The organism is Halomonas smyrnensis AAD6 (assembly GCF_000265245.1).
GTDB classification, from domain to species: Bacteria; Pseudomonadota; Gammaproteobacteria; order Pseudomonadales; family Halomonadaceae; genus Halomonas; species Halomonas smyrnensis.
In genome coordinates, this window is sequence record NZ_AJKS02000003.1 from 112,192 (window position 1) to 167,804 (window position 55,613).

At 69.7% G+C, this 55,613-nt stretch carries 52 protein-coding genes (1 of these 52 running past the window's edge); 7 read left to right on the forward strand and 45 right to left on the reverse strand.

Features of this window, described 5'->3' with window-relative positions:
• Nucleotides 1-87: 87 nt before the first annotated feature.
• Complete coding sequence (locus UYS_RS0204660; RefSeq protein WP_016854340.1) at nucleotides 88-1,014, reverse strand: electron transfer flavoprotein subunit alpha/FixB family protein; 927 nt, start codon at nucleotides 1,012-1,014, stop codon at nucleotides 88-90.
• On the reverse strand, nucleotides 1,011-1,763 hold the full coding sequence (locus UYS_RS0204665; RefSeq protein ID WP_016854341.1) for an electron transfer flavoprotein subunit beta/FixA family protein: 753 nt from the start codon (nucleotides 1,761-1,763) through the stop codon (nucleotides 1,011-1,013). The genes UYS_RS0204660 and UYS_RS0204665 overlap by 4 nt, the downstream gene beginning before the upstream one ends.
• 354 nt (nucleotides 1,764-2,117) lie before the next feature.
• Between UYS_RS0204665 and UYS_RS0204670 the strand changes: the two genes are divergently transcribed.
• Nucleotides 2,118-3,794: an electron transfer flavoprotein-ubiquinone oxidoreductase gene (locus UYS_RS0204670; protein ID WP_016854342.1), complete on the forward strand. Its 1,677-nt coding sequence runs from the start codon at nucleotides 2,118-2,120 to the stop codon at nucleotides 3,792-3,794.
• 290 nt (nucleotides 3,795-4,084) lie between these two features.
• On the opposite strand, the gene UYS_RS0204675 is transcribed toward UYS_RS0204670, so the two are convergent.
• The 16 genes from UYS_RS0204675 to UYS_RS0204750 all read right to left on the reverse strand — a co-directional run bounded on the left by UYS_RS0204675 (nucleotide 4,085) and on the right by UYS_RS0204750 (nucleotide 17,862).
• Complete coding sequence (locus UYS_RS0204675; protein ID WP_016854343.1) at nucleotides 4,085-4,915, reverse strand: sulfurtransferase; 831 nt, start codon at nucleotides 4,913-4,915, stop codon at nucleotides 4,085-4,087.
• Nucleotides 4,912-7,113, reverse strand: coding sequence for an ATP-dependent helicase (locus UYS_RS0204680; protein ID WP_016854344.1), 2,202 nt, complete (start codon nucleotides 7,111-7,113; stop codon nucleotides 4,912-4,914). The genes UYS_RS0204675 and UYS_RS0204680 overlap by 4 nt, the downstream gene beginning before the upstream one ends.
• The gene (locus UYS_RS0204685) at nucleotides 7,110-7,649 is read right to left on the reverse strand and encodes a DUF1285 domain-containing protein (protein WP_016854345.1); all 540 of its coding nucleotides are present in this window, start codon (nucleotides 7,647-7,649) and stop codon (nucleotides 7,110-7,112) included. The genes UYS_RS0204680 and UYS_RS0204685 overlap by 4 nt, the downstream gene beginning before the upstream one ends.
• A 22-nt stretch (nucleotides 7,650-7,671) precedes the next feature.
• Nucleotides 7,672-8,502, reverse strand: a complete 831-nt coding sequence (locus tag UYS_RS0204690; RefSeq protein WP_016854346.1) for a TatD family hydrolase — start codon at nucleotides 8,500-8,502, stop codon at nucleotides 7,672-7,674.
• Between the two features lie 48 nt (nucleotides 8,503-8,550).
• Nucleotides 8,551-8,886 (reverse strand): PilZ domain-containing protein, encoded by a 336-nt coding sequence (locus tag UYS_RS0204695; protein WP_016854347.1) that lies wholly within the window; start codon nucleotides 8,884-8,886, stop codon nucleotides 8,551-8,553.
• 25 nt (nucleotides 8,887-8,911) lie between these two features.
• Nucleotides 8,912-9,901, reverse strand: coding sequence for a DNA polymerase III subunit delta' (locus UYS_RS0204700; RefSeq protein ID WP_016854348.1), 990 nt, complete (start codon nucleotides 9,899-9,901; stop codon nucleotides 8,912-8,914).
• Nucleotides 9,898-10,548, reverse strand: a complete 651-nt coding sequence (tmk, locus tag UYS_RS0204705) for a dTMP kinase (RefSeq protein ID WP_016854349.1) — start codon at nucleotides 10,546-10,548, stop codon at nucleotides 9,898-9,900. The genes UYS_RS0204700 and tmk overlap by 4 nt, the downstream gene beginning before the upstream one ends.
• 14 nt (nucleotides 10,549-10,562) lie before the next feature.
• Nucleotides 10,563-11,567 (reverse strand): endolytic transglycosylase MltG, encoded by a 1,005-nt coding sequence (gene mltG / locus UYS_RS0204710; protein WP_016854350.1) that lies wholly within the window; start codon nucleotides 11,565-11,567, stop codon nucleotides 10,563-10,565.
• Nucleotides 11,568-11,580: 13 nt separating this feature from the next.
• On the reverse strand, nucleotides 11,581-12,411 hold the full coding sequence (gene pabC, locus UYS_RS0204715; RefSeq protein ID WP_016854351.1) for an aminodeoxychorismate lyase: 831 nt from the start codon (nucleotides 12,409-12,411) through the stop codon (nucleotides 11,581-11,583).
• Between the two features lie 2 nt (nucleotides 12,412-12,413).
• The gene (fabF, locus tag UYS_RS0204720) at nucleotides 12,414-13,652 is read right to left on the reverse strand and encodes a beta-ketoacyl-ACP synthase II (RefSeq protein WP_026068348.1); all 1,239 of its coding nucleotides are present in this window, start codon (nucleotides 13,650-13,652) and stop codon (nucleotides 12,414-12,416) included.
• A 192-nt stretch (nucleotides 13,653-13,844) separates the two neighbouring features.
• Nucleotides 13,845-14,078, reverse strand: a complete 234-nt coding sequence (gene acpP, locus UYS_RS0204725) for an acyl carrier protein (protein ID WP_016854353.1) — start codon at nucleotides 14,076-14,078, stop codon at nucleotides 13,845-13,847.
• Nucleotides 14,079-14,203: 125 nt separating this feature from the next.
• Nucleotides 14,204-14,947, reverse strand: a complete 744-nt coding sequence (gene fabG / locus UYS_RS0204730) for a 3-oxoacyl-ACP reductase FabG (protein ID WP_016854354.1) — start codon at nucleotides 14,945-14,947, stop codon at nucleotides 14,204-14,206.
• 30 nt (nucleotides 14,948-14,977) lie between these two features.
• The gene (gene fabD, locus UYS_RS0204735) at nucleotides 14,978-15,949 is read right to left on the reverse strand and encodes an ACP S-malonyltransferase (protein ID WP_026068349.1); all 972 of its coding nucleotides are present in this window, start codon (nucleotides 15,947-15,949) and stop codon (nucleotides 14,978-14,980) included.
• A 5-nt stretch (nucleotides 15,950-15,954) separates the two neighbouring features.
• Nucleotides 15,955-17,079 (reverse strand): phosphate acyltransferase PlsX, encoded by a 1,125-nt coding sequence (gene plsX, locus UYS_RS0204740; RefSeq protein WP_016854356.1) that lies wholly within the window; start codon nucleotides 17,077-17,079, stop codon nucleotides 15,955-15,957.
• Nucleotides 17,080-17,124: 45 nt separating this feature from the next.
• Nucleotides 17,125-17,298: a 50S ribosomal protein L32 gene (gene rpmF / locus UYS_RS0204745; protein WP_016854357.1), complete on the reverse strand. Its 174-nt coding sequence runs from the start codon at nucleotides 17,296-17,298 to the stop codon at nucleotides 17,125-17,127.
• A gap of 33 nt (nucleotides 17,299-17,331) precedes the next feature.
• Entirely contained in the window at nucleotides 17,332-17,862 is a 531-nt protein-coding gene (locus UYS_RS0204750; RefSeq protein WP_026068350.1) for a YceD family protein, read from the reverse strand.
• 115 nt (nucleotides 17,863-17,977) lie between these two features.
• Here UYS_RS0204750 and UYS_RS0204755 point away from each other — a divergent pair, with 115 nt between their 5' ends.
• Nucleotides 17,978-18,565: a Maf family protein gene (locus UYS_RS0204755; protein WP_016854360.1), complete on the forward strand. Its 588-nt coding sequence runs from the start codon at nucleotides 17,978-17,980 to the stop codon at nucleotides 18,563-18,565.
• Between the two features lie 104 nt (nucleotides 18,566-18,669).
• On the opposite strand, the gene sppA is transcribed toward UYS_RS0204755, so the two are convergent.
• The 3 genes from sppA to UYS_RS0204770 are packed head-to-tail and all read right to left on the reverse strand — an operon-like array spanning nucleotide 18,670 to nucleotide 21,405.
• Nucleotides 18,670-19,758, reverse strand: a complete 1,089-nt coding sequence (sppA, locus tag UYS_RS0204760) for a signal peptide peptidase SppA (RefSeq protein WP_016854361.1) — start codon at nucleotides 19,756-19,758, stop codon at nucleotides 18,670-18,672.
• Between the two features lie 36 nt (nucleotides 19,759-19,794).
• A complete protein-coding gene (locus tag UYS_RS0204765; protein ID WP_016854362.1) occupies nucleotides 19,795-20,445 on the reverse strand; it encodes an HAD-IA family hydrolase in 651 nt (216 codons plus the stop codon).
• 12 nt (nucleotides 20,446-20,457) lie between these two features.
• Complete coding sequence (locus UYS_RS0204770; RefSeq protein WP_016854363.1) at nucleotides 20,458-21,405, reverse strand: RluA family pseudouridine synthase; 948 nt, start codon at nucleotides 21,403-21,405, stop codon at nucleotides 20,458-20,460.
• A gap of 564 nt (nucleotides 21,406-21,969) precedes the next feature.
• Here UYS_RS0204770 and rne point away from each other — a divergent pair.
• A complete protein-coding gene (rne, locus tag UYS_RS16925; protein ID WP_083868085.1) occupies nucleotides 21,970-25,344 on the forward strand; it encodes a ribonuclease E in 3,375 nt (1,124 codons plus the stop codon).
• A gap of 130 nt (nucleotides 25,345-25,474) precedes the next feature.
• Here the strand turns inward: rne and murB are convergent, their stop codons facing one another.
• Genes murB through UYS_RS0204820 form a run of 9 tightly spaced genes read right to left on the reverse strand, consistent with a single transcriptional unit; the run spans nucleotide 25,475 to nucleotide 34,214 of the window.
• On the reverse strand, nucleotides 25,475-26,491 hold the full coding sequence (gene murB / locus UYS_RS0204780; protein WP_016854364.1) for a UDP-N-acetylmuramate dehydrogenase: 1,017 nt from the start codon (nucleotides 26,489-26,491) through the stop codon (nucleotides 25,475-25,477).
• Nucleotides 26,488-26,964, reverse strand: a complete 477-nt coding sequence (locus UYS_RS0204785) for a low molecular weight protein-tyrosine-phosphatase (protein WP_016854365.1) — start codon at nucleotides 26,962-26,964, stop codon at nucleotides 26,488-26,490. The genes murB and UYS_RS0204785 overlap by 4 nt, the downstream gene beginning before the upstream one ends.
• The gene (gene kdsB, locus UYS_RS0204790) at nucleotides 26,961-27,752 is read right to left on the reverse strand and encodes a 3-deoxy-manno-octulosonate cytidylyltransferase (RefSeq protein WP_016854366.1); all 792 of its coding nucleotides are present in this window, start codon (nucleotides 27,750-27,752) and stop codon (nucleotides 26,961-26,963) included. The genes UYS_RS0204785 and kdsB overlap by 4 nt, the downstream gene beginning before the upstream one ends.
• A gap of 9 nt (nucleotides 27,753-27,761) precedes the next feature.
• The gene (locus UYS_RS0204795; protein WP_016854367.1) at nucleotides 27,762-27,965 is read right to left on the reverse strand and encodes a Trm112 family protein; all 204 of its coding nucleotides are present in this window, start codon (nucleotides 27,963-27,965) and stop codon (nucleotides 27,762-27,764) included.
• 56 nt (nucleotides 27,966-28,021) lie between these two features.
• Entirely contained in the window at nucleotides 28,022-29,020 is a 999-nt protein-coding gene (lpxK, locus tag UYS_RS0204800) for a tetraacyldisaccharide 4'-kinase (protein ID WP_016854368.1), read from the reverse strand.
• Complete coding sequence (gene msbA / locus UYS_RS0204805; RefSeq protein ID WP_016854369.1) at nucleotides 29,017-30,762, reverse strand: lipid A export permease/ATP-binding protein MsbA; 1,746 nt, start codon at nucleotides 30,760-30,762, stop codon at nucleotides 29,017-29,019. Before msbA ends, lpxK begins: the two co-directional genes overlap by 4 nt.
• Nucleotides 30,759-31,181 (reverse strand): ExbD/TolR family protein, encoded by a 423-nt coding sequence (locus UYS_RS0204810; RefSeq protein WP_016854370.1) that lies wholly within the window; start codon nucleotides 31,179-31,181, stop codon nucleotides 30,759-30,761. The genes msbA and UYS_RS0204810 overlap by 4 nt, the downstream gene beginning before the upstream one ends.
• Nucleotides 31,178-31,876, reverse strand: a complete 699-nt coding sequence (locus tag UYS_RS0204815) for a MotA/TolQ/ExbB proton channel family protein (RefSeq protein WP_016854371.1) — start codon at nucleotides 31,874-31,876, stop codon at nucleotides 31,178-31,180. The genes UYS_RS0204810 and UYS_RS0204815 overlap by 4 nt, the downstream gene beginning before the upstream one ends.
• A gap of 4 nt (nucleotides 31,877-31,880) precedes the next feature.
• On the reverse strand, nucleotides 31,881-34,214 hold the full coding sequence (locus tag UYS_RS0204820) for a DNA internalization-related competence protein ComEC/Rec2 (RefSeq protein WP_016854372.1): 2,334 nt from the start codon (nucleotides 34,212-34,214) through the stop codon (nucleotides 31,881-31,883).
• 129 nt (nucleotides 34,215-34,343) lie between these two features.
• Here UYS_RS0204820 and UYS_RS0204825 point away from each other — a divergent pair, with 129 nt between their 5' ends.
• Nucleotides 34,344-34,880 carry a DUF2062 domain-containing protein gene (locus UYS_RS0204825; RefSeq protein ID WP_016854373.1) on the forward strand — a complete coding sequence of 179 codons (537 nt, stop codon included), beginning with the start codon at nucleotides 34,344-34,346 and terminating at the stop codon, nucleotides 34,878-34,880.
• A gap of 29 nt (nucleotides 34,881-34,909) precedes the next feature.
• Here UYS_RS0204825 and UYS_RS0204830 read toward each other — a convergent pair whose 3' ends face one another.
• A complete protein-coding gene (locus UYS_RS0204830) occupies nucleotides 34,910-35,632 on the reverse strand; it encodes an ABC transporter ATP-binding protein (RefSeq protein ID WP_016854374.1) in 723 nt (240 codons plus the stop codon).
• Between the two features lie 7 nt (nucleotides 35,633-35,639).
• Nucleotides 35,640-36,881 carry a lipoprotein-releasing ABC transporter permease subunit gene (locus UYS_RS0204835; protein WP_016854375.1) on the reverse strand — a complete coding sequence of 414 codons (1,242 nt, stop codon included), beginning with the start codon at nucleotides 36,879-36,881 and terminating at the stop codon, nucleotides 35,640-35,642.
• Between the two features lie 233 nt (nucleotides 36,882-37,114).
• On the opposite strand from UYS_RS0204835, the gene UYS_RS0204840 reads away from it, so the two are divergent.
• Together UYS_RS0204840 and UYS_RS0204845 are read left to right on the forward strand one after the other, a co-directional pair.
• Nucleotides 37,115-38,179: an agmatine deiminase family protein gene (locus UYS_RS0204840; RefSeq protein WP_016854376.1), complete on the forward strand. Its 1,065-nt coding sequence runs from the start codon at nucleotides 37,115-37,117 to the stop codon at nucleotides 38,177-38,179.
• Entirely contained in the window at nucleotides 38,176-39,078 is a 903-nt protein-coding gene (locus tag UYS_RS0204845) for a carbon-nitrogen hydrolase (RefSeq protein WP_016854377.1), read from the forward strand. Before UYS_RS0204840 ends, UYS_RS0204845 begins: the two co-directional genes overlap by 4 nt.
• Before the next feature lie 99 nt (nucleotides 39,079-39,177).
• Here UYS_RS0204845 and UYS_RS0204850 read toward each other — a convergent pair whose 3' ends face one another.
• From UYS_RS0204850 to UYS_RS16930, 4 genes are all read right to left on the reverse strand, one after another.
• Nucleotides 39,178-40,125, reverse strand: coding sequence for a Nudix family hydrolase (locus UYS_RS0204850; protein ID WP_026068351.1), 948 nt, complete (start codon nucleotides 40,123-40,125; stop codon nucleotides 39,178-39,180).
• 94 nt (nucleotides 40,126-40,219) lie between these two features.
• Nucleotides 40,220-41,449 (reverse strand): bifunctional glutamate N-acetyltransferase/amino-acid acetyltransferase ArgJ, encoded by a 1,230-nt coding sequence (gene argJ, locus UYS_RS0204855; protein ID WP_016854379.1) that lies wholly within the window; start codon nucleotides 41,447-41,449, stop codon nucleotides 40,220-40,222.
• Nucleotides 41,450-41,515: 66 nt separating this feature from the next.
• A complete protein-coding gene (secA, locus tag UYS_RS0204860) occupies nucleotides 41,516-44,248 on the reverse strand; it encodes a preprotein translocase subunit SecA (protein WP_016854380.1) in 2,733 nt (910 codons plus the stop codon).
• Between the two features lie 56 nt (nucleotides 44,249-44,304).
• Nucleotides 44,305-44,694, reverse strand: a complete 390-nt coding sequence (locus tag UYS_RS16930) for a hypothetical protein (protein WP_040477961.1) — start codon at nucleotides 44,692-44,694, stop codon at nucleotides 44,305-44,307.
• A gap of 139 nt (nucleotides 44,695-44,833) precedes the next feature.
• On the opposite strand from UYS_RS16930, the gene UYS_RS0204870 reads away from it, so the two are divergent.
• Nucleotides 44,834-45,259: a DUF721 domain-containing protein gene (locus UYS_RS0204870; RefSeq protein WP_016854382.1), complete on the forward strand. Its 426-nt coding sequence runs from the start codon at nucleotides 44,834-44,836 to the stop codon at nucleotides 45,257-45,259.
• 82 nt (nucleotides 45,260-45,341) lie between these two features.
• On the opposite strand, the gene lpxC is transcribed toward UYS_RS0204870, so the two are convergent.
• The 9 genes from lpxC to murD all read right to left on the reverse strand — a co-directional run.
• Nucleotides 45,342-46,253 carry a UDP-3-O-acyl-N-acetylglucosamine deacetylase gene (lpxC, locus tag UYS_RS0204875; RefSeq protein WP_016854383.1) on the reverse strand — a complete coding sequence of 304 codons (912 nt, stop codon included), beginning with the start codon at nucleotides 46,251-46,253 and terminating at the stop codon, nucleotides 45,342-45,344.
• Nucleotides 46,254-46,363: 110 nt separating this feature from the next.
• Nucleotides 46,364-47,563 (reverse strand): cell division protein FtsZ, encoded by a 1,200-nt coding sequence (gene ftsZ, locus UYS_RS0204880; protein WP_016854384.1) that lies wholly within the window; start codon nucleotides 47,561-47,563, stop codon nucleotides 46,364-46,366.
• A 34-nt stretch (nucleotides 47,564-47,597) separates the two neighbouring features.
• Nucleotides 47,598-48,890 (reverse strand): cell division protein FtsA, encoded by a 1,293-nt coding sequence (gene ftsA / locus UYS_RS0204885; protein ID WP_026068353.1) that lies wholly within the window; start codon nucleotides 48,888-48,890, stop codon nucleotides 47,598-47,600.
• 200 nt (nucleotides 48,891-49,090) lie between these two features.
• Nucleotides 49,091-49,816, reverse strand: a complete 726-nt coding sequence (locus UYS_RS0204890) for a cell division protein FtsQ/DivIB (protein WP_016854386.1) — start codon at nucleotides 49,814-49,816, stop codon at nucleotides 49,091-49,093.
• 4 nt (nucleotides 49,817-49,820) lie between these two features.
• Nucleotides 49,821-50,747, reverse strand: coding sequence for a D-alanine--D-alanine ligase (locus UYS_RS0204895; RefSeq protein WP_016854387.1), 927 nt, complete (start codon nucleotides 50,745-50,747; stop codon nucleotides 49,821-49,823).
• The gene (gene murC, locus UYS_RS0204900) at nucleotides 50,744-52,156 is read right to left on the reverse strand and encodes a UDP-N-acetylmuramate--L-alanine ligase (protein ID WP_051008807.1); all 1,413 of its coding nucleotides are present in this window, start codon (nucleotides 52,154-52,156) and stop codon (nucleotides 50,744-50,746) included. Before murC ends, UYS_RS0204895 begins: the two co-directional genes overlap by 4 nt.
• A 61-nt stretch (nucleotides 52,157-52,217) precedes the next feature.
• Nucleotides 52,218-53,303, reverse strand: a complete 1,086-nt coding sequence (gene murG / locus UYS_RS0204905; RefSeq protein WP_016854389.1) for an undecaprenyldiphospho-muramoylpentapeptide beta-N-acetylglucosaminyltransferase — start codon at nucleotides 53,301-53,303, stop codon at nucleotides 52,218-52,220.
• Nucleotides 53,300-54,553 carry a putative lipid II flippase FtsW gene (gene ftsW, locus UYS_RS0204910; protein WP_016854390.1) on the reverse strand — a complete coding sequence of 418 codons (1,254 nt, stop codon included), beginning with the start codon at nucleotides 54,551-54,553 and terminating at the stop codon, nucleotides 53,300-53,302. Before ftsW ends, murG begins: the two co-directional genes overlap by 4 nt.
• Nucleotides 54,550-55,613: the 3' portion of a UDP-N-acetylmuramoyl-L-alanine--D-glutamate ligase gene (gene murD, locus UYS_RS0204915; protein ID WP_016854391.1), read on the reverse strand. It continues 343 nt past the right edge of the window; only the last 1,064 of its 1,407 coding nucleotides appear in the window; its start codon lies off the right edge, out of view — the gene reads right to left on this strand; its stop codon occupies nucleotides 54,550-54,552. Before murD ends, ftsW begins: the two co-directional genes overlap by 4 nt.

The following is a 55,613-nucleotide window of genomic DNA, read 5'->3' on the forward strand; positions in this document are numbered from 1 at the left end:
ACCAACGCAAACGGGCCGGCCTCTCCGTGGAGAGACCGGCCCGTTTTCTAGCCCGAAAGCCAGCGTGACCGCTGGCTCTCGAACGCCTTACAGCTTGCTTTCGAGCTCCGGCAGGACCTCGAACAGGTCACCGACCAGGCCGTAATCTGCGACCTGGAAGATCGGCGCCTCCTCATCCTTGTTGATGGCGACGATCACCTTGGCGTCCTTCATGCCCGCCAGGTGCTGGATGGCACCCGAAATACCCACGGCGATGTAGAGCTCCGGGGCGACGATCTTGCCGGTCTGACCAACCTGCATGTCGTTGGGCACGAAGCCGGCGTCGACCGCGGCGCGCGAGGCGCCGATGGCGGCACCCAGCTTGTCGGCGATGCCGTCGAGCAGTTTGAAGTTCTCGCCGCTGCCCATGCCGCGGCCGCCGGAGACGACCACCTTGGCGGCGCCCAGCTCGGGGCGATCGCTCTCGGCCAGCTGCTCACCGACGAAGCTGGACTGGGCGTTGTCGAACACGGTCTTCACCGCCTCGATAGCGGCACTGCCGCTCTCGCCCACCGCGTCGAAGGCAGTGGCGCGCACGGTGATGACCTTCAGGGCGTCGTCGCTCTGCACGGTGGCGATGGCATTGCCGGCATAGATCGGTCGCTTGAAGGTGTCGGCGCTCTCCACCGCGATGATCTCGGAGAGCTGGGCCACGTCCTTGAGCGCGGCAAGCCGCGGCAGCACGTTCTTGCCGGTGGTCGAGCCCACCGCCAGCACATGGCTGTAGTCGCCGGCGAGTTCGGCCAGCAGAGCGCCCATGGGCTCGGCGAGCTGGTGGGCGTAGACGGCGTGATCGGCGACGCGCACGCGGCTCACGCCGTCGAGCTTGGCGGCCGCCTCGGCGATGGCAGAGACGCCTTCGCCGGCCACCAGAACGTCGATGTCGCCACCGATCTCTTTCGCCGCGGCGACCACGTGAGCGGTAGCGCCGGCCAGGGCGCCATCATGGTGTTCGGCCAGGACGAGAATGCTCATGAGATCACCTTCGCTTCGTTCTTCAGCTTGTCCACGAGCTCATCCACGGAGCCCACCTTGATGCCGCCCTGGCGCTCGGCCGGCGGCTCGACCTTGACCAGCTTGACCTTCGAGGCCACCGCGACGCCCAGCTCCTCCGGGGTCGTGACCGAAAGCGGCTTCTTCTTGGCCTTCATGATGTCCGGCAGCTTGGCGTAGCGCGGCTCGTTGAGGCGCAGGTCGGTAGTGACGATGGCCGGCAGCGCCAGCGACACGGTCTGCAGGCCGCCATCGATCTCGCGGGTGACCTTCAGGGTCTCGCCTTCGACCGCGATCTCGGAGGCGAAGGTGCCCTGGGGACGACCGGTCAGTGCGGCGAGCATCTGCCCCACCTGGTTGTTGTCGCTGTCGATGGCCTGCTTGCCGAGGATGGTCAGCTGCGGCTGCTCCTCCTCGACGACCTTGGCCAGCAGCTTGGCCGCGGCCAGCGACTCGACGGGCGCCTCGGTCTGCACGTGCACGGCACGATCGGCGCCCAGCGCCAGCGCGGTGCGCAGCTGTTCCTGGGCGGCCTTCGGCCCCACGGTGACGGCGACCACTTCGGTGGCCACGCCGGCTTCCTTGAGCCGCACCGCCTCTTCCACGGCGATCTCGCAGAAGGGATTCATGGCCATCTTGACGTTGGTGAGGTCGACGTCGCTGTTGTCCGGCTTGACCCGGATCTTGACGTTGTAGTCGATGACGCGTTTGACCGCGACGAGTACCTTCATAATGTCCTCGCTGGGTTCTGTCTCGGAACCTGGGAAACGGAGCTCGGCGACTCGCTGACGTCACGCGACACCGACCCCATAGAACGGACCGATATGCTTTTATGCGTTTCAGACGAGCGTTTGATAGGCGCCTTGCCGAAAAACTCCCTAAATGTGCCACAGCCCGGACCACTCCAACAATCCCCGGCATGCCGGGAGTGGGGCTTTCCGGGGTTTGGCCATCGTAAGGGGAGACCAATCCCGCTATCATGCGACCCATGGGGCAACCCCGGAAGCAAACGACCGTTTTAACACCCTGACGATGCCGAGACCGCCTCGGCCAGGACGTCGTCGAGATGGGAGGAGAAGGATCCAATGACAGAACAGATCGAGCGCGACGCCATGGAGTTCGACGTGGTCATCGTCGGCGCCGGCCCCTCCGGCCTGGCCGCGGCCTGCCGCCTGATGCAGCAGGCCAACGAGGCCGAGCAGGAGCTGTCGGTGTGCCTGGTCGAGAAAGGGTCCGAGGTCGGCGCTCACATCCTCTCCGGCGCCGTCTTCGAACCCCGCGCCCTACAGGAACTGTTCCCAGACTGGCAGGAGCGCGGCGCGCCGCTGACCACGCCGGCGATTCGCGACGAGCTCTATCTGCTCAAGGACGCCGAGAAGGCCCAGAAGCTGCCCAATGCCCTGGTGCCGAAGACCATGCATAACACCGGTGGCGCCCAGACACGCTATGTGATCAGCGCCGGCAACCTGTGCCGCTGGCTGGCCGAACAGGCCGAGGAGCTCGGCGTCGAGGTGTTCCCGGGCTTCGCCGCCCAGGAGACCATCGTCGAGGACGGCGTGGTCAAGGGCATCCTGGTCGGCGACATGGGCGTGGGCGCCGACGGTCAGCCCAAGGACGGCCACATGCCGGGCATGGAGCTGCGCGCCAAGTACACCCTGTTCGCCGAGGGCGCCCGCGGCCACCTGGGCAAGGGGCTGATCGAGCGCTTCGAGCTCGATGCCGGTAAGGATCCGCAGCACTACGGCATCGGCCTCAAGGAGCTGTGGGACGTGCCCGCCGACAAGCACGAGCCGGGCCTGGTGCTGCACGGCTCCGGCTGGCCGCTGGACAAGTCGACCCACGGCGGCTGGTTCCTCTATCACGCCGAGAACCAGCAGGTGGTGGTCGGCCTGATCCTCGACCTGTCCTACCAGAACCCGTACCTGTCGCCCTTCGACGAGTTCCAGCGCATGAAGCACCACCCGGTGCTCAAGCAGTACCTGGAAGGCGGCTCGCGGGTGGCCTACGGCGCGCGGGCCATCGCCAAGGGCGGCCTCAACTGCCTGCCGAAGATGACCTTCCCCGGCGGGCTCTTGATCGGCTGCGACGCCGGCACCCTGAACTTCGCCAAGATCAAGGGGCTGCACACCGCCATGAAGTCCGGCATGGTCGCCGCCGAGAGCGTCTTCGAGGCGATCGCGGCCGGGGGAGAGAGCGACGAGGGCGGTGCCGATCTCACCGCCTTCGAGGCCAAGTGGCAGGCCAGCTGGGCGTACCGGGAGCTCGACGAGAGCCGCAGCTTCGGCCCGGCGATCCACAAGTACGGCACCGTGGGCGGCGGCGCCTACAACTTCCTCGACCAGCTCACCGGCGGCAAGTTGCCGACGGTCCACGACACCACGCCGGACCACGCGACGCTCAAGCCGGCGGCCGAGTGCGAGAAGATCGACTATCCCAAGCCCGACGGCGTGATCTCGTTCGACAAGGCCTCCTCGGTGTTCCTCTCGAACACCAACCACGAGGAAGATCAGCCCTGCCACCTGCGCCTCGAGGACCCGGAGCTGCCGATCCGCGACAACCTGCCGACCTACGCCGAGCCCGCGCAGCGCTACTGCCCGGCCGGGGTCTACGAGGTGGTCGAGGACGACGACGGCAAGCCCGCGTTCCAGATCAACTTCCAGAACTGCGTGCACTGCAAGACCTGCGACATCAAGGACCCGGCCCAGAACATCACCTGGGTCGCGCCGGAAGGCGGCGGCGGGCCGAACTACCCCAACATGTGAGGAAAACCCGGCTCAGACGGGGCCATGTCACCGGCAAGCAACGACTCGCTTGCACCAGGGCGAAACCCCGGCGCTCCGCGAGCCGGGTGACGCGCTCGGGGCGGAACAAGGTCCCTCTTGCCGCCCCTGAATCGACATCCCTGTCGATTCGCGCTACTCGGCGCGCTGCACGGCGGCGCCCTGGCGAAATCGCTCGCATTGCTTGTCGATGCCGCCTGACCGCTTAGCTAAAAACGCCCCGCAGGCACACAGCCTGCGGGGCGTTTTTTCGTGAGCCAGCGACACCGGACTCAGTCGCCGGTGGCGATGGGCCGGTCGGCGTCGGTGATCCAGTCGCTCCAGGAGCCGACATAGAGCCGCGGCAGCGGGCGGCCGGCGATGGCGTAGGCGAGGATGTCGTGGCAGGCGGTGACGCCGGAGCCGCAGTAGGCGATCACCGGGTCCGCGCCCGGCAGCTCGGCGTCGAGCGTCTCGGGCGACTTGAAGCGGCCGCTGGCGTCGAGGTTCTCGGCGCTCGGCCGCGAGCGTGCGCCGGGGATGTGCCCGGCCAGGGCATCGACGGACTCGGCCTCGCCGCGAAAGCGCTCGGCGGGGCGCGCATCGAGCTTCAGCGCGCGGCCGGAGAACACCTCGTCGGCCTGTACCATCACAGCGTCGCGATAGCCGGGCGCCCAGTCGCTCGGCGCGGGCGCCGGCTCGCGCCCCTGCGCCAGCTCGCCGCCGGCGGCCTGCCAGGCCCCGAGACCGCCGTTCAGCAGCCGAACGTCGGGATGTCCCGCCCAACAGGCGATCATCCACCAGGCCCGGGCCGCGGCCAGCTGGCCGCCCACGTCGTCGTAGACCACCACCGGCCGCTCGGGGGTGACGCCGAGGCGACGCAGCGTCGCCGTGAAGGCCTCGCGGCTCGGCAGCGGATGACGACCGCCCGCGCCGTTCTCGCCCGGCGAGGTGGCCAGGTCGCGATCCATGTCCAGATGCTGGCTGCCCGGCACATGGCCCTCGCCCCACAGCCGCTCGCCGGCCTCGGGGTCGCCGAGTCGCGCCCGGCAGTCCAGGACCAGCGGCGGCCTATCGCCCGCGAGCGCCTCGGCCAGCTCGCCGGCTTCGATCAACACCTTCATGCGCCCTCTCCTTCCAGCCATTCGATGGGGGCCCGCCGGGCGATCAGTCGCCTGCGGCCGGCCTGACGGAATCGCACCTCGATCACGGGATTTGCCGGGTCGCCTTCCACCACGCTGATCTCGCCCTCGCCGAAGACGGCATGGTTGAGGCGCTGGCCGACCCGGTAGTCTGCCGCTCCCTCGGCGACCTGCCCCGTCTGCGCCGCGGCGGCCTCGACGGGCAGCGGCCGGCCCAGGCGCTCGAGGTAGCGCTGCACCAGCGCCGGACGGGAGACCCGCAGCGGCACCGCCGGTTCACCGGCGTCCTCGCCAACGAGGCGCTCGGCCACCCGCTGGCCGTCCTGCCAGGCGGTCTCGCCGAGGAAGCGGCTGGGCCGGTGATCGCCGCCGTCGTGCAGCATCACCAGGCGCTCGCAGGCCCGGGTGATCGCCACGTAGAACAGCCGCCGCTCCTCCTCGAGGCGCGGCGGACTCAGCGGGTTGTCGCGGGTGTAGTGCGGGAAGTCTTCCTCGTTGACGCCGCCGAGCATCACCAGCGGCCACTCCAGCCCCTTGGCGCCGTGCACGGTGGTGATCAGCACGCCGTCGTCGCGGTTCTCCACCGGGCGGCGCAGCAGCTCGATGAAGGCCGAGAGATCGGAGGCCTCCTTCGCCTGCTCCACCAGCACGTCGAGCAGGCGCACGTCCTCCTCGCCCTTGTCGCGGCGCGCCGCGGCGCGCTTGAGCACCTTCTCGGCCTCGACCTCCTCGACCACGTGCTCGAGCAGCTTGGCCGGCGACCAGCCGCCGCGTTTCGGCAGCTCGCAGAGCAGCGCCCAGCGACGCTTGAGGGTCCGCCGCTGGTGCGGCTTGAGCGAGGCCAGCAGCGGGTCCTGGCGCTCCGGCCAGCGCTGGGTCTCGGCCAGCCGGGCGGCCAGCGCCGAGAGACGCTCGCGGGGCACGAAGGGCGTCGGCTGGGACAGCAGCAGCAGCAGATGGCCGGGGTCGCGCAATAGCTGACCGTCGAGCGCCAGCGCCAGGTAGCCGGCCAGCGCCTCGACCAGCGGCAGGCGGAACACGAAGCGGTCCTCCCGGGACAGCCGGAAGGGCACGCCCTCGCGCAGCAGCGCCAGCTGCAGCGGCACCGACAGCGCCCAGCTGCGCACCAGCAGGCAGGCCTCGTCGAGACGGCGGCCGTCGCGCTGCCAGCCGGCCAGCTCGTCGAGCAGCGCCTGGCTGCCCTGCCCCACCGCCAGCCGGGTGTCGGGATTGTCCGGCGCGGCCAGGCACAGCTGGTCCGGACGACGCCGATTGGCCTCGATGGCGTGATTGGCCGCCAGCGCCAGGGCGTGGCCGTGGCGGAAGGTGGTGGAGAGCGGGTAGTCCCGGGCCTCGCCGAAGATGGCGGTGAAGTCCTCGAGCATGGTGTCGGGGTGGGCACCGCGCCATTCGTAGATGCACTGGTTGGCATCGCCCACCGCCATCACCGCCGCCTCGCGCCCGGCCAGCACCGCCAGCAGGCGCTGCTGGGTGGGGTTGATGTCCTGGTACTCGTCGATGATCACCTGGTCGAGGAAGCCCTGGACCCGGGCGCGCAGCGCGGGATCCGCCTCCAGCGCGCGGACCGGCCGATACAGCAGGTCGGCGTAGGTCATCAGGCCCTGATCGGCGAGCAGGGTCTCGGCGTGTTCGAAGGCGGCGACGAAGTGCTCGGTGTCCTCGCCGAAGTCAAGGCGGGCGTAGAGTTCGGCGGGCTCGGCCATCTCGGCCTTCACCAGGCCGCTGAAGTGGGCCAGGGCCTCGAGCTTCTCGGCTTCCAGCGCGCGCTCGCCGGCCTCGGGGAAGGCCTCCAGCGCCTGCTGGGTGGCCTGGCGCAGCAGCCGCTCGAGCTGCCAGTCGGCGGTCAGCAGACGGCGATGCTCCAGCACGCCCCAGCGCGTCAGGCTCTGGGTCAGGCGATGACCCAGCGAGTGGAAGGTGCGCACGTCGGGCAGCGCCTGGCCGGCGGGCGCCGCCGCGGCCAGCCGGGCCTGGAAGTCCTCCCGCGCCGAGCGATTGAACATCAGCACCAGGATGCGTCCGGGCGCCATGCCGCGCTCGAGCAGGTGCAGGACCCGCGCCACCAGGGTGGTGGTCTTGCCCGCCCCGGCCACGGCGGCGACGCGGGCATGGCCCTCGGGATGGCCGACCACGGCGTGCTGTTCCGGCGTCAGCCTCATGATGCCTCGTCATCCCAGCGGCCCAGCGAATGCCAGGCGCCGCCGCTCTGAAGGCCCAGCTCGTCGCCGCGGCACTCGGCGGCCTCGGCGAGGCGATAGAAGACGTTGCGCCCGAGGCGCGCGGCCAGCCCGAAGCGTACCGGCACCTCCGGTACGGCCTCGCCGCGGGGCGTGTCGCTGACCGTCAGCCGGTGCGCCTCGTCGAGCCTCACGCGATCGCCGGCATTGGTGACGAGGCACCAGTCGCCGGCGGCATCGCGCTCGGCATCGACGACCAGCAGCGGGCGATCCTCGACGCGGATGCGCCATTTCTCGCCCGGCGCTACCAGGTAATACTCGCCGTCGTCCTCGCGGCGCAGCACGCTCGTCAGCAGCCGCACCAGCGCAGGACGCGCGATGGCGGCCCCCTCGTGGATCCAGCGGCCGTCGGCGGCGATGGTCAGGTCCATGTCGCCCCGGCAGTCGGGATGCCAGCGCTCCAGCGGCGGGATCTCGCCCTCGGGCGGAATGCCGGCCAGCCAGGTGTCCAGGTTCATGACGCCTCCTTTGCGCGCCGGATCAGACCACCAGGCCGGCGCTCGACAGCGCCTCGCGGACTTCCGCCGACGCCTCGGGCACGGCCGCCCTGAACAGCCGGTAGAAGTTAGCGGTGGTCTGCATGGCCACTTCCTCGACGCTGATGCCGCGCTCCTCGGCGATGCACTCGGCGACCTCGACCACCCAGGCCGGCTCGTTGGGCTTGCCGCGATGCGGCACTGGCGCCAGATAGGGGCTGTCGGTCTCGATCAGCAGGCGATCCAGCGGCACCTTGCGGGCCAGCTCGCGCACCGATTCTGCGTTGCGGAAGGTGACGATGCCCGACAGCGAGACCATGAAACCGTGGGCCACCGCCTCGCGGGCCATGTCCAGGTCCTCGGTGAAGCAGTGCAGCACGCCGCCGACCCGCGGATCGACGTGTTCGCGGATCAGCGCCAGGGTGTCCTCGCGCGCGGCGCGGGTGTGGATGATCACCGGCAGCTCGAGCTCGGTGGCGGCGATCAGGTGGCGGCGAAAGCGCTCGTGCTGCACCTCGCGGGAGACGCCATCGTAGTGATAGTCGAGGCCGGTCTCGCCGATCGCCACCGCCTCATGGCGCTCCGCGCATTCCTTGATGGCCTCGACGCTCGGTTCTTCCGGCACCTCATGCAGCGGATGCACGCCGGCGGAGATCACCACGTCGTCGTGCTCGCGGGCGATGGCGGCGATGCCCGGCACTTCCTCCAGGGTGACCGCGATGGCCAGGAACTGGCGCACGTCGCGGGCGCGGGCGGCGTCCAGGGCGGCGGCGACGTCGCCGTCGTGGGTGCGGGGATCGAGGCGATCGAGATGGCAGTGGGAATCGACAAACATCGGCAGGTTCACACGGAAAGTAGGATAAGTTCGGGAGCTCGACGCGGGTCAGAGCGTGTAGGTCGGCGCGTCCTTGTCCAGCTGGCCCGCCAGCAGGGTCTCGATATGGTCGCGCACGCCCTGGTCCTCGACGCCGAAGTGCACGCCGATGCCCGGCACGCGCCGCCCGGAAACGCCCTCGGGCGAGACCCACACCACGCGGCCGGTGACCGGCAGGCGTTCGCTCTCCTCGGGCAGGGTCAGCAGCACGAAGACCTCCTGGCCGAGTTCGTAGCGCTCGCGGGTCGGCACGAAGATGCCGCCGCGCTCCAGCGACGGCATGTAGGCCGAGAGCAGCGTGGGGATATCCCGGATCGTCAGGGAGAGGGCTTTCTGGGCGGACATCGGCGAGCCTCCTCGGGCAGTGTCTTCAGGAGCGCAACAGCGCGGACCAGCGCACCAGCCAGGCTTCCAGCACCAGCTGCGGGTTGGGATTGCCTCCCGCGCCGAGCAGGCGCCGCTGTTCGCGAGCATAGTCCAGCAGGCGGAACCAGTCGCGGACCCGGCCGTTCTTCACCGCCTGGCGATAGAGCGGCAGCAGGTCGGGGTTGCGCAGCGTCGCGCTCTCCCCGGACAGGCCCAGCCGGATCAGATCCTCGAGCCAGGCGATACCGTACCACAGGATGGCATCGAGGGACTGACGGTCCAGCCGCGCGGCCTCGGCCACCGGCTCGGCGCCGCGCACCAGGGCGTCGAAGGTCTCGTGGAGCTGCTGGCGCAGCGCCCGGGCGTCGGGCTCGGCGAGCTCCAGGGCCCGCAGCGGCAGTCCGCCGGCGGCCTGATACCAGAAGCGGGCATCCTCGCGGCCGCCGAGCCGCTCGGCCAGCCAGTCGAGGCACTCGGCCTCGTCCGGCGCCGTCAGGCTCCAGTGCTGGCAGCGCGAGCGGATGGTCGGCAGCAGGTGCGAGGGAATGTCCGAGAGCAGCAGGAACAGGGTCCGGCCGCCGGGCTCCTCCAGGCTCTTGAGCAGGGCGTTGGAGGCGGCCACGTTCATCGCCTCGGCCGGCGAGATGACGATCACCCGGTAGCCGCCCTGCTGGGCGGTCTGGGAGACGAAGCCGTTGATCTCGCGGATGGCGTCGATGCGGATCTGGCGCTTGCCCTCGTCCGGCGACACCCGCATCAGGTCCGGGTGATAGCCCGACGCCAGCATCTGGCAGGCGTGGCAGCGGCCGCAGGCGACCTCGCCCGGCGCCTGGCACAGGGTGCGGGCGATCAGCGCCTCGGCCAGCGACGGCTTGCCGACGCCGTGGGGGCCGGAGAACAGCAGCGCATGGGGCAGGCGGCCGGCCTCGGCCAGCGCGATCAGCTCCCGCCAGCGGGGCTCGAGCCAGGGCAGCGGCCGGACGGGCTCGCTCATGACGCCTCCAGATGCGCATCCAGCCGGCGACCGAGCTCGGCCTGCACGTCCGCGAGGGCGCGGTCGGCGTCGACCACGGCCATGCGCTCGGGCGCCGCGGCGGCGCGGGCCAGATAGGCCTGGCGCACGGCCTCGAAGAACTCGGCCCGCTCGCGCTCGAAGCGATCGCGCTGGCCACCGCTGCGCTCCAGGCGCCCCTCGAGCCGGCGCTGGGCCGCGGCCATCGGCATGTCGAGCAGCAGCGTCAGGTCCGGCTGCAGCCCCTGCTGGACGAAGGCTTCCAGCTCGGCGATGCGCTCGGCCGGAATGCCGCGCCCGCCGCCCTGATAGGCGAAGGTGGCGTCGGTGAAGCGGTCGCAGACCACCCAGGCGCCCCGCTCGAGGGCCGGCCGCACCACCCGTGCCAGATGCTGGGCGCGGGCGGCGAACACCAGCAGCAGCTCGGCATCATCGTCCAGCGGCTCGTCGGACGCGGGGTCGAGCAGCAGGCCGCGGATCGCCTCGGCGCGCGGCGTGCCGCCCGGCTCGCGGGTGCGCACCACCTCGAGGCCGCGGGCCTCCAGATGCTCGGCGACCCAGGCCAGGTTGGTGGACTTGCCCACCCCTTCGCCGCCTTCCAGGGTGATGAAGCGTCCTCGGCGTTGCATGGCCTCTCCGATGCTCAGCGGTTGCGAATGTAGCGATTGACGGCATTGTTGTGCTCGCGCAGCGAGCGCGAGAAGTGGTGGGTGCCGTCGCCCCGGGCCACGAAATAGAGCGCCTCGCCCTCGGCGGGCTGCACCGCCGCCTGCAGTGCCGCCCGTCCCGGCAGGGCAATGGGCGTCGGCGGCAGGCCGTCGATCACGTAGGTGTTGTAGGGCGTGGCCTCGCGCAGGTCGGCGCGGGTGATGTTGCCGTCATAGTCGTCGCCCATGCCGTAGATCACGGTGGGGTCGGTCTGCAGGCGCATGCCCCGCTCCAGCCGCCGCACGAAGACGCCGGCGATGCGGTCACGCTCCTCCGGCGCCCCGGTCTCGCGCTCCACCAACGAGGCCAGGATCAGCGCCTGATAGGGCGTATCGATGGGCAGGTCGTCGTCACGCGCCTCCCAGGCCTGGGCGAGCAGCTCGTCCATGCGCGCCATCGACTGGCGCAGGATCTCCAGATCGCTGATGCCCTTGCGGTAGCGATAGGTGTCGGGGAAGAAGCGACCCTCCGGCAGCTCGCCCTCGCGGCCGAGCTCGGCCATGATCTCGGCGTCGGACCACTCGGCGGTGCGATGCTCGAGTTTCGGCGCGGCGTTCAGCGCGGCGCGCATCTGGGCGAAGGTCCAGCCCTCGGGGACGGTCAGCGGATAGGTGACCACCTCGTGACGATCGAGCAGGCCGAGCAGCTCGCGACCGCTCATGTCGGGCGTCAGACGGTACTCGCCGGGGCGCAGGTCGGGCAGCGCCTCGGGGTCGAGACGGCTCAGCAGGCGATAGGCCCAGCCGTCGGCCAGGATGCCGCGCTCGTCGAGCTCACGGATCACGCGATGGAAACCGGCGCCGGCCGGCACCTCGTAGAGCGTCGGCGCCTCGAGGGCCAGCGGCGCCTCGAGCCGGCTCTGCCAGTAGCGATACCCCGCGCCCAGCACCAGGGCGGCCAGGATCAACAGCAGCGGCAGCAGCTTGGCCACTCGCCTCATGGGAAGTCCTCGTTCAGTCGTGGGGATAGCCGAGCCGCGCGTGGGCCTCGGCCCGCAGGGCGCGATGGCGATCGCCGATGTCCCAGCGCGCCAGGCGGCGGCCGTCGGCGTCATCGAGCCGGGTCACCGGCCACAGGCCCTGCACGGAGTTGGCCAGGCACACCGCCTCGGCCGTCGCCAGCGCCTCGGGCGAGGTGTCCGCCTCGCGGATCACGCCGCCGTCGAGCAGCGATGCCCGCAGGGTGCCGGCCACGCCGCAGCGATCGAGCCGGGGCGTGTACCAGTCGCCGTCCTGCCACCAGAAGAGGTTCATGCAGGTCGCCTCGACCAGTCGCCCCTCGGCATCGGCGAGCAGGCCCTCGGCGATCTCGGGATCGGACCATTCGGCCCGGGCCAGGACGTTTTCCAGCCGATTGAGATGCTTGAGGCCGGCCAGCGCCGGCTGGATGCCCAGCCGCAGCCGGCAGTGGCGAACCCGCACGCCGTCGCGCCAGCGGGCCTCGAGCGGCGCGAAGGGCACGGCCTGCCAGCGCAGCCGCGGCTCGGGCTCGGCGGGCGCGAGATAGCCGCGCCCGCCGGAGCCGCGGGTCAGCATCAGCTTGAGCACCGAGAGCCCCTCGCCGGCCCGGGCCGGCAAGGCGTCGAGCATGGCCCGGTCCGGCATCGGAATGCCGAGGGTCTCGGCACCGCGGGCCAGCCGGGCCAGGTGCTCGGCCCACAGCCGCGGCTCGCCGTCGCGCACCAGCACGGTCTCGAACAGGCCGTCGCCGTAGGCCAGGCCACGGTCGTCGAAGGGCACGCCCTCCCCCGGCGGCAGCCGGGCGACATCGACGCCGCCCGTCATGCTCACACCTTGGAAAACAGCAGCGTGCCGTTGGTGCCGCCGAAGCCGAAGGAGTTCGACAGGCTGACGTCGATCTTCATCTCCCGGGCGGTATGGGGCACGTAGTCCAGCTCGCAGCCTTCCTGGGGGTTGTCGAGGTTGATGGTGGGCGGCGCGACCTGATCGCGGATCGCCAGCACCGAGAACACCGCCTCGACGGCGCCGGCGGCGCCCAGCAGGTGGCCGATCATCGATTTGGTGGAGCTGACCGCCACGTCCTTCGAGGCCTCGCCCAGCACGCGCTCGACGGCGCGGCTCTCGGCCAGATCGCCGGCCGCGGTGGAGGTGCCGTGGGCGTTGATGTAGTCCACCTCGGCCGGATCGATCTTGGCGTCGCGGATGGCATTCGCCATCGACAGGGCCGCCCCGCTGCCGTCTTCCGGCGGCGCGGTCATGTGGTGGGCGTCGTCGCTCATGCCGAAGCCGGTCAGCTCGGCGTAGATGGTCGCGCCACGGGCCTTGGCGTGCTCGTACTCCTCGAGCACCATCACGCCGGCGCCGTCGGAGAGCACGAAGCCGTCGCGATCGCGATCCCAGGGGCGGCTGGCCGCGGCCGGATCGTCGTTGCGGGTCGACAGCGCGCGGGCGGCGGAGAAGCCACCCAGACCCAGCGGCGTGGTGGCCATCTCGGCGCCGCCACAGACCATGACATCGGCGTCGCCGTAGGCGATGGTGCGGGCGCTGTAGCCGATGTTGTGGGTGCCGGTGGTGCAGGCGGTGGTGATGGCGATGTTGGGACCGCGGAAGCCGTGCTGGATCGCCAGGTTGCCGGAGATCATGTTGATGATCGAGCCCGGCACGAAGAACGGCGAGATGCGGCGTGCGCCGCCCTTCTGCAGGGCATTGTGGTTATGCTCGATCATCGGCAGACCGCCGATGCCGGAACCGATCGCCACGCCGATGCGGTGGGCGTTTTCCTCGGTGCACTCGATGCCGGCGTCGCTGATCGCCTGTCCACCCGCGGCCACGCCGTACTGGATGAACAGATCCATCTTGCGGGCGTCCTTGGGGTTCAGGTAAGGGCTGATGTCGAAGTCCTTGACCGACCCGCCGAACCGCGTGTTGAAGCCGCTGGCATCGAAGTGCTCGATGGGGGCGATACCGCTCTTCCCGGCCAGGATGTTGCCCCAGCTCTCGTCCACGGTATTGCCGACTGGCGTGACCAGGCCTAGCCCCGTCACCACAACCCTTCTACGAGCCATCCGCTCTCCTCCAGATCCAGATAGTGTCACGGCCCCGCGGGACCGTCTTGGCGCGCATTATACCCGAGTCCGCGGCCGCTGTGGTCGCGCGCCCCCCAGATAGCACGAGAGCCGTCCTGCATGGCAGGACGGCTCTCTCACCAGGGCGCGTGGCCCCAGGCACACCTCAGCAAGCGGTGTCCGACAACACCCTTACTGGTGGGCGTTGACGTAGTCGACGGCTTCCTGAACGGTGGTGATCTTCTCGGCTTCCTCGTCGGGAATCTCGGTGTCGAATTCCTCTTCAAGCGCCATCACCAGCTCGACGGTATCCAGGGAATCCGCGCCGAGGTCCTCGGTGAAAGAAGAAGAGTTCTGGATGTCCTCTTCCTTGACGTTCAGGCGCTCGGCCACAACCTTCTTCACGCGCTCTTCGATGGTGCTCATTATGAAGTACTCCAGTCGTTCACGTTAAGCGACTGCTAACCAGCCGTTTCAGATCCGCAAGCCAATAAGCTGCGGGGTAGTTTATAGACCGCTCAAGGACAACGCAACCGCCGCATGACGCGGCTTCAGCGCATGTTCATGCCGCCGTTGACGTGCAGCGTCTCGCCGGTGATGTAGCCGGCCGGCTCGCTGGTCAGGAAGCCCACCGCCGCGGCAATTTCCTCGGGTTGACCGAGGCGCGTCAGGGGGATCTGGCCGAGCAGCGCATCCTTCTGCGCCTCGGGCAGGGCCTCGGTCATGTCGGTGGCGATGAAACCCGGCGCCACGGCATTGACGGTGATGGCGCGGGAAGCCACCTCACGAGCCAGCGCCCGGGTGAAGCCTTCCATGCCGGCCTTCGCCGCAGCGTAGTTGGTCTGGCCGAGGTTGCCCATGGTGGCGACCACCGAGCTGACCGAAACGATGCGACCGAAGCGCGCCTTGGTCATGCCGCGCAGGCAGGCCTTGCTGACGCGATACACGGACTTGAGGTTGGCGTCGATCACCGCATCCCACTCATCTTCCTTCATGCGCATGAGCAGGTTGTCGCGGGTGATGCCGGCGTTGTTGACCAGGATGGTCGGCGCCCCGAACTCTTCATTGATGGCCCGAACCAGGCCGTCGACGCTGGCCTGATCGGTGACGTCGAGGCGGCGCCCGGCGCCCTCGATGCCATGGGCCTTGAGGTCGGCGTCGATGCGCTCGGCACCGGCATCGCTGGTGGCGGTACCGATCACGATGCGGCCCTGACGACCGAGCTCGTGGGCGATGGCGCGGCCGATGCCGCGGCTGGCCCCGGTGATCAGGGCGACTCTAGACTCGCTTGACATGGTCTCTTCCGTTCTCGTCCAGGAGAGGGGTCAGCCGTTGGCCGACGTTGACTGATCCGCCGCTTCGCGGGCCAGTTCGAGGGCCGCCGAGAGGCTGTCGGGATCGTTGACCGCCAGCCCGCGGCTGCCCCGGGCGATTCGCTTGTTCAGACCGGTGAGCACCTTGCCCGGCCCGCATTCGATGAACACTTCGGCACCACGGCCCACCATGTTCTCGACGCAGGAGGTCCAGCGCACCGGCTGGTAGAGCTGCTCGATCAGGCGCGTGCGCAGGGTATCGACGTCGGCGTGGGCCTGGGCATCGACGTTCTGCACCACGGTGTAGCGCGGTACGCGCAGCGTGATGTCATCCATCGCCGCGGCCAGGCGCTCGGCGGCCGGACGCATCAGATCACAGTGCGAGGGCACCGACACCGGCAGCGGCATCGCACGCTTGGCACCGGCCTCCTGACAGGCCGCGATGGCGCGCTCGACGGCGCCCTTGGCACCGGCGATGACCACTTGCCCGGGGGCATTGTAGTTCACCGCGGAGACCACTTCGCCTTCGGCGGCCCGCTCACAGGCCTGCTCGACGGCGGCATCGTCCAGGCCGAGGATCGCGGCCATGGCGCCCTGCCCCATGGGCACGGCGTCCTGCATGGCCTCGCCGCGCAGCTTGACCAGTCGCACGCCATCGGCGAACGACAGCGCACCGGCGCACACCATGGCGCTGTACTCGCCCAGGCTGTGGCCGGCCATGGCGCCCGGGCGCGGCCCTTCGAGCTCCTGCCAGACGCGCCAGATGGCGACGCTGGCGGTCAGCAGCGCCGGCTGCGTGCAGGCGGTGGCGTTGAGCGACTCGGCGGGCCCTTCCTGGACCACCTGCCAGAGATCATAGCCCAGCGCATCGGCGGCTTCCTCGAAGGTCGTGCGCACCACGCTGTAACGCTCCGCCAGCTCGCGCAGCATGCCGATCTGCTGGGAGCCCTGCCCGGGAAAGATGAGGGCAAGGGGTTGTGTCATGTCGATCACCTTTGCACTTGTTGACGGTTCCCGGCTCCACCACTGTCCGTGGCGGCGGAGCCGGAAGTCCTGGATCCGCTGTCGGCTCGGTCACCGGAAGTGGCCGAATCGACGACAGACCGTCGAAGACGAAGCTCGTCGGCCAGCCGCTCGGGCAGGCCATGCTGTACTTCCTGCGCCGCACGAGCCACGGCGTAGTGGAAACCGGCGGCGTCGGCGCCGCCATGACTCTTGATGACGATGCCGTTCAGCCCCAGCAGGCTGGCGCCATTGTAGCGTACCGGATCCAGCTCACGGCGCAGGCGCGCCAGCGCGGGACGCGCCAGCGCGCCCACCAGGCGACTGGTCCAGTGCGCCTCGAAGGTCGCCTGGACCCGACGCACCAGCATCTTCGCCAGCCCTTCGCTGGCCTTGAGCACGGCATTGCCGACGAAGCCGTCGCACACGACCACGTCGGCCTCGCCGGCGAAGATGCCGTCGCCCTCGACGAAGCCCACGTAGTCGAGGTCGTCGCGCTCGCGCAGCAGCTCATCGGCCCGCTGCACGCTCGCCGTGCCCTTGGTGCCCTCGACGCCGACGTTGAGCAGCGCCACCCGCGGACGCGCAAGACCGTCCACGTGGCGCGCCATGACGTCTCCCATCAGCGCAAAGTCGAGCAGCCGCTCGGCCTCGACATCGACGTTGGCGCCGAGGTCGAGCAGATAGCAGCGCCCCTCGCGGTCGACGGGAATCGCCGTGCTGATCGCCGGTCGTGCCACGCCGGCAACGGTACCGAGCGCGCGCCGCGACAGCGCCATCAGCGCGCCGGTATTGCCGGCGCTGACACCGGCCTGCACCTCGCCGCGGGCTAGACAGGCCAGCATGGCCGCCATGCTGGAGTCCCGGCCCCGGCGCAGCGCCTCGGCCGGGCGCTGATCCTGACGAATCTCGCCGGGCGCATTCTCGATGCTCAGATGCGACGACGCCGCGGCGAGAGGCCGCGGCAGCCGGGAGAGCTCTTCTTCCAGCCGGGCGGCAGGGCCGAACAGCCGGATATCGAGCTCGGGATCGGCCATGACGGCGCTGGCGGCGCCTGCCACGGTAGCGCGGGGACCGAGATCCCCGCCCATGGCATCGACGGCAATCCGCATGTCAGCGGGCGTCAGGCGTCATGGCGATCGGTAGGACGCGTCGCTTCAGGCGTCGACGACCTTGCGACCCTTGTAGAAGCCGTCCGGAGAGACGTGGTGACGCAGGTGCGTGGTACCGGTCTCCTTGTCCTGGGACAGCGCCTTGTTGTCAGCCAGGGCGTCGTGGCTGCGACGCATGCCGCGCTTGGAACGGGTCTTGCGGTTCTGTTGAACTGCCATGAGATATCACTCCAGAGTGAATCGATGAGGTAATCAGGTTTTGCCTTTGAGCTGCTTGAGCACCTCAAAGGGATTCTCCGCGGGCGAGTCCGAGACGGACTCGGCGCTCTCCCCACTGCTCAGCTGGTCGCGCGAGACCGCACAGTCGGCCTCGTCGTGGTAAACCACCTGGGGCAGACTGAGGATCAGCTCGTCCTCGATCATCGCCAGCAGGTTCAGCTGTTCGTCTTCCACCAGCACCGGTTCATGGGTGCTCGGCAGAGAGGCCGCCAGGGCGTCGCTGGAGACCATTCCCAGCAGGAACTCGCTCTCGACCGGCTGCGGCATGGGCGAGAGGCAGCGCCGACACAGCAGCTGCAGCTCGGCCGTCAGACGACCGCGGATTTCTCGACGCCCCTGGGCGTCGATGGCGAAGTCCAGCCATACCTCGGCATCACCGTTTTGCACACCGGCTTCATCGGCGAGACGGGGCATATCGCCCAGCGCCACCAGGCCTTCGAGATGTTCGGCATGCGCGGCGAGCTTGTAAGGCTCGACCCTGCCAGGGAGTCTTGAGGTCAACATAGGCGCGCAATGATAGGCACTCCCCTCCCCCCTGTCAAAGCCCGCACGCTTCGGGGTTACAATGCCCACCCGTTGCGGCAGAGACCGCCCCACCGTGTCACACGAGGAGCCCACCATGCCACGTCTGGTACTCGCCTCGAGCTCGCGCTTTCGCCGCCAGCTGCTCGACCGACTGGAACTTCCCTACGCCTGGGAAAGCCCGGACATCGACGAGACGCCCCGCCCCGGCGAAACGCCCCGCGCGCTGGTGCATCGCCTGTCGCTGGCCAAGGCCGAGCGGCTGGCCGACGACTGGCCCGATCATCTGATCATCGGCTCCGATCAGGTCGCGGTCTTCGAAGGCGAGGCACTGGGCAAGCCCGCCGACGAGGCCGCCGCGCGCGCCCAGCTAGCCCGCTTCTCGGGCCATCGGGTGAGCTTCCTGACCGGACTGGCGCTGATCGATACCCGCCATGCCAGCCACCGGGTCTGCCACGAACGCTACGACGTGGTGTTCCGCCAGCTCGGCGACAGCGAGATCGCCCACTATGTCGAGCGAGAGCGCCCGCTGGACAGCGCCGGCAGCTTCCGCATGGAAGGTCTCGGCATCACCCTGTTCGAGCGCCTCGAGGGAGACGACCCCAACGCCCTGATCGGACTGCCGCTGATTCGCCTCTGCCAGCTGCTGCGCGAGGCGGGCATGGACCCGCTGGGCAGTGGCTAGGCGCACCTCAACGCCAACCGCCCCGGGCCGAGGCCACGGGGCGGCTGATGACGGCGATGCGCCAAGGCAGACGCGCTACCGGAGCGCGAGCCCGAACACGGGACTTAGGGCGCGAGCTGATAGCGCAGCGGCGAAGCCGCCTGCGGCACGCCCACCCACTCGGCGGCAACCCGGCCGAAGCGCCGCGCCAGACGCTCGAACGGATCCAGCTGCGGCGTGTAGTCCTGGGTACGCGGCGTCTCCAGCCGCTGCCGCGCCAGGGTATCGAGGCTGCCCAGCTCATCCACGAGCCCCAGTTCGAGCGCCTGCTCGCCGGTCCAGATCAGACCGCTGAACAGCCGCTCATCATCGGCCAGCCGATCACCGCGCCCGGCCTTCACGTCATCGATGAACTGGCGATGGGTGGTGGCCAGCACCTGCTGCCAGAAGTCGCGCTGCTGCGGGGAGATGTCCGAGAACGGATCGAGGAAGGCCTTGTTCTCGCCGGCGGTGAACACCCGACGCTCGACGCCGAGGCGCTCGATCGCCTCCTCGAAGCCGAAACCGGCATTGATCACTCCGATCGACCCCACCAGGCTGGCCGGCGCGGCGACGATCTCGTCGGCCGCCGAGGCAATATAGTAGGCGCCGCTGGCGCCGATATCCTCGACCACGGCGATGATCGGCTTGTCGCCCTGCTCGCGCAGGCGCATCAGCTCGTCATAGATGCGCTGCGACTGCACCGGACTGCCGCCGGGGCTGTCGATGTGAAGCACCACCGCCTCGGCATCCGGCGCCTTCCAGGCCCGCTGCACGCCCTCGATGACACGCTCGGCGCTGGCCCGGGAATCGCCGTCGATCACGCCCTCCACCTCGACGATCCCCAGGTGCGGCCCGGCCGGATCGGTCGCCCCCGGCACCACGAAGAGCCCATAGAGGGTGGTGCTCAGCGAGGCCAGGATCAGGAAGGCGAACAGGAAGCGGAAGAACAGCTTCCAGCGCCGCGAGCGACGCTGCTCGGCCAGCACGCCGTCGATCCAGCGATCGAGCATGTCCTGCTGGGCGAGGCGCTGACGCTCGCGCAGCGTCTCGGCATCGTCATCCCTCTCCTGCGGCGCCGGCCCCACGCCCTCGCGGCGCCGGCGGGCCTCCCGGGCCTGGTCGGCGCTGAGTTCGGGACCCCGGGTCCAGTCGTCGCGTCGATCGTCGTCCATAACGTCGCCTCCTTGTCGTTCGAGGAAAATCCGTGATCAGGCGTGCAGCCAGTCGACCAGCTCGGGAAAGCCGTGGGCGGTGAAGGCCGGGCGGCTCAACGCCAGGCGCTCCGGCGCGTGAACGCCGTAGGTCACGGCGACGCGATCCATGCCCAGCGCCCGCGCCATCTCCAGATCATACTCGGTGTCGCCGATCATCACCGCCTCCTCGACCGGCACGCCGAGCTCGTCGAGCAGCTCCTCGAGCATCCGCGGGTGCGGCTTGGAGAGCGTCTCGTCGGCGGTGCGACTGGCATGGAACCAGTGGCCGCAGTCGCTCTCGCGGAAGATGCGATCGAGCCCGCGGCGACTCTTGCCGGTGGCTACCGCCAGACGACTGGTGTCGTCGGCGCGCAGCCGCGACAGACCCTCGGCCACCCCGGGATAGAAGGGCATCGGCGTCACGTCGCCTTCCACGAAATGGTAGGCATAGCGCTGACGCAGGGCCTCGGCCTGATCGGGGCCGATGCCCGGGCACAGCCTGGCGATGGCCTCGGGCAGCCCCAGGCCGATGATGTCGCGAACCGCCTCCTCGGACAGCTCGCCCCAGCCGACGTCGCGCGAGGCCGCCTGCATGCAGGCAACGATGCGCTCGAGCGAATCCATCAGGGTGCCGTCCCAGTCGAAGATCATCAGTCGGTAACGCATGTGGACTCCGGATCAGCGGGCGTTGCGGGCGCTTTCCAGCACGCCGTCGAGGGTCTCGCCGAGCGGCGCGCGGATCTTCACCGGCTTGCCGCTGGTCGGCTCGGGAAAGGTCAGGGATGCCGCATGCAGGAACAGCCGCGACAGCCCCAGCTGGGCGGCGATGCGCCCGCCCTCGCGGGTGCCGTACTTGTCGTCGCCGAGCAGCGGATGGCCGGCATGGGCGGCGTGCACGCGAATCTGGTGGGTGCGACCGGTGATCGGCTCGGCCTCGACCAGGGTGGCCCGGGCGAAGGCCTCGCGCACGGCGAAGCGGGTGCGCGCCGCCTTGCCGCCGCTGTCGACCCGCACCCGCCGCTCGCCGTTGCCGGCGTCGAAGCGATCCAGGCGGGCGCTGACGAAATCGCGCCGCGCCGGCCAGCGACCGGCCACCAGGGCCAGATACTGCTTGCTCATCTCGTGGCGCTTGAGCGACTCGTTGAGGGCGAGCAGCGCCGGGCGCGACTTGGCCAGCAGCAGGCAGCCGGAGGTATCGCGATCGAGCCGATGCACCAGCTCGAGGAAATCCAGGTCCTCGCGCACCTGACGCAGCGCCTCGATCAGGCCGATCTTGACGCCGCTGCCGCCGTGCACGGGCAACCCGGAGGGCTTGTTGAGCACCATCCAGTCGCGCCCCTCCAGCAGCACGCTGCCGGCCAGCAGATTGCGCAGGTTGTCGCTGACCTCGCGCACCGCCTCGCGCGGCGCGAGCTTGAGCGGCGGGATGCGGACCACGTCGCCCAGGGCCAGGCGGGTATCGGCCTTGACGCGTTTCTTGTTCACCCGCACCTCGCCCTTGCGCACGATGCGGTAGATGAGCGCCCGGGGCGCGCCCTTGATGCGTGTAATCAGGAAATTGTCGACCCGCTGACCCACCTGGCCCTCGGTCACTTCCACCCACTGAACCTCGCGACCATCGGTCATCCCGCTCTCCACTTGCCACCGTCGTAAAAGGCGCATTCTACCGCACTGTGCACCGTCCTGCCGCCAATTGCTGGGCACCCCCTTTACTGTTATATTGCCGAGGCGTTCCAATGGACAGAACCGTCCGCTTGGCGCCTGCACGACAGACACGCAGGCCGGAACGACGAAATCAGGCCGCGACGACGCTCCCGCATGAGGTCCCGCCGCCGACAGAAAGCGATACAACGCCACGCCCGTCCCGCCCCGCTCCCGACGAGCAAGCGGCGACCACGGGATACGTATAACACCGTGCCGGAGGCCGGCGTTGGCGAATCGATGAATGCCAGGTGTTGGCGGTGACCGCAGGACCGGATGGGCAACGAGACCCGCCGAGAACATGTCCTGCCTCCGCCCCGTACTCAACATGATCTTGCCGTGCCGGCCCGCCACCGCTATCAGGCCCCGACACGGCCGGGCGCAGTTCCGCTTCCGCGACATGCGCTGAGCACAAGCACGCAGCACCCAGCGGTTCGCCTTCGTCATTGCCCATGGGCGCCCACCGGCGCGTCCATTTTGCGAGACGACATGAAACGGATGCTCATCAACGCGACCCAGCCCGAAGAGCTGCGCGTCGCCCTGGTCGATGGACAACGCCTGTACGACCTGGACATCGAATCCGGTGCCAGGGAACAGAAGAAAGCCAACATCTATCGCGGCAAGATCACCCGCGTGGAACCCTCCCTCGAAGCCGCCTTCGTCGACTTCGGTGCCGAACGCCACGGCTTCCTGCCGCTCAAGGAAGTCTCCCGCGAATACTTCCTCAAGGACCCCTCCGGCCGCCCCAGCATCAAGGAAGTGCTCAAGGAAGGCCAGGAAGTCATCGTCCAGGTCGACAAGGAAGAACGTGGCAACAAGGGCGCGGCCCTGACCACCTTCATCAGCCTGGCCGGCCGCTTCCTGGTACTGATGCCCAACAACCCCCGCGCCGGCGGCATCTCGCGCCGCATCGAGGGCGAGGAACGCGCTCAGCTCAAGGAGGCCATGAGCCACCTGACCGTGCCCGACAAGATGGGCCTGATCGTGCGCACCGCCGGCATCGGCCGCAATCCCGAGGAACTGCAGTGGGACCTCGACTACCTGACGCAGGTCTGGGAGTCGATCACCGAGGAAGCCGGCAAGCGCGCCGCGCCCTTCCTGATCTACCGTGAGTCTAACGTCATCATCCGCGCCATGCGCGACTACCTGCGCCAGGACATCGGCGAGGTGCTGATCGACAGCGAGCAGGTGCACCAGGAAGCGCTGGGCTTCATCCGCCAGGTGATGCCCTCCTACCAGCAGAAGATCAAGCGCTACGCCGATGAGGTGCCGCTGTTCTCCCGCTTCCAGATCGAATCCCAGATCGAGACCGCCTACGAGCGCGAGGTCAAGCTGCCCTCCGGCGGCTCGATCGTCATCGACCACACCGAGGCGCTGGTCTCCATCGACATCAATTCGGCGCGCGCCACCCGCGGCAGCGACATCGAGGAGACGGCGCTGCAGACCAACCTCGAGGCCGCCGACGAGATCGCCCGCCAGCTGCGATTGCGCGACATCGGCGGCCTGGTGGTCATCGACTTCATCGACATGTCGCCGGCGCGCAATCAGCGCGAGGTCGAGAACCGGGTGCGCGACGCCCTCAAGATCGACCGCGCCAGGGTGCAGATCGGCCGCATCTCGCGCTTCGGCTTGATGGAAATGTCCCGCCAGCGCCTGCGCCCATCGCTCGGCGAGACCAGCGGCGTGGTCTGCCCGCGCTGTGACGGCCAGGGCACCATCCGCGACGTGCGCTCCATCTCGCTCTCCATCATGCGCCTGATCGAGGAAGAGGCGATGAAGGAGCGCAGCGCCCAGATCCGCGCCATCCTGCCGGTCCCGGTCGCCACCTACCTGCTCAACGAGAAGCGGGCGATGCTGGCCGACATCGAGCGCCGCCAGGGCGTGCGCGTGGTGCTGCTGCCCAACCCCGAGATGGACACGCCCCACTACGACGTGCAGCGCCTGCGCGACGATCACGTCGACGAGGAAGGCACCTCCCACCTGCCGAGTCACGAGCTGCCCACGGAGACCGAGGTCGGCAAGGAGCCCGAGGCCGCCTTCGGCAAGCCGGTCAAGCGCGACGAGGCCGCGGTGAAGACCGTGGTGCACCACGAGCCCGCCCCCGCCTCCCTGCAGGAAGAGCCCGCGCCCCAGGCCAAGGCCAAGCCTGCCGAGAAGCCGGCACCGCAAAGGCCCGCCCAGAAACCCGCCGCCAAGCCGGCCCCGGCGGCCAAGCCCGCTGCGGCCCCCGCCGCTCGCGAGGGCGTGCTGAGCCGCCTGGTCAAGGGCTTCTCTCGCCTGCTGAGCGGCGAAGAGACCACCCCGTCCAGCCAGCAGCAGCGTCAGTCCGAGGTCAGCGGCCAGCGCCAGGCCGGCACCGCCCGCTCAGGCGACCGCGGCCAGCAGCGCGGCGACAGCGGCAAGAGCGCCGACAACCGCTCCGGTAGCGGCAACGGCCGCCAGCGCAACAATCGTCGTGGCGGCCAGCGCCAGGACCAGCGTCAGGAGCGCGGTGACAATCGCGACGAGTCACGCAGCACCAAGCCGCAGCGCCAGGGCGAGGACAAGGCCCGCGGCGACCGCTCCGAGAAAGGCGAGAAGGCCGACAAGGGCGGCAGCCAGAACCGCGGCGGCCGCGGTCGCAACCAGCGCCAGGACGACGGCCGCCAGCAGGCCGAGGGTCGCAAGCCCCAGGAAGGCAAGCAGGAAAGCAAGGGCCAGGAGCGCAAGGACAAGGACCAGGGCGGTCGCAAGCCCCAGGACACCAAGCGCCAGAGCGAAAAGCCCCAGGACGCCAAGTCCCAGAAGCCCAAGGGCGACGCCGAGGCGGCTGCCACCGGCGAGCAGGCACCGGCCAAGGCCGAGACGAATGGCAAGCCGAAGCGCACTCGCAACAACCCGCGCCAGCGCCGTCGCCAGCAGGCCCTGAACCCGGAGTCCGTGGCCGAACAGCAGCGCCTGCAGGCCGAAGCCGCCAAGGCAGAAGCACAGCCGGAAGAGGCCAAGGCGGAGCAGCCGAAGGCCGAGACCAAGGCGGAGCAGCCGAAAGCAGAAGAACCCAAGGCCGAGCAGCCGAAGGCCGAGACCAAGGCCGACGCCAAGGCGGAAGCGCCCAAGGCCGATGCCAAGGCGGAGCAGCCGAAGGCAGAAGCCAAAGCCGAAGAGCCGAAGGCCGACGCCAAGGCCGAAGCGCCCAAGGCCCAAGCGCCCAAGGCCGACGCCAAGGCCGAAGCGCCGAAGGCCGAAGCGCCGAAGGCCGAAGCGCCGAAGGCCGATGCCAAGGCCGATGCCAAGGCCGAGCAGCCCAAGGCAGAAGCCAAGGCGGAAGCCAAGGCGGAACAGCCGAAGGCCGACGCCAAGGCAGAAGAGCCGAAGGCCGAAGCCAAGGCAGAAGRGCNSGAAGKCCGACGCCAAGGCAGAASAGCCGAAGKCCGACGCCAAGGCRGARSAGCCSAAGKCMGAMGCCAAGGCCGAGCAGCCGAAGGCCGAGACCAAGGCCGAGCAGCCCAAGGCAGAAACCAAGGCGGAGCAGCCGAAGGCCGAGACCAAGGCCGAAGAACCCAAGGCCGAGCAGCCGAAGGCCGACGCCAAGGCCGAACAGCCGAAGGCCGAACAGCCGAAGGCCGAGACCAAGGCGGAACAACCGAAGGCCGACGTAAAAGCCGAGGAGCCCAAGGCCGACGCCAAGGCCGACGCCAAGGCCGAACAGCCGAAGGCCGAGACCAAGGCGGAACAACCGAAGGCCGACGTAAAAGCCGAGGAGCCCAAGGCCGACGCCAAGGCAGAACAGCCGAAGCCCGAAGCCAGGACCGAAGAGCCCAAGGCCGAGACGCCGCGTCGTCGCCGCCGCGCCCACAACGACCCGCGGGAAATCCGCCGTCGTGAACAGGAGGCCAAGCGCCAGGAAGGCCAGCAAGGCTGATCCCGAGCCCCCCCCTGAACGACAACGCCCGTGGCCATTGGCCACGGGCGTTTTCGTTGGCGTCTACCGAAGGCGCCGGAAGCGCCGATGTCTCTATTCTGTCGCCAGGCGCGGCTCGCGCTCCAGCATCACGCCGAAGCGCCGCTCCACCGTCGCGGCGACCCGCGCGGCGAAGGCCAGCAGCCCGGCCGCATCGCCGCCACCGTGGTGCACCAGCACCAGGGCCTGGCGGTCATGGACACCGAAGGGGCCCTCGCGCCAGCCCTTGAGGCCGCAGCGATCGATCAGCCAGCCGGCGGCCAGCTTGGTCCGGCCATCCTCCAGCGGGAAGCTCGGCATGTCGGGATGCGCCTCGCGCAGCGACGCCGCACACTCCGACGACACCACCGGGTTCTTGAAGAAACTGCCGGCGTTGCCGAGCACCGACGGATCCGGCAACTTCTCGCGCCGCACCGAACAGACGGCCTCGGCGACCTCCAGCGGCGTGGGCACCTCGCCGACGCGGCCGGCCAGGTCACCATAGCCCAGGCGCGGCTCGGCCGAGCGCGACACGCGCAGCACCAGCCGGGTGATCGCCACCCGCCCCGCCAGGGCGCGCTTGAAGACGCTGTCGCGATAGCCGAAGGCGCACTCGTCGGCCCCCAGCACCGCTTCGCGGCCGTCGTCCAGGTGCACCAGATGCACGGCCTCGAGGCGCTCGGCGAGCTCGACGCCGTAGGCGCCGATGTTCTGGATCGGTGCCGCCCCGCAATGCCCGGGAATCAGCGCCAGGTTCTCGAGCCCCCAGAGGCCGCGGGCGGCCAGGGCCATGACCAGCTCGTGCCAGACCACTCCGGCCTCGGCGTGCACCCGCACGCTGCCGTCGCCGGCCTCCTCCAACCACCAGTCGTTCATGGCGGTCCGGATGACCAGCCCCGGCTGAAGGGCGGGCAGAATCAGGTTACTGCCCCCACCCAGCACCAGGGTCGGCCAGCCGGCGTCCCGGGCCAGCGACAGCGCCTCGCCGAGCTCGGCGACACTTGCCGGGGCGGCGAAGCGCTCGGCACGGCAGGCCAGTCCCAGGGTATTGGCCGCGGTCAGGTCGTGGTCGGCGAGGATGGCCAGGCTCAAGCGCCCTCCTCCAGGCGCCGCCGCACGTCCTCGACGAGGCCGCGGGAGGCCGCCTCGACCAGGTCCAGCACCTGCTCGAAGCCGTCGTCGCCCCCGTAGTAGGGGTCGGGCACGGCGCGATCGGGCAGCCCGGCGAAGGCCAGGAAGAGACCGACGTGAGCGGCACTGTCGGCCGGCCGACGCGCCTCCAGCGCCACCAGGTTGTCGTGGTCCATGGCCAGCAGATAATCGAAACGCGCGAAGTCGCCGTCATCGAGCTGGCGGGCCCGCAGGCCGGAGAGATCGAGCCCGCGCGAGGCGGCCGCCGCCTGGGCACGCGCGTCGGGCGACTTGCCCACGTGCCAGGGTCCGATGCCACAGGAGTCGACCTCGACCCGACCGGCGAGACCGGCCTCGTCGAGATGGCGGCGGAACATGCCCTCGGCGGTGGGCGAACGGCAGATATTGCCCAGGCAGACGAACAGCACCCTCATCGGCACTCTCCCTTGTCGTCGCGGCCTGCCTCCTGTCCCAGGATCCGGCGCACACGGGCGAGATCCTCGGCGGTGTCCACGCCCGCCGGATGTGGCTCGCGGGACAGGGCGACCTGGATGGCATGGCCATGGTGCAGCGCGCGAAGCTGCTCGAGCTGTTCGAGCTGCTCCAGCGGCGACGGCGCCCAGTGGCGGTACTCGTCGAGGAAGCTCGCCCGGTAGGCGTAGAGGCCGATGTGGCGCAGCCAGGCGTCGGTCTCGAGCAGCTCGGGGCGCGCGGCGAAGGCCTCGCGGTCCCAGGGAATCGGCGCACGGGAAAAGTAGAGGGCCCGCCCCGAGAGCGCGCGCACCACCTTGACCACGTTGGGATTGAACAGCGTCTCGACGTCGCCGATCGGCTCGGCCAGCGTCGCGATGGAGGCGCCGGGATCGTCCATCAGGCGCGCCGCCACCTGGTCGATCAGGGTCGCCGGCAGCAGCGGCTCGTCGCCCTGGACGTTGACCAGCACGGCGTCATCGGCGAGGCCCAGCGTATCGGCCACCTCGGCCAGCCGATCGGTGCCGGAGGGATGATCGTCGCGGGTCATCACCACCTCGGCGCCCAGCGGCGTCATGACGTCACGAATGCGAGCATCGTCGGTGGCGACCACCACCCGGCCGGCGGCGCTGGCCGAGGCCCGGCGCCAGACGTGGGCCACCATCGGCTCGCCGGCGATGTCGAGCAGCGGCTTGCCCGGCAGACGGGTCGACGCGAAACGCGCCGGAATCACGGCAATGAAGTCCTGCATCTTGCCTCCTCAGCCCTCGGCGCCGGTCGAAGGCGGCAGCTTCTCGTCCACGTCGATGGCGCGCGCCTCGTCGGGCAGCATCACCGGAATGCCGTCGCGCACGGGATAGGCCAGGCCATCATAGCGGCACACCAGCTCGCCGGCCTCACGATCGAAGGCCAGCTTGCCCTTGCACAGCGGGCAGACCAGCATCGCCAGCAGTTGCTTGTCCATCTCTCACGCCTCCAGGGTCGGTATCGACGGCCGCACGAACGGCGACCGCACGGAATTCACAGGGCCGCCAGGCGCGCATCCAGCCAGGCGACGAAATCGGGGTCGGGCACCGCCTCCACCTCCAGCACCCAGGCATCGTCCGCCGGCAGGTCACGGCACTTCACCGCGTCCTTGGCGGTCATCACCCGCGGGCGCCCATCGGCGAACGCCAGATCGTCGGCGGTGAAGCGGTGATGGTCGGCGAAGGGGTGGGTCCAGTGGGCGATGCCCAGGCCTTCGAGGGTCTCGAAGAAGCGCGCCGGTCGACCGATGCCGGCCAGGGCATGTACCGGCTCGACGAAGGGCGCCGGCGCCACCGCCCGACGCTCGCCGCCGCCCAGCGGGCGCCAGCCGGCGGGCGTCAGGGTCATGCGGTAGTGATCGCCCAGGCGCTGGTCCCGGGGCGTGCCGTTGACCACCACGGCATCCACGGTCTCGAGCCGCTCGGCGGGCTCGCGCAGCGGCCCGGCCGGCAGGCAGCGCCGGTTGCCGAGCCCGCGATGGCCATCCACCACCACCAGCTCCAGGTCGCGCCCCAGCGGCAGGTGCTGCAGGCCATCGTCGGCGAGCAGGATGTCGCAGCCTTCCTCCAGCAGCCGCCGGGCGCCTCGCGGGCGATCCGGGTCCACCACCACCGGCACGCCGGTCTGGTCGGCCAGCATGCGCGGCTCGTCGCCGCAGGCCGAGGCCGGGGTATCGGCCTCGACCCGCAGCGGATAGTGATCGGCGCGGCCGCCGTAGCCACGGGACAGGATACCGGGCCGCCAACCGGCCTCGCCGAGATGGCGTGCCAGCCAGGCCACCAGCGGCGACTTGCCGGTGCCGCCGAGGGTGATGTTACCGACCACGATCACCGGCACCGGGGCCCGCCAGGCCTGGCGGCGCCCCTCGGCGTAGGCCCGCGTGCGGCGCGCGATCAGCCGACGATAGAGCGCCTCGAGCGGGCGCAGCGGCCACAGCCAGGGCGCTCCGGCATAGGCCGCCTCGAGCCAGCGCTCGCCGACACCGCCGCTCATGCCGTCTCGGCGTCCTGGAACTGCAGGCGATGCAGGGCCGCGTAGGCACCGTCACGCGACAGCAGCTCGGCGTGGCTGCCCTGCTCGACGATCTCGCCGCCTTCCATCACCAGGATGCGGTCGGCACGCTCGATGGTGGACAGCCGGTGGGCGATGACGAAGGTGGTCCGATCGCGGCACACCTCTTCGAGCGCCGCCTGAATGTAGCGCTCGGACTCGGTGTCCAGCGCCGAGGTCGCCTCGTCGAGGATCAGCAGCGGGGCATCCTTGAAGATCGCCCGGGCGATGGCCAGACGCTGGCGCTGGCCACCGGAGAGCATCACCCCGTTCTCGCCGACCACGGTGGCGTAGCCCCCGGGCAGGCGCTCGATGAACTCGTGGGCATGCGCCGCCCGCGCCGCGGCCTCGACCGCCTGAGGGTCGGGGTCGTCGATGCCGTAGGCGATGTTGTCGGCGATGGTGGCGTTGAACAGCGTCACCTGCTGCGAGACCAGGGCGATGCTGCGACGCAGGGGCAGCAGCTTGAAGTCTTCGAGCGACACCCCATCGAGGCAGATCCGTCCCGCGGTGGGCCGGTAGAAGCGCGGCAGCAGCCCCATCAGGGTCGACTTGCCGCTGCCGGAGCGGCCGACGATGGCGATCATCTCGCCGGGGGCCACGTCCAGGTCGATGCCCTTGAGCACCTCCGGCTGGTCGGCACCGTAGGCGAAGCGCACGCCTTCCAGGGTCACGCGCCCCTCGAGCCGACCCGGCTCGCGAGTGCCGTTGTCTTCCTCGGGCGGCACGTCGAGCAGCCCGAACAACTCGCCGGCGGCGGCGATGCCCTTCTGCACGGTGGCGTTGATCTCGGTGAGCTGGCGCACCGGCTTGGCCATCAACGAGGCCGCGGTGATGAAGGCGACGAACTCGCCGGGGGTCATGTCGGACAGCATCGCCGGCGACATGGCGAGCCACACCAGCACCGCCAGCGCCAGCGCCACCATCAGCTGGATCACCGGGGTGCTGGTGGCCTTGGTCAGCGCCTCCTTCATGCTCTGGCGACGATTGACCTCGCTGGCCTCGGCGAAGCGGGCCTGCTCATAGGCTTCGGCACCGTGGGTACGCACCACCCGATAGCCCGACAGCGCCTCGGAGGCCACATGGGTCACGTCGCCCATGGAGCGCTGGATGCGCCTCGAGATCCGCCGGAAACGCTTGCTGGTATAGCTGACCACGCCGCCGATCAGCGGCGTCACGGCCAGGAACAGCAGGGTCAGCATCCAGTTGGTCCACAGCAGGTAGACCACCAGCCCGATCACGAACAGCCCCTCGCGCAGCAGGATGGTGATCGCCTTGGTGCCGGCCCCGGTGACCTGCTCGACGTGGTAGGTGACCCGTGACACCAGGTGACCCGAGGAATGCTCGTCGAAGAAGCGCCCCGGCAGGTGCAGCATGTGATTGAAGACGTCGCAGCGCAGCGCGTGGACCAGGTTGCGGGCCACGTTGCTCATGAAGTAGGTGCCGAGGAAGGTGCCCAGCCCGCGAGCGGCGAACATGCCCACCACGAACAGCGGCAGCATCAGGCGAAAGGCGGCGTCCGGATTCTGGATGCCGTCGATCAGGCGTTTCATCATCTCGGCCAGCGCCGTGCTGGACGCCGCATAGATGGCGTAACCGACGATGGCCAGGGCGAAGGCCTTCCAATGGGGCTTCACATAGCCCAGCAGACGCTTGTAGAGGGTCCAGCCCGAGTGTTCGCTCACGGTGTCTCCGCTTCAGAATGTGTTGCCTTGGCGGTGGCGATACGCACCCGCCGAATGTCCAGTGCGCCGGCGCGGTCGAGCACGCGCACCACGTCGGCATGGGCGGCGCGACCATCGGCCTCCACCACCAGCCCGCGCTCGCGGGCGCGCGACGCGACGGCCTCGAGTGCCGCTTCCAGCTCGCCGGGCGCCAGGGCCCGCTCGCCCAGGCGATACTCGCCCTCGGGGGTGATCACCACGGTGACCGGCGAGGCCTCGGCGGCGACGCCGGTCACGCTCTCGGGCAGTACCAGCTCCAGCGCCTGGCGGGTCTCGAAGGTGGTCGAGACCATGAAGAAGATCAGCAGCAGGAAGACCACGTCGATCAGCGGGGTCAGATTGACCTCCACCGCCTCGCGCCGCCTGCGCGGCACCCTCATGGGCGCCCTCCCCCCGCCGGCGAACGCTCGTCGGCCGCACGGGGCCTCGCCTCCGTCGCCGGCTCGTGGCGCTCGGCCAGCGTCAGCTGGCCCTGGTGATGCGCCAGGAACTCGACCACCTGGCCGGCCTGCTCCTCGATGTGCACCGTGATGTCCTCGACCCGCCGCTGGAAGTAGCGGTGGAACATCAGCGCGGGAATCGCCACGGTCAGGCCCGCCGCGGTGGTCACCAGGGCCTGGGAGATGCCGCCGGCCAGCTCCGCGGCACGCTCGCCGCCGTCGCTCGAGACGAGCACCGCGAAGACCTCGATCATGCCCACCACGGTGCCCAGCAGGCCGAGCAGCGGGGTGATCGAGGCGATGGTGCCGAGCGGACTCAGGAAGCGTTCCATGTCATGCACCACCGCGGTGGCCGCCTCCTGAAAACGCGCCCGGACCTGCTCGTGGCCGAGCCGGGCGTTGCGCAGCCCGGCCGCCAGTACACCACCCAGCGGTGAATGGCTCTCCAGCCAGTAGAGGTTGACCTGGCCACGCGCCGCCAGCGAACAGACCTCCTCGCCGAGCCCCCTCGGGGCAATCCGTCCGGCGCGCAGTGCCCACAGGCGTTCGACGACGATCACCACCGCCACCAGCGAACAGCCAAGCAGCGGCAGCATCAGCCAGCCCCCGGCGATCAGGGCCTCCATCAGGGTCATGGGGTCACCTCCCTCGAGCAGTCACCGGCGCCTCCGGCGTCATTGAAGGCGATTCTAACGCAAGGCACTCGCCTCCGACACCGCCGCGCCACCAGGCCGCCGGGCGCGTGGGCGCGACGCGTGCCATCCCGCCCAGCCACAGGGTCACGGCACAGTCCTCGGCCGTGTTCCACAGACAGCTGCCGAGGCGCCGGAAGCGACGCACCACCGACGGCGCCGGATGGCCGAAACGGCCGTCGCGTGCCGCGCTGAAGATCACCTGCCGCGGCTGGACCGCGGCCAGGAAATCGGGGCCGGAGCTGGTCGTGCTGCCGTGATGCCCCGCCACCAGCGCGTCGATGGGGCCATCGATCCGTGTCAGGAGTTCCTGCTCCACCCGAGCGCCGGCATCGCCGGTGATCAGCAGCCGCTGCTGACCCGCGGTGATCAACAGCACGCAGGAGCGGTCGTTGTCGGACAGGCCTACGGCCTCGGCGGGCGGCCACAGCACGCGGAAGCTCACCCCATCGCGGCGCCAGCTCCGCCCTGCCACGCAGGGCTCGGACGTCACCGGCAGCACGCTGCCGGGCGGCGCCAGATAGCGCCCGACCGAATGCTCCTCGATCAGCGCCTCAAGCCCCCCGGCATGATCGCCATCGTCATGGCTGACGATCACATCGTCGAAGCGCTGCCCCTCGGGCCAGAGCGTCGAGAGCGGCATGAAGCCGGAGGGAAAGCGCGGCCCGGTGTCGATCAGCGCCCGGTAGTGGGCGGTGCGCAGGGCCACCAGCTGGCCCTGTCCCACGTCATGGACGCGCACGCGCAGCGCCCCGGGTTCCGGCAGCGACGGCGTCAGCCACAGCGCGCCGCAGGCCAGCAGCGCGGTGCCCGCCAGGCGCAGTCGTTCGGCCAGCCCCGGCAGTGCCCACAGCAGACCGATCAGGATCAGCGCCGTGCCCAGCGCCTCGGCCACGGCCGTTGGCGGCTGCCAGAGGGGCGCCAGGCGCGACGCCATCTCGAGCCCGGCGGCGACGCCCTCGGCAAGCGCGCCGAACAGCCCCCAGGCCATATCGCCCAACGGCGGCACCCAGGCCAGCGCCCAGCCCGCCAGGCCCAGCGGCACCAGTACGCTGCCGACCAGCGGCACGGCCAGCAGATTGACCAGCGGCGCCGCCGGTGCGAGGCGATCGAAGGCCAGCAGCACCGCGCCGGCCATCACCGGCGCCAGCAGCAGCTGGCTGCGCACCAGCGCCCACAGCCAGCCGCGCCAGCCCCGCGGGCGGGGACGGCCCTGCCAGATCAGGATCAGCAGCGCCACGGCACCGAAGGACAGCCAGCTGCCGGGGCGCCAGACCGCCAGCGGATCAAGGCTCACCACCAGCGCCAGGGCCAGCCACCAGGCCTGCCAGGGCCCCGGCGAATGGCGCCCGCTGGCCACCCACAGCCCCACCAGCACCATGATCATGGCCCGCATCGCCGGCGGCTCGAGCCCGGCCAGCCAGGCATAGGCCACCGCCGCGGTGCCGGCGATCCACCAGGGCCAGATCGCCATGCGCCAGCGCCCCGGCGCGAGAAGACGCGCAGCCCCACGCGCCAGCCACAGCGCGACCCCGGCCACCAGGCCGACATGCAGCCCGGAGATGACCATCAGGTGGGTGGTGCCGCTGGCATTGAGCAGATCCCAGTCGTCGTCGCCCAGCCGTTCGCCGGCGCCCAGAGTCAGGGCCGCCAGCCAGCGCGTCGTGCGCGGGGCAAGGTCGCGCTCATCGAGCCGGGCGAGCGCCCATCGGCGAACCGAGCCGCCGGACGCCTCGAGACGCGCCGGCGGCGGTGCCTCGCGCACGTAGCCGGTGGCCTGGATGCCCTCCCGGCGCAGCCAGGCGCGATAGTCGAAGGCATCGGGGTTGGCGAACCCCGAGGGCGGCCTCAGCCGGACGGTCAGCCGCCAGCGCTCGCCCGCGACCATGGCCGGTGCCCGATAGGCGTTGAGACGCACCCGAGACAGCCGATCACAGCCCGGCAGCCCCGGGGCCAGAGGACGACAGTCCGCCACCGCCAGCGTCAGCCGGGTCAGGCCGGCCTCTCGTGACACGGCCGTCAGGCGCCCCTCCACCGCCAGATCCTGACGACTGAGCCCCCGGGGCAGCTCGCCGCCGCGGCTCCACCACAGCTGGCCGGCCACCAGCGCGATCAGCGACAGCATCAGCAACAGGCGCCAGCGCCGGGCCGCGATAGCCATCAACAGCGCCAGCCCCAGCGCCTGGGACCAGAGGGCCGCATCGCCCTGGTCGACGAGCGCCCCGAGCAGCGTTCCGGTGAGCGCCGCGAGAGCGAGCGGCAGGGCCAACCCGATTACCATGGACATCATCCTGAGCAGGCTGCCCGGCATGGCGTGACGACCCGGCGCCAACGCGTTGAGCAACGCCATGGCGAGGGAGCGGGCTTGTATGGATAATAGCGCGCATATCGAAGCCGCGAGCCCGTCGTCATGCCGCGCCGTCTCCTGCAGCGCTACCTGCCCCATCCCGAGACCCTCAGGCGCCAGCGCTCTCTGCGCTTCTTGAGCCACCTGATCGGCAATCCCTCGCTGTGGATGCTGTCGCGACGCAGCGTGGCCAACGCCTTCTTCGTCGGGCTGTTCTGCGCCCTGCTGCCGATCCCGTGCCAGATGGTCCTTGCCGCCCTGGGCGCCTGGGCGTTACGCGCCAATCTGCCGCTCTCGGTGGGACTGGTGTGGATCACCAATCCGCTGACCATGCCGCTGATCTTCTACGGCAACTACCGACTCGGCGCCTGGCTGCTGGACCTGCCGGCGCGTGCCGCGCCCACGCAGCTATCCACCGAATGGGTTGCCGGGCAGCTGATCGATGCCCTCCCGGCCCTGGCGGCCGGCTCACTGGTGGCGGCCGTCCTGGCGGGCGGGCTGGGCAGCGTGACGATTCGTCTGGCGTGGCGCTGGCAGGTGTCGCGCAGCTGGAAGCGAAGGGCGCGGCGCCGCCGTGACCGGCTGGGCGACCGCGCCTGAAGCGGGAAGGAAGAAGGCAGGATCGGGCGTCAGGCGCCGGGGGCATCCGGCGTCAGGCGACCGCCATCGAGGCGCAGCACCCGATCCTGATGGGCGGCGAGCCCCGTGTCGTGGGTGACGATCACGAAGGCGCAGGCGGCGCTGGCGGAGAGTTCGTCCATCAGCGCCAGGATGCTCGCCGCGGTGGTCTGATCGAGGTTGCCGGTGGGCTCATCCATCAGCACCAGGCTCGGGTCGGTGACCAGCGCCCGGGCGATGGCCACGCGCTGGCGCTCGCCGCCGGAGAGCTCACCGGGCTTGTGGGCCGCGCGCTCGGCCACGCCCACCCGATCCAGCAGCTCAAGCGCTTTGGCCTCGGCGTCCTTCTTGCGCTGGCCGCGCACGATCAGCGGCAGGGCAGCATTCTCCAGCGCCGTGAACTCGGCCAGCAGATGGTGAAACTGGTAGACGAAGCCGATGTGCCGGTTGCGAAAGCGCCCGAGGGCGGCATTGCCCAGCTCGTGCAGCGCCTGCCCGGCGATGCGGACCGCGCCGCTGCTGGGATGATCCAGCCCCCCCAGCAGGTTGAGCAGCGTGGTCTTGCCGGAGCCGGAGCTGCCGACCACCGCCACGCGCTCGCCGGCCCGCACCTCGAGGGCCAGATCGTCGAGTACGGTGAGGTCGCGCGGCCCCTCGCGGTAGACGCGGGTCAGGTGATCGCAGGCCAGCATCACCTCACGCTGCCCCGCGTCACGGGTGAACGCCTGAGTCATGGCGGGATCATTCATAGCGGAGCACCTCGGCAGGCTGCACCCGGGCCGCGCGCCAGGCCGGGTAGAGGGTCGAGAGGAAGGTCAGCACGAAGGCCGCGGAAACGATCTGGCCCACGTCGGACCACAGCAGCTGCGAGGGCAGCTCGCTGATGAAATAGACGCCGGCATCGAGGAAATGGATGCCGAAGGCCGACTCGACGAAGGCGAGGATATCGGACACCGTCAGTGCCAGCAGCACGCCGAGCCCCACCCCGATCAGGATGCCGATCACGCCGATGGCCAGCCCCTGGACCATGAAGATGCCCATGATCGAACGTGGCGTGGCACCGATGGTGCGCAGGATGGCGATATCGGCATGCTTGTCGGTGACCACCATCACCAGGGTCGAGACGATGTTGAAGGCCGCCACGGCGATGATCACCGTCAGCAGCAGCGCGATCATGCGCTTCTCCATCTGGATCGCCTGGAACAGGTTACCCCGGGTATAGGTCCAGTCCAGGCCGCGATAGCCCGGCCCCAGATCGTCGATGATCGAGCGCGTCACGCTGCCGGCCTGGAACAGGTCGTCGAGCTCCAGGCGCAGCCCGCCCACGTCATCGCCCATGCGCGCCAGGGTCTGCATGTCGGCGATGTTGGCATAGGCCAGGTTGGCATCGAGATCCGCCCCGACGCTGAAGATGCCGCTGACGGTGAAGCGCTTGAGGCGCGGGAAGACGCCGGCCGGGGTGATCGAGGCCTCGGGCACCAGCAGGGTCACCCGGTCCCCCACCGTCACGCCGAGCTGACGCGCCAGCATCGAGCCGAGCACGACGTTCCATTCGCCGGGCTGCAGGTCGTCGAGGCTGCCGCGCTCCATGTGCTCGTCGACGATCGAGACGCGCTTCTCCCAGTCGGGCTTGATGCCGTTGACCAGGGCGCCGTTGTTGCGCCCGCCGACCGAGAACATGCCCTGCTGCTGGATATAGGGCGCCGCCCCGATGACGTGCTCGCGCTGCTGCAGGCGCTCGGCCAGCGGCTGCCAGTCGGTGAGCCCGGAGGGCACCTCGATGCGGGTGTGCGGCACCATGCCCAGCACCCGCTCGCGCAGCTCGCGGTCGAAGCCGTTCATCACGGACAGCACGAGAATCAGCACCGCCACGCCCAGGGTCAGGCCCAGCATGGAGGTCAGGGAAATGAAGGAGATGAAGTGGTTGCGTCGCTTGGCCCGCACGTAGCGCAACCCGATCAGGAGAGGCAGACGATCCAGCATTTGAGCGTTCCTTGTCGGCGGGCGCTCATGGTACGTGTTTTTGGCCGGCCCTGCATCGGGGAGGCAAGGCTTGCACGATGACTGCACCTTGCCGGTTCGGCGACGCGAGACACCACCTGACAGGAGCGCGGCACCCGGCCCCGTCGCCCGGAGAGCCGACGGCCTCGCCGGGCTTGCATCCCGACGCACCGCCCCCTACATTGCGCCGGATTCCTTCATCGAGGAGGCCTGCCATGGCCGTCTGCCTGCTCCCCGAATGGCATCCCCAGGATGCCGTGCAACTGACCTGGCCGGGTCCCGACAGCGACTGGGCGCCGCTGCTGGCGAACATCGAGGCGACCCTGGAGACCCTGGCGGTGGCCATCGCCCGCTACCAGCCGGTGCTGATCGCCGTGCCGGACGACGCGACCCGCCTCCGGCTGGCCGAGGCCTTACGTCATCGCGGCGTGCCCGCCGAGCGCCTGCTGCTCAGGGTGGCCGAAGCCGACGACACCTGGGCCCGGGACCACGGCCCGCTCACCGTCGAGCGCGACGGCGAACTCGTGCTGCTCGACTATGTCTTCACCGGCTGGGGCGGCAAGTTTCCCGCCGGCCGCGACGACAGTCTGACCCGGCGTCTCGCCGCCGACGGCGTCTTCGACGCGCCGCTGCTCTCCCACGACCTGGTGCTCGAGGGTGGTGCCCTGGAGAGCGACGGCCAGGGCACCCTGCTGACCACCGAGGCCTGCCTGCTCAACGTCAACCGCAACCCACACCTCGACCGGGCCGCCATCGAAGCGCGGCTGGCCGACGAGCTGGGCGCCGAGCGGGTGCTGTGGCTGGCTCATGGCCATCTGGAAGGCGACGACACCGACAGCCACGTGGACACCCTGGCGCGCTTCTGCGACCCGCAGACCATCGCCTACGTGCGCTGCGACGACGAGGCCGACCCGCACTATCCGGCGCTGGCCGCCATGGAAGACGAACTGCGGGCGCTGCGCCGCGCCGACGGCGAGCCCTACCGGCTGATCCCGCTGCCCTGGCCCGCCGCCTGCTTCGACGCCGAGGACGGCCGCCGCCTGCCGGCCACCTATGCCAACTTCCTGATCATCAACGGCGCGGTGCTGGTGCCCACCTACGGCGACGCCGCCGATGCGCGCGCCCTCGCGGCCCTGGCCGAGGCCTTCCCGGACCGTGACATCGTGCCCATCGACTGCGGCACCGTGATCCGCCAGCATGGCAGCCTGCACTGCCTGACCATGCAGCTGCCCCGCGGCACCCTGGCCGGGGCTCGCCGCCATGAAGGAGAGACATCATGACCCGCACCCTCAAGGTCGGCCTGGTCCAGCAGCCGGCCTGGCCCGACAAGGCCAGGAGCCTGGCAGAGAGCGAGGCCGGCATCCGCGAGCTGGCCGGTGCCGGCGCCCAGCTGGTGATGCTGCAGGAGCTGCACGCCACCCACTACTTCTGCCAGTTCGAGGACACCGCGCTGTTCGATCTGGCCGAGCCGCTGGACGGCCCCACCGGCCAGCGGCTGGCGGCGCTGGCCGCGGAGCTCGACATCGTGCTGGTGGGCTCGCTGTTCGAACGCCGCGCCCCGGGGCTCTACCACAACACCGCCGTGGTCTACGATGGCGCCCGCGGCCGGGTCGGCCAGTATCGCAAGATGCACATCCCCGACGATCCGGGCTTCTATGAGAAGTTCTACTTCACCCCGGGCGATCATGACGCCGCTCGCGAGGAGGGCTTCACCCCCATCGACACCTCACTGGGCCGCCTCGGCCTGCTGGTGTGCTGGGACCAGTGGTACCCCGAGGCCGCACGCCTGATGGCCATGGCCGGTGCCGATCTGCTGCTCTACCCCACCGCCATCGGCTGGGACCCGCAGGACGACGACGACGAGAAGGCACGCCAGCGTGACGCCTGGACGCTGATCCAGCGCAGCCACGCGGTGGCCAACGGCCTGCCGGTGGTGGTGGCCAATCGCGTCGGCCACGAGAGCGACCATTCCGGGGTGGGCCCGGGCATCGACTTCTGGGGCGGCAGCTTCATCTGCGGCCCCCAGGGCGAACTGCTCGCCCACGCCGGCCAGCAGGCCGAGCGGCTGCTGGTGACACTGGACATGGAGCGCGGCGAGGCGGTGCGGCGCATCTGGCCCTACCTGCGCGACCGCCGCGTCGACGCCTATGGGGACCTGACCCGCCGCTATCGCGACTAGCGGCCAGTCGACTGGCTGACATTGCCTGGAGCAAAAGAAAACCCCGAGGGGCTGTCCCTCGGGGTTTTCTTGTCGCCCGGTGCTGTCGCTCGGCGCCGATTACTTCCAGAAGTCGCGGATCGAGGCGATGCCCTGGGCGCCCACGGCGCGGGCGTGATTGGCGTCGAAGCGGGTCATGCCACCCAGCGCGAACACCGGCATGCCGGCGTGCTCGACCAGCTGCTGGAAATCGTGCCAGCCAATCGGCGCCACTTCCGGATGCGAGGGCGTGGTGCGCAGCGGCGACAGGGTCGCGAAGTCACAGCCGACGCGATGGGCCTGATCCAGCTGCTCGCGGTCATGGGTCGAGGCGGAGAGCCACTTGCCCTCGCCCAGCGGACGACGATCGAGACTCATCAGTCGCGCACTGGTCAGATGGATGCCGTCGGCGTCCACCTCGTCGAGCAGCTCGGGCTCGCCGTTGAGCATCAACCGTGCGCCGTGACGACGGCATACCGCCAGGGCCTGCTCGGCGCGGGCCAGATAGGCCTCGCGGTCCAGCTCCTTGGCCCGCAGCTGCACCAGGCGCACGCCATCCTCGACCAGCGCCCGCTCCAGCCGCGACAGGAAGATCGCCTCATCCTCTTCCTCGGCGCTGATCAGATACTCGGTGGGCAGCATCACCGCACGCAGGATCGGCACGTTGGCCGCCGGGAAGGGGTAGTTGAACAGCTCGTTCATCGGCACCCAGCGCACCGCCTGGCCCTCGCGCCCGAAGGGCTCGCCGGCGAAGTCATGCACCTGCCAGACGTCGAGCAGGATGTGCTTGTCGGTGTACTCGTGATGGATGCGAATCAGCGGCTGGGCGCGACGGATCTCGATCCCCAGCTCCTCGTGCAGCTCGCGCTTGAGGGCCTCGAGACCCGTTTCGTAGGGCGCCAGCTTGCCGCCGGGAAACTCCCAGAGGCCACCTTGATCGACGTTGGACGGGCGCCGGGCGAGCAGCACCTCACGACCGTCCGCGCTGATGATGGCGGCGGCTGCCACATGCACCCTTCTCTTGACCATTGCGTTCATTCACCTTATCCCACTTGTCCCCACGGCGATGGCGCGGGGGGTTACTCTCTTGATGTGGCCCGGGAACGCCGCGGCCCCGCGGCGCTCAGCTGCGGTAATCGGCGTTGATGGCGACGTATTCCCGGGTCAGATCCGTGGTCCAGACGGTGGCGCTGCGCACGCCGCGCCCCAGATCGATGCGGATCGCGATCTCCTCGCGAGCCATGACGGCACTGCCGGCCTCCTCGGTGTAGCCGGCGGCTCGGCCGCCGTTCTCCACCAGGCGCACATCGCCCAGATCGATGACCACGCGCTCGACGTCGAAATTCTCCACCGGTGCCCGGCCCACGGCGGCGAGAATCCGCCCCCAGTTGGCGTCGCTGGCGGCCAGCGCCGTCTTGACCAGCGGCGAATGCGCCACGGTGAAGGCCACGTCCAGGGCTTCCTGGCGCGACACCGCGCCGTCGACCTGCAGGCCGACGAACTTGGTGGCGCCCTCACCGTCGCGCACGATGGCCTGGGCCAGCTCGATCATCAGCCGCTCGAGCGCCTCGCGGAATACCGCCAGTCGCTCGTCGTCGTCGATGGCCGCGCCTCGACCGGTGGCGATCAGCATGCAGGCATCGTTGGTGGAGGTATCGCCATCCACCGTGATGCAGTTGAAGGAGCGCTCGACGGTCTCGCGCAGCAGCTCGTCCAGCAGCGCCGGGGCGATGGCCGCATCGGTGGCCACGAAGGCCAGCATGGTGGCCATGTTGGGCTTGATCATCCCCGAGCCCTTGCTGATGCCATTGAGGGTGACCGTCTCGTCCCCCAGCGGCACGGTCACGCTGGCACCCTTGGGCCGGGTATCGGTGGTGAGGATGCCCTCGCCCGCCGAGGCCCAGCCCGCGGCGCCCTCGTCGAGGCAGCGCAACGCCTCGGGCAGCCCGCCCAGCAGGCGCTCCATGGGCAGCGTCTCGCCGATCACGCCGGTGGAGAACGGCAGCACGCGGGAGGCATCCACCCCGACCAGGCCGCCGAGCTCGGCACAGGTGGCCCGCGCGTCGCGCAGACCGGTCTCGCCGGTGCCGGCGTTGGCGTTGCCGGTGTTGATCACCAGATAGCGCGGCGTCTCACCGTGCAGGGTGCAGGCCGCCAGATGCTCGCGGGCCACGGTCACCGGCGCGGCGCAGAAGGCGTTGCGGGTGAAGCTGCCCGCCACGGCCGCGCCCTCGGGCACCTCGATCACCACCAGATCACGGCGATCGGCGGTCTTGATCCCGGCCCGGGCCGTACCCAGGCGCACCCCATCGATCACCGGCATCTCGGGAAAGCTTGCTGGGCCCACTGCCATCGTCTGTCTCCTGTATGAATTCGCTTGGCGGGGCCGGCGCGGACGACTCGCCCGGCCCCCGACCGATCAACTCAGCTTGCCGCAGCACTGCTTGAACTTCTTGCCCGACCCGCAGGGGCACGGATCGTTGCGCCCGACCTTGGGACCTTCGCGACGCTGGGGGCGGGCCTCGCCGGCCGGTGCCTCGGCGGCGGCCGGCTCGGCTTCCGACTCGGCGCCCTCGGGCGCGTCGTGGCGGCTGGCCGCGGTCGCCTTCTCGCGCTCCAGCGACTCGCGGCGCTGCCGTTCCAGGGCCTCGACTTCCTCGGGCTGACGCACCTTCACGTGGCTGAGGATGCGCGTGACGTCGGACTTGATGTTGGCCAGCAGCGTCTGGAACAGCTCGAAGGACTCGCGCTTGTACTCCTGCTTGGGGTTCTTCTGGGCGTAGCCACGCAGATGGATGCCCCGACGCAGGTGGTCCATGGACTGCAGGTGCTCCTTCCAGCGGGTGTCCAGCACCTGCAGCATCACCTGCTTCTCGAAGCGGCGCATCAGCTCGGGCCCGGCGATCTCGATCTTCTCGTCGTAGGCCTGGCGATGCATCTCGTGGAGACGCTCGCGCAGCTGATCCTCGTGGAAGCGCTGGTCTTCCTCGGCCCACTGCCGCACCGGCGCCTCGAGGTTGAACTCGGTGCTGAGATGGTCCTCCAGACCGGCCAGGTCCCACTGCTCGGGCAGGCTCTGGGGCGGCACGAACTGGCTGATGCCCTCGTCGAGCACCTCGGCGCGGATGCCGATGACATTCTCGGAGACGTCGTCGGCGGCCAGGATCTCGTTGCGCTGCTCGTAGATGACACGACGCTGGTCGTTGGCCACGTCGTCATATTCGAGCAGCTGCTTGCGGATATCGAAGTTGCGGCCCTCGACCTTCTTCTGGGCGCGCTCCACGGCGTTGGAGACCATCTTGTGCTCGATCGCCTCGCCGCGCTCCAGGCCCAGCGCCTGCATCAGCTTCTGCACGCGCTCGGAGCCGAACAGCCGCATCAGGTTGTCTTCCAGCGACAGGAAGAAACGGGTCGAGCCCGGATCGCCCTGGCGACCGGAACGGCCGCGCAGCTGGTTGTCGATACGCCGCGACTCGTGACGCTCGGAGCCGATCACGTGCAGGCCACCGGCCGCGAGTACCGCCTCGTGGCGCTCCTTCCACTCGGCCTTGAGGCGCTCGACCTGCGCCTCGCTGGGCGATTCGAGCTGGGCGGCCTCGGCTTCCCAGTTGCCGCCCAGCACGATATCGGTGCCGCGACCGGCCATGTTGGTGGCGATGGTGATGGCCCCGGGACGACCGGCCTGGGCGATGATCTGCGCCTCGCTCTGGTGCTGCTTGGCGTTGAGCACATTGAAGGAGATGCCCGCCCGCTTCATCAGCTCGGCGAGATACTCGGAGGTCTCGATGGAGGCGGTACCCACCAGCACCGGACGGCCTGCCTCGGTCTGGACCTTGACGTCCTCGATGATGGCCTCGTATTTCTCCTCGGCGCTGAGATAGACCAGATCGTTCTGGTCCTTGCGCGCCAGCGGCCGGTTGGTGGGAATCACCACCACGTCCAGGCCATAGATCTGGCGGAACTCGAAGGCCTCGGTATCGGCGGTGCCGGTCATGCCGGACAGCTTGTCGTAGAGGCGGAAGTAGTTCTGGAAGGTGGTGGAGGCCAGCGTCTGACTCTCGCGCTGAACCGTCACCCCCTCCTTGGCCTCGACCGCCTGGTGCAGGCCCTCGGACCAGCGCCGGCCCGGCATGGAACGGCCGGTATGCTCGTCGACGATCACCACCTGACCGTCGCTGACGATGTAGTCGACGTCACGCTGGTAGAGATGGCGGGCCCGCAGTGCCGAGTGCATGTGCTGCAGCAGATTGAGGTTCTGGGCGGCATAGAGGGAGTCCTCCTCGCCCAGCAGCCCCTCGCCGCGCATCAGCTGCTCGACCTTGTGGTGACCGCCCTCGGTGAGCTCGACCTGTTTCTGCTTCTCGTCGAGGGTGAAGTCACCGCTCTCGGGGTCTTCCTCGTCGGTGCAGACCGCGAGATCGAGGGCCAGCCGGTCGACCACCTTGTACAGCTCGGTGTTCTCGTCCACCGCACCGGAGATGATCAGCGGCGTGCGCGCCTCATCGATCAGGATGGAGTCGACCTCGTCGACGATGGCGTAGTGCAGCCCGCGCTGAACCTTGTCCTCCAGCGAGAAGGCCATGTTGTCGCGCAGGTAGTCGAAGCCGAACTCGTTGTTGGTGCCGTAGGTGATGTCGCAGGCGTAGGCCTCACGCTTCTCCTCGGGCGTCTGGCCGGCATAGATGGTACCGACGGTCAGGCCGAGGAATTCATAGAGGGGACGCATCCAGTCGGCGTCGCGGCGGGCCAGGTAGTCGTTGACCGTGACCACGTGCACGCCCTTGCCGGGCAGGGCATTGAGATAGACGGCCAGGGTCGCGACCAGGGTCTTGCCCTCGCCGGTCTTCATCTCGGCGATGCGACCGCCGTTCAGGGTGATACCGCCGATCATCTGGACGTCGAAATGCCGCATGCCCATGATCCGCTTGCTGGCCTCACGCACGGTGGCGAAGGCCTCGGGCAACAGGGCATCGACGCTCTCGCCGGCGGCCAGGCGTTCGCGGAAGTCGGCGGTACGCGCCTGCAGCGCGGCGTCGTCGAGGGTCTCGAGATCCTTCTCGAGGGTGTTGATGCGGGCCACGGCGCGGCCCATGCGCTTCACTTCACGGTCGTTCTTGGAACCGACGACCTTGCGTAACAGGTTGTTGATCATGAAGGGTCCATCGCTGGGGTGCTCAAGACCGGGCCTCGTGCCCGGTCGCTCGTCGTTCAGGCGAGAAGCACCCGCGGCGGCCCGCGGCGGGTCAGGACATCGTGGGCCGCCACGGCCCGCTGTCGCGGGGCGACGATGGGCAGCCGCAGTGCGAGTCGTCCGGCACGGCGGGGAAGCGGGCGGGTCGGCCAGCGACGCCGGGCACGCCGGCGAGCCTGGAGTCGCGAGCTGGCCCGGATCAGCGCCGGCGCCAGGATGCAGACCTGGATGACGCGCTCGACCGGCGTTGCCGCCCCGAGCGGCGACAGCCCCGCCGGCAGCAGGCAGCCCACCAGCAGACCCGCCAGCCACCAGCGTGGCGGACGACGACGCTCCGGCGTACGGCGAGGCGTCGAGCCATGCTCGACGGACGCTGCCGGTGCTGTCTGCGCGGTAAGACTGGCCATGCTGTCGAGGGACTCCCGTGCCTGTGCTAGGCTCATGCGTTCCAAGGCCGTCGACGCCACGTCGACGATTCCCCACCCCGGGCCGGACCCGAGAATCAAGCTGATGAGTATAAAGGTTAAGCGCAGGCGAGCCCAGCCCATGACCCAGGTGCTGAACGGCCGCGGGGAGCTGGGCAACCTGATGCGCCGGGCCCGGCTGATCGAGCAGGCCCAGCAGCACCTGCGCGATCACCTGCCCGCCGAGCTCGGCGAGCACCTGTTCGTGGGCGGTTTCCATGAAGGACGGCTGACGGTGATTACCGATCGCGCCGTATGGCTGACCCGACTGCGCTACGAACAGTCACGGCTGCTGTCGCTGCTCCACGAGCTGCCGGGGTTCGCCGCGGTGACCGGCTTCGACTTCAAGGTCCGCCCCGTGCGCCCGGCCAAGGTGCCACCGCGCCAGACGCGTCACCTGCCCGCCCGGGCCGCCGACGAGCTCTCGAGCTGCGCCGCCGACGTCGAGGACCCGAAACTCAGGCGCGCCCTGGAACGCCTCGCCTCCCACGCCGAACGCGAGCCCTGACGCCCCGACCGCCTGCCCGCCAACGAGAAAGGCCCGCCAGATGTCTGGCGGGCCTTTCTCTGCAGGGCTCACGGGCGAGGCGTCAGGCCATGGCCGGCGCGGCGTAGGAGATCGGCGCCTTGGCGGCTTCTTCCTCGAAGGTGACGATTTCCCAGGCGTCCTGATTCTCCATCAGCGCGCGGCACAGCTGGTTGTTCAGCGCATGGCCGGACTTCACGCCGCGGAATTCGCCGATCAGGCTGTAGCCCAGCTGATAGAGATCGCCAATGGCGTCCAGCACCTTGTGCTTGACGAACTCGTCGTCGTAGCGCAGGCCACCCTCGTTCACGATCCGGTAGTCATCGACCACGATGGCGTTGTCGAGGCTGCCACCCAGGGCCAGATTATTCGAGCGCAGGTACTCGAGGTCGCGCATGAAGCCGAACGTACGCGCCCGGGACACCTCCTTGACGAAGGAGGTGGTCGAGAAGTCGACCTCGGCGCTCTGCTTCTGGGCCTCGAACACCGGATGATCGAAGTCGATGGCGAAGGAGACCTTGAAGCCCTGATGGGGCAGGAAGATCGCTTCCTTCTCGCCGTCGCGCACCACCACTTCACGCTTGATGCGGATGAATTTCTTGGCGGCGTTCTGCTCGGCGATACCGGCGGACTGGATCAGGAACACGAAGGGACCGGCGCTGCCGTCCATGATCGGCACCTCGGGGGCGCTGACGTCGACGTAGGCGTTGTCGATGCCGAGGCCGGCAAGCGCCGACATCAGATGCTCGACGGTGGCCACCTTGACGCCGTCCTTGGACAGCGCGGTGCACAGCGTGGTGTCGGTGACGCTGTCGGCACTGGCCGGAATCTGCACCTCGGGATCCAGGTCGGTGCGCACAAACACGATACCGGTATCGACCGGTGCCGGCCGCAGGGTCAGGTAGACCTTCTTGCCGGAGTGCAGGCCGACGCCGGTGGCGCGGATGACGTTCTTCAGTGTGCGTTGTCTGATCATGGGCAGTCGCCAGGCTCGGTGGTTATCAAACACCGTTCACTATAACACCGAACGCACGTTTCAACAAAAACAACGTGCGCTCGATGTGCCTATGCGAACGATAGCGGCGCTCAATCGGCCTGGCGACGCAGGAACGCCGGAATGTCCAGGTAGTCGTCGAGCTCCTGGGACTTGCGCGGTTCCTGCTGGGGCCGCGAGGACTCCTGAGGCTCGGCCTTGGAGGCCGCGGCCGAGCCGCGACCCGACGCAGGCGCCTGCTGCTGCGGACGGCTCGCCGCCGGCTGCCGCTGGCGATAGTCGCCGCCGCCCGCCTCGCGGCGCGAGCTCTGGCTGGCCGCCGCCGGCTGACGCTGGCCGTCGAGACCGGCGGCCACCACGGTGACGCGCAGCTCGTCGGTCATCTCCATGTCGATGGAGGTACCCACCACGATGGTCGCGTCCTGGGAGGCGAACTCCTGGACGGTGGCACCGACGTCATTGAACTCGCCGATGGACAGATCCGGCCCGGCCGTGATGTTGACCAGGATACCGCGAGCACCGTGCAGGTCGATGTCTTCCAGCAGCGGGCTGCGGATCGCCTTCTCGGCGGCCTCGCGGGCGCGGTTCTCGCCGGTGGCGCCGCCGGTGCCCATCATCGCCATGCCCATCTCGGACATCACGGTGCGCACGTCGGCGAAGTCGACGTTGATGATGCCGGGGCTGGTGATCAGCTCGGCGATGCCCTGCACCGCCCCCAGCAGCACGTCGTTGGCGGCGCTGAAGGCGGTCAGCAGGCTGGCGCTCTTGCCGAGCACCGAGAGCAGCTTCTCGTTGGGAATGGTGATCAGCGAGTCGACGTGCTCGGAGAGCTCCTTCATGCCCTCTTCGGCCGAGCGCATGCGCTTGGGCCCTTCGAAGGGGAAGGGACGCGTGACCACGGCCACGGTCAGGATGCCGAGCTCCTTGGCGACCTGAGCGACCACCGGCGCACCGCCGGTACCGGTGCCGCCACCCATGCCGGCGGTGATGAACACCATGTCGGCACCATGAAGGAGCTCGGCGATGCGCTCGCGGTCCTCCATGGCGGCCTGACGGCCGACCTCCGGGTTGGCGCCGGCGCCGAGCCCCTTGGTGATTTCGCTGCCGAGCTGGAGAACGGTCTTGGCCGCCACCCGCTTCAGCGCCTGGGCATCGGTGTTGGCGCAGATGAACTCGACGCCCTCGATGCTGCTTTCGACCATGTGATTGACGGCGTTGCCGCCACCACCGCCGACACCGATGACCTTGATGACTGCACTGCTTGAGGGTGCACTGTCTACCAGTTCGAACATTAGCCCCGTCTCCTGGACCGCGATCGCGGCCCTGTCAGAAATTTCCTTTGAACCAGCCCTTGAGCTTTACCAGCGCCGGAATCCCTTCCCCTGCTCCGCGCCGGGAGGCGTCCCCACGCCTCGGCTGCGCCGACATGCCACTGCCCGACGTCTCTTGTTGGCCGTGCCCCTGACGGGCCTCGTTTAGAGCGTAATGTAGCAAACCGACCCCCGTCGAATAAATCGGATTGCGTACCACATCGGCGAGCCCTCGCACGTTCTGGGGACAGGCGATTCTCACCGGCATGTGAAAGATTTCCTCGGCCAGCTCGACGACCCCTTCCATGCGCGAGGTGCCGCCGGTCAATACCACACCGGCGGCCACCAGGTCCTCGAAGCCGCTGCGCCGCAGCTCGTCACGCACCAGGGTGAAAAGCTCCTCGTAGCGCGGCTCGACCACTTCGGCCAGCGACTGCCGGGACAGGTCCCGGGCCGGCCGGTCGCCGACGCTGGGGACCTTGATCATCTCGTCGCTGGCGGCCATCTGGGTCAGCGCGCAGGCATACTTGACCTTGATTTCCTCGGCATGCTGGGTCGGCGTGCGCAGCGCCATGGCGATGTCGTTGGTGACCTGATCGCCGGCGATGGGAATCACCGCCGTATGGCGAATGGCGCCCTCGGTGAAGACCGCGATGTCGGTGGTGCCGCCGCCGATGTCGACCATGCACACACCGAGTTCGCGTTCGTCCTCGGTGAGCACCGCGTGGCTGGAGGCCAGCTGCTCGAGGATGATGGCGTCCACGTCTAGCCCGCAGCGGCGCACGCACTTCTCGATGTTCTGCACCGCGTTGAGCGCCGCGGTCACCAGGTGCACTCGAGCCTCCAGGCGCACACCGGACATGCCGAGCGGCTCTCGAATGCCGCCCTGGGTGTCGATCGCGAACTCCTGTGGAAGCACATGCAGCACGCGCTGGCCTTCGGAGATGGCCCGGGCCCTCGCCGAATCGATGACGCGCTCGATATCGGCGGGCGCGACTTCACGCTCCTTGATCGCCACCACGCCATCGGAGTTCATCGAGCTGATATGACTGCCGGCGATTCCCACGTAGACGGAATGGATGTCACAGCCGGCCATCAGCTCGGCCTCTTCCACGGCACGCTGGATGGACTGCACCGTGGATTCGATGTTGATCACCACGCCCTTTTTCATCCCGCGGGAGGGATGAGAGCCGATGCCGGCAATCTCGATGCCGCCATCATCGGTGGGTTGACCCACGATCGCCACGACCTTGGATGTTCCGATATCCAGCCCGACTACCATATTGGACGCATTGGATGGACCTGACATGAGTCGGGAAATCTCCTCGCGCTGACCCGCTTGGGGAAATTAAGCATTAATAATAAAAAAAACCTGGGACAATTATAGGAACAACTTCCCGTGCTCCACCAGCCCAGAGCGAAAAACATCCGTCACGATACGGCGATTTTGCACTAAAAGGAACACCCGCGAGACGCTTCAATCCATCACATGGCGTTCGCCGATCGCCCTCAACTTTCCTTAGCACCCTCTTCATCGACCGGCTCGCTTTCACCGTGCCAGGCCACCGACACGCCGTTCGGATAGCGCAGGTCGATGTAGCGAATATGCGACGCCACCGGATCGAACTCCCGATCCCAGGCCGCCAGGAAGCGAGCCAGTCGGGGCTCGCGATTGCTGCGTCCCAGCATCACCCAGATGCCATCATCGGTCTGCAGCCGCCAGGCACCGCGATCCTCGAGCCGCAGCTGGCTGATGGACAGCCCGTGCTCGGCCAGCTGTGCGCTCAGGGTATCGTGATAGGCCAGCACCTCCGCGCCGCTGCCGGACGGCCCGGCCAGATGCACCAGCCCCTCCGGCGCCGACAGCGGGGCGAAGGTGAAGGGCTCGCCGGCCGGGTTGAGCAGTTGCTCATCGTTCCAGCGCGCCACCGGTACCTGCTCGACCAGCTCGAACACCAGCGCATAGGGCCATTCGCGACGAATGCGCACCTCGCTCAGCCAGCCGATGTCACGGGCCTGTTCGCGCAGCTCGCCGATGTCTGCCGACAGCCAGGTCTGGCCCCGCACCAGCGGCGCCAGCTTGCCACGCAGATAGTCGGCGCTGACCAGTTCCAGGTCACCGCGGATCGAGACGCGCTCGACCGGGCGGTCGAGCCACAACCACAGCGCACGGCCGCCGGCGCCGAGCACCAGCAGCAGCAGCAGGACGCCGACCAGGCTTCCGCGACGCGCCATGACCTCAGGACCGCCCGGCGGTGTCGAGGATGCGCCGCACCAGCGCATCGAAGTCGATGCCGGCGTGGGCCGCGGCCTGAGGCACCAGGCTGTGATCGGTCATGCCGGGCACGGTGTTGACCTCGATCAGCCAGAAACGGCCTCCGGCATCGCGCATCACGTCGACGCGCCCCCAGCCGTCGCAGCCGACGGCAAGGAAGGCCTCACGGCTCAGGTCGGCGAGCCGTGCCTCGTCCTCGGCCGACAGCCCGCAGGGCAGGTGATAGAGGGTCTCGTCGGAGAGGTACTTGGCCTCGTAGTCGTAGAAGCCGTTCGGCACCTCGACCCGGATCGCCGGCAGCGCGCTGTCGCCCAGCAGCGTCACCGTGTATTCCTCGCCGCTGACGAATCGCTCGGCCATCACCCGGGCATCGAAGCGAGCGGCGTCGCGATAGGCCGCCTCGAGCGCCTCGGGGCTCTCGACGATGGTGATGCCAAGGGTCGACCCCTCGTGCACCGGCTTGACGATCAGCGGCAGCCCGAGCCGCTCGGCCACCGCGGCCCAGTCGGCGTCGGGGCCGAGCATCTCGCTTTCCGGCGTCGGCAGTCCCAGGGCCTGCCAGACCAGCTTGGTGCGCTGCTTGTCCATGCCCAGCGCCGAGGCCAGCACGCCGCTGCCGGTATAGGGAATGCCCAGCAGCTCGAGCGCCCCCTGAAGGGTGCCGTCCTCGCCGCCGCGCCCGTGCAGGGCGATGAACACGCGGTCCGGCTTCAGCGCCTCAAGACCGGCCAGCCCGCCCTGCTCGGCCGGATCGAAGCCGATCGCCTCGACGCCGCTGCGGTTGAGCGACTCGAGCACCGCCGCCCCGCTCTTGAGCGACACCTCGCGCTCGGCGGAATCACCGCCGTAGAGCACCACCACCCGGCCCAGGCCGGTCACGTCGGTCGTCATAGCGTCACCTCGTCGAACGCCAGACGGGCGTCGGCCAGCCGCTGGGCGATGCCGCCCACGTCGCCGGCGCCCTGGGTGATCAGGATGTCGCCGGGGCGCAGCACCTTGGCCAGCAGCCCCGGCAGTTCGGCCTTGTCCTGCACGAAGATCGGATCGACCTCGCCCCGCTGGCGGATCGAGCCGGCCAGGCTGCGGCCGTCGGCCCCGGGCAGCGGCGTCTCGCCGGCCGCGTAGACATCGAGCAGCAGCAGGGTATCGACCCCGGCCAGCACGCGCACGAAGTCCTCGTAGAGGTCACGGGTGCGGGAATAGCGATGCGGCTGGTAGGCCATCACCAGGCGGCGGTCGGGCCAGCCGTCGCGCACCGCCTGGATGACCATCTCCACCTCGCGGGGATGGTGGCCGTAGTCGTCGACCAGCATCACCTCGCCGTCGCCGACCGGCGTCGGGAAGCTGCCATGGACCTGGAAGCGACGGCCGACGCCGGCGAAGCTCGCCAGGCCGCGCAGGATGGCGTCGTCATCGACCCCGGCGTCGCTGGCCACGGCGATGGCGGCCAGGGCGTTCAGGGCGTTGTGACGCCCCGGCATGGCCAGCCGCACCGGCAGCGGTGCCAGCCCCTCCGGCCGCCGCGCGGTGAAGCGCACCTCGCCGGCCGACTGGGAGAAGTCCTCGATGCCGTAGTCGGCGTCGTCGCTGAAGCCGTAGGTCACGAACTGACGATTGACCCGCTCGAGCAGCCCGCGCACGTTGCCGTCGTCGATGCACAGCACCGCCAGGCCATAGAACGGCAGGTTGTGCAGGAACTCGACGAAGGTGTCCTTGAGGCGCTCGAAGTCACCGCCATAGGTCGCCATGTGATCGGCATCGATGTTGGTGACGATGGCCACCATCGGCTGCAGGTGCAGGAAGGAGGCGTCGGACTCGTCGGCCTCGGCCACCAGGTAATCGCCCTCGCCCAGCCGCGCATTGGTGCCGGCGCTGGTCAGCTTGCCGCCGATGACGAAGGTCGGATCCAGCCCGCCCTCGCCCAGCAGGGTCGCGGTCAGGCTGGTGGTGGTGGTCTTGCCGTGGGTGCCGGCCACGGCGATGCCGTGGCGGAAACGCATCAGCTCGGCCAGCATCTCGGCCCGGCGCACCACCGGCACACGGTGCTCCTGGGCCCAGCGCACCTCGGGGTTGGTCGGGTCCACCGCCGTGGAGACGACCACCACATCGGCCTCACGGGCGTTCTCCTCGGCGTGGCCGATCGCCACGCGAACGCCGCAGGCGCGCAGGCGTTCCACCACCGGCGAGGCCTTGAGATCGCTGCCGCTGACCGCATAGCCCTCGTTGGCCAGCACCTCGGCGATGCCGCACATGCCGGCGCCGCCGATGCCGACGAAATGAATGCGCCGGATGCGACGCATGCCCAGCCCGCGCCCGAGGCGCGGGGGCGTGGCTTGGCCGGGAACCGGCCCCAGGGTCTGATCACTCAAAAGCTGTCTCCATGCAACCGGCCACCAGCCGCTCGACGGCATCCAGATGGGCACAGCCTCGCGCCTCGGCGGCCATGGTGGCAAGCGTGTCGGGGTCGAGCAGCGCCGCCAGCCGATCGGCCAGCGTCGCCGCAGTCATCTCGGATTGAGGCATCAGGGCAGCGGCGCCCTGCTCGACCAGGGCCGCCGCATTGGCGGTCTGGTGATCGTCCACCGCGTGCGGGAAGGGCACGAACAGCGCCGGCTTGGCCGCCGCCGCCAGCTCCGCCACGGTCAGGGCACCGGCCCGGCATACCACCAGGTCGGCCCAGTCGTAGGCCTCGGCCATGTCATCGATGAAGGCGCTGACGTCCGCCTCCACGCCCTGTTGCGCGTAGCCCTCGCGGGTCGCCGCGTCCTTGTCTCGGCCGGCCTGATGACGCACCTCGGGCCGCTCGGCTTCCGGCAGTCGGGCCAGCGCCTCGGGCATGCCACGGTTGAGCGCCAGCGCGCCCAGCGAGCCGCCGACCACCAGCAGGCGCAGCGGACGCGCGCGCATCGTCTCGGCGCCGCGCGGGGTCTCGCCGATGGCGGCGATGTCGTCACGCACCGGATTGCCGACCACCTCGGCGCGGCCCGGGAAGGCCTGGGGAAAGGCCGCATAGACGCCGCGCGCCATTCTCGCCAGCACGCGGTTGGTCAGCCCGGCCACGGCGTTCTGCTCGTGGATCACCAGAGGCCGGCGCGCCAGCCAGGCGGCCAGCCCCCCCGGGCCGCTGGCGAAGCCGCCGAGGCCCACCACCAGCTGGGGATCGAAGTCGCGTATCACCCGGCCGGCCTGTCGCACCGCGCCGATCAGCCGCCAGGGCGCCATCGCCCAGCCGGCCAGCCCGTTGCCGCGCAGGCCGCTCACCGCGATGCGATGCAGCGGCAGGCCGGCCTCGGGCACCAGCCGATTCTCGATCCCGCGCGGACTGCCCAGCCACTCGACCTCGACCCCGCGGGCCTGCAGCGCGCGGGCCAGCGACAGGGCCGGGATGACGTGACCGCCGGTGCCGCCGGCCATGATCAGGGCGCGCCGCCCTTCGCGTCGACTCATGATTGCGTTCCTTTGCTCTTGCCCGGGGTGCTGTTGGCGGCAGCGCGCTTGCCGGAAGCCCGTTGCCCCGACCCGCCGTCGCGGGATGCGGTCGGCTTCGCCCGGCGCACCGCCTGGCGAGTCTCGATGTCGGCCCGCAGCAGCATCGCCACCATGATGCAGCTCACCATCAGGCTGGAGCCACCGTAGCTGAGCAGCGGCAGCGTCAGGCCCTTGGTGGGCAGCATGCCGCTGCTGACCGCGATGTTGATGAAGGCCTGGGCGCCGATCACCAGGGCGATGCCGTAGCTGGCATAGGCGGCGAAGGCCAGCCCGGCCAGTTCGGCGCGCCGCCCCACCGCCATGGCGCGCCACACCAGCAGCGCAAACAGGCCGATCACGCTGATCGCGCCGACCAGGCCCAGCTCCTCGGCCAGCACGGCGAACACGAAGTCGGTGTGCGCCTCTGGCAGGTAGAACAGCTTCTGCACGCTGTTGCCGAGCCCGGTACCCAGCCACTGGCCGCGGCCGAAGGCGATCAGCGCCTGGGTGAGCTGGTAGCCGCTGGCGAACTGATCGGCCCAGGGGTCGACGAAACTGGTCAGGCGCGCCATGCGATAGGGCTCGGCGATCGCCACCACGGCGCCGAGGGCGGCGACCAGCACCATCAGCAGCAGGAAGCGGCCCCAGGGCGCCCCGGCCATCAACAGCATGCCCATCACGCAGCCGGTCATCACCACCACGGCGCCGTAGTCCGGCTCGAAGATCAGCAGGGCGCCGAACAGGGCCAGCACGGCCAGCGGCCGCAGGAAGGCGCCCCACTCGCGGCGCACCTGGGGCAGGAAGCGCTCCAGGTAGCCGGCCAGATAGGCGATCAGACACAGCTTGGCGACCTCGGAGGCCTGGAGGTTGAACGGCACACCGGGGAGCGACAGCCAACGCTTGCTGCCGTTGACCTCACGCCCGACCACCAGCACCAGCATCAGCAGGGCGAGCCCGACCAGCAGCAGCAAGGGCCCGTTGGCCTTCCACCAGGCCAGCGGCACGCGCAGCGCCAGGGCGCCGATCACCAGCGAGCCGAGCAGGAAGGTGCCGTGACGCAGGCTGAAGTACCAGGCATTGCCGGTGAGGCTCGAGGCCACCTCACTGGAGGCCGAGGTCACCATCACCCAGCCGATCAGCAGCAGCGCCAGGGCGGCGATCACCAGCCAGCCGTCGAAGGGCTGATCGGCGGTGGAGAGCCGTTCGCGTAGACGGGCCAGGCGGCTCATCGGTGTGTCTCCTGCACCAGACGCGCCACGCCGGCCCGGAAGACCTCACCGCGGACCTGGTAATTGGGGAACTGGTCGAGGCTCGCGCAGGCCGGCGACAGCAGCACGCAGTCACCGGGGGCGGCGATCTCGGCGGCCCGCCGCATGGCGGCCTCGAGGTCATCGACCCGGGTCAGCGCCACGGCGCCGTCCAGCGCGGTCGCCAGACGCTCGGCGTCGCGGCCGAACAGGATCGCCTCGCGGCCGTGGCGGGCCAGCGGTGCCGCCAGCGGCGTGAAGTCGGCGCCCTTCCCTTCCCCGCCGGCGAGCAGGATCACCCGGCCGGACAGGGTCGGGCCGAGCCCGGCGATGGCGGCCAGGGTCGCGCCCACGTTGGTGCCCTTGGAATCGTTGATCCAGCGCACCCCGCCCGCATCGGCGACCAGCTCGCCACGGTGCGGCAGGCCGGGGAAGCGCTCGAGCACGCGACGCATGGCGGCGAGCTCGAACCCGAGACGATGCCCCATGGCCAGCGCCGCCAGGGCATTGGCCTGGTTGTGGCGCCCCGGCAGGCGCACCGCGTCGGCCGGCATCAGCGGCACGGCGCCGTGCATCAGCCAGTCGCGAGGGCCACTGCCGTCGTCATGGACGGCGATGCCCCACTCATCCGCCTCGGCCGCCGCACCGAACGCGGGCGACGCCGTGGTGAAGCGATCGAGGACCGGCGGCGGCGTATCCGGCCAGGTGGCCGGATCCTCGGCGTTGACCACGCCATGGCGCGCGCCGCGGAAGATCGCCTGCTTGGCGGCGCGATAGCCGGCCAGGTCGCCGTGGCGGTCCAGATGATCCTCGGACAGGTTCAGGAAGGCGACGGTCTCGGCGCCGAGGCGCGGCGTGGTCTCGAGCTGGAAGCTGGACAGCTCGAGCACGTAGAGCTCGGCGTCGGCCCGCTCGACGAGCAGGTCCAGCGCCGGCGTGCCGAGATTGCCCCCCACCGCCACGCGACGGCCGGCCTCCTCGGCCATCTCGCCGAGCAGTGTGGTCACGGTGGACTTGGCGTTGGCACCGGTGATGGCGGCGA

Bases quoted from the DNA above. Each gene is read 5' to 3' on its own strand.
- UYS_RS0204660 (WP_016854340.1), bottom strand. From the start codon at position 1,014: ATGAGCATTCTCGTCCTGGCCGAACACCATGATGGCGCCCTGGCCGGC.
- UYS_RS0204665 (WP_016854341.1), bottom strand. From the start codon at position 1,763: ATGAAGGTACTCGTCGCGGTCAAACGCGTCATCGACTACAACGTCAAG.
- UYS_RS0204670 (WP_016854342.1), top strand. From the start codon at position 2,118: ATGACAGAACAGATCGAGCGCGACGCCATGGAGTTCGACGTGGTCATC.
- UYS_RS0204675 (WP_016854343.1), bottom strand. From the start codon at position 4,915: ATGAAGGTGTTGATCGAAGCCGGCGAGCTGGCCGAGGCGCTCGCGGGC.
- UYS_RS0204680 (WP_016854344.1), bottom strand. From the start codon at position 7,113: ATGAGGCTGACGCCGGAACAGCACGCCGTGGTCGGCCATCCCGAGGGC.
- UYS_RS0204685 (WP_016854345.1), bottom strand. From the start codon at position 7,649: ATGAACCTGGACACCTGGCTGGCCGGCATTCCGCCCGAGGGCGAGATC.
- UYS_RS0204690 (WP_016854346.1), bottom strand. From the start codon at position 8,502: ATGTTTGTCGATTCCCACTGCCATCTCGATCGCCTCGATCCCCGCACC.
- UYS_RS0204695 (WP_016854347.1), bottom strand. From the start codon at position 8,886: ATGTCCGCCCAGAAAGCCCTCTCCCTGACGATCCGGGATATCCCCACG.
- UYS_RS0204700 (WP_016854348.1), bottom strand. From the start codon at position 9,901: ATGAGCGAGCCCGTCCGGCCGCTGCCCTGGCTCGAGCCCCGCTGGCGG.
- tmk (WP_016854349.1), bottom strand. From the start codon at position 10,548: ATGCAACGCCGAGGACGCTTCATCACCCTGGAAGGCGGCGAAGGGGTG.
- mltG (WP_016854350.1), bottom strand. From the start codon at position 11,567: ATGAGGCGAGTGGCCAAGCTGCTGCCGCTGCTGTTGATCCTGGCCGCC.
- pabC (WP_016854351.1), bottom strand. From the start codon at position 12,411: ATGACGGGCGGCGTCGATGTCGCCCGGCTGCCGCCGGGGGAGGGCGTG.
- fabF (WP_026068348.1), bottom strand. From the start codon at position 13,652: ATGGCTCGTAGAAGGGTTGTGGTGACGGGGCTAGGCCTGGTCACGCCA.
- acpP (WP_016854353.1), bottom strand. From the start codon at position 14,078: ATGAGCACCATCGAAGAGCGCGTGAAGAAGGTTGTGGCCGAGCGCCTG.
- fabG (WP_016854354.1), bottom strand. From the start codon at position 14,947: ATGTCAAGCGAGTCTAGAGTCGCCCTGATCACCGGGGCCAGCCGCGGC.
- fabD (WP_026068349.1), bottom strand. From the start codon at position 15,949: ATGACACAACCCCTTGCCCTCATCTTTCCCGGGCAGGGCTCCCAGCAG.
- plsX (WP_016854356.1), bottom strand. From the start codon at position 17,079: ATGCGGATTGCCGTCGATGCCATGGGCGGGGATCTCGGTCCCCGCGCT.
- rpmF (WP_016854357.1), bottom strand. From the start codon at position 17,298: ATGGCAGTTCAACAGAACCGCAAGACCCGTTCCAAGCGCGGCATGCGT.
- UYS_RS0204750 (WP_026068350.1), bottom strand. From the start codon at position 17,862: ATGTTGACCTCAAGACTCCCTGGCAGGGTCGAGCCTTACAAGCTCGCC.
- UYS_RS0204755 (WP_016854360.1), top strand. From the start codon at position 17,978: ATGCCACGTCTGGTACTCGCCTCGAGCTCGCGCTTTCGCCGCCAGCTG.
- sppA (WP_016854361.1), bottom strand. From the start codon at position 19,758: ATGGACGACGATCGACGCGACGACTGGACCCGGGGTCCCGAACTCAGC.
- UYS_RS0204765 (WP_016854362.1), bottom strand. From the start codon at position 20,445: ATGCGTTACCGACTGATGATCTTCGACTGGGACGGCACCCTGATGGAT.
- UYS_RS0204770 (WP_016854363.1), bottom strand. From the start codon at position 21,405: ATGACCGATGGTCGCGAGGTTCAGTGGGTGGAAGTGACCGAGGGCCAG.
- UYS_RS0204785 (WP_016854365.1), bottom strand. From the start codon at position 26,964: ATGAGGGTGCTGTTCGTCTGCCTGGGCAATATCTGCCGTTCGCCCACC.
- kdsB (WP_016854366.1), bottom strand. From the start codon at position 27,752: ATGCAGGACTTCATTGCCGTGATTCCGGCGCGTTTCGCGTCGACCCGT.
- UYS_RS0204795 (WP_016854367.1), bottom strand. From the start codon at position 27,965: ATGGACAAGCAACTGCTGGCGATGCTGGTCTGCCCGCTGTGCAAGGGC.
- lpxK (WP_016854368.1), bottom strand. From the start codon at position 29,020: ATGAGCGGCGGTGTCGGCGAGCGCTGGCTCGAGGCGGCCTATGCCGGA.
- UYS_RS0204810 (WP_016854370.1), bottom strand. From the start codon at position 31,181: ATGAGGGTGCCGCGCAGGCGGCGCGAGGCGGTGGAGGTCAATCTGACC.
- UYS_RS0204815 (WP_016854371.1), bottom strand. From the start codon at position 31,876: ATGACCCTGATGGAGGCCCTGATCGCCGGGGGCTGGCTGATGCTGCCG.
- UYS_RS0204820 (WP_016854372.1), bottom strand. From the start codon at position 34,214: ATGGTAATCGGGTTGGCCCTGCCGCTCGCTCTCGCGGCGCTCACCGGA.
- UYS_RS0204825 (WP_016854373.1), top strand. From the start codon at position 34,344: ATGCCGCGCCGTCTCCTGCAGCGCTACCTGCCCCATCCCGAGACCCTC.
- UYS_RS0204830 (WP_016854374.1), bottom strand. From the start codon at position 35,632: ATGACTCAGGCGTTCACCCGTGACGCGGGGCAGCGTGAGGTGATGCTG.
- UYS_RS0204835 (WP_016854375.1), bottom strand. From the start codon at position 36,881: ATGCTGGATCGTCTGCCTCTCCTGATCGGGTTGCGCTACGTGCGGGCC.
- UYS_RS0204840 (WP_016854376.1), top strand. From the start codon at position 37,115: ATGGCCGTCTGCCTGCTCCCCGAATGGCATCCCCAGGATGCCGTGCAA.
- UYS_RS0204845 (WP_016854377.1), top strand. From the start codon at position 38,176: ATGACCCGCACCCTCAAGGTCGGCCTGGTCCAGCAGCCGGCCTGGCCC.
- UYS_RS0204850 (WP_026068351.1), bottom strand. From the start codon at position 40,125: ATGGTCAAGAGAAGGGTGCATGTGGCAGCCGCCGCCATCATCAGCGCG.
- argJ (WP_016854379.1), bottom strand. From the start codon at position 41,449: ATGGCAGTGGGCCCAGCAAGCTTTCCCGAGATGCCGGTGATCGATGGG.
- secA (WP_016854380.1), bottom strand. From the start codon at position 44,248: ATGATCAACAACCTGTTACGCAAGGTCGTCGGTTCCAAGAACGACCGT.
- UYS_RS16930 (WP_040477961.1), bottom strand. From the start codon at position 44,694: ATGGCCAGTCTTACCGCGCAGACAGCACCGGCAGCGTCCGTCGAGCAT.
- UYS_RS0204870 (WP_016854382.1), top strand. From the start codon at position 44,834: ATGACCCAGGTGCTGAACGGCCGCGGGGAGCTGGGCAACCTGATGCGC.
- lpxC (WP_016854383.1), bottom strand. From the start codon at position 46,253: ATGATCAGACAACGCACACTGAAGAACGTCATCCGCGCCACCGGCGTC.
- ftsZ (WP_016854384.1), bottom strand. From the start codon at position 47,563: ATGTTCGAACTGGTAGACAGTGCACCCTCAAGCAGTGCAGTCATCAAG.
- ftsA (WP_026068353.1), bottom strand. From the start codon at position 48,890: ATGTCAGGTCCATCCAATGCGTCCAATATGGTAGTCGGGCTGGATATC.
- UYS_RS0204890 (WP_016854386.1), bottom strand. From the start codon at position 49,816: ATGGCGCGTCGCGGAAGCCTGGTCGGCGTCCTGCTGCTGCTGCTGGTG.
- UYS_RS0204895 (WP_016854387.1), bottom strand. From the start codon at position 50,747: ATGACGACCGACGTGACCGGCCTGGGCCGGGTGGTGGTGCTCTACGGC.
- murC (WP_051008807.1), bottom strand. From the start codon at position 52,156: ATGCGTCGCATCCGGCGCATTCATTTCGTCGGCATCGGCGGCGCCGGC.
- murG (WP_016854389.1), bottom strand. From the start codon at position 53,303: ATGAGTCGACGCGAAGGGCGGCGCGCCCTGATCATGGCCGGCGGCACC.
- ftsW (WP_016854390.1), bottom strand. From the start codon at position 54,553: ATGAGCCGCCTGGCCCGTCTACGCGAACGGCTCTCCACCGCCGATCAG.